At 58.9% G+C, this 41,919-nt stretch carries 46 protein-coding genes, 1 tRNA gene and 1 pseudogene; 28 read left to right on the top strand and 20 right to left on the bottom strand.

Features of this window, described 5'->3' with window-relative positions; genetic code table 11:
• Nucleotides 1–179: 179 nt before the first annotated feature.
• The 7 genes from DET50_RS17495 to DET50_RS17525 form a co-directional block, all read right to left on the bottom strand.
• Complete coding sequence (locus DET50_RS17495; protein ID WP_092005989.1) at nucleotides 180–641, bottom strand: FKBP-type peptidyl-prolyl cis-trans isomerase; 462 nt, start codon at nucleotides 639–641, stop codon at nucleotides 180–182.
• Nucleotides 642–842: 201 nt separating this feature from the next.
• Nucleotides 843–1,409: a DUF1285 domain-containing protein gene (locus tag DET50_RS17500; protein WP_113864034.1), complete on the bottom strand. Its 567-nt coding sequence runs from the start codon at nucleotides 1,407–1,409 to the stop codon at nucleotides 843–845.
• 13 nt (nucleotides 1,410–1,422) lie between these two features.
• Nucleotides 1,423–2,319 (bottom strand): radical SAM protein, encoded by an 897-nt coding sequence (locus DET50_RS17505; RefSeq protein ID WP_113864035.1) that lies wholly within the window; start codon nucleotides 2,317–2,319, stop codon nucleotides 1,423–1,425.
• Nucleotides 2,320–2,356: 37 nt separating this feature from the next.
• On the bottom strand, nucleotides 2,357–2,806 hold the full coding sequence (locus DET50_RS17510; RefSeq protein WP_092005980.1) for a SixA phosphatase family protein: 450 nt from the start codon (nucleotides 2,804–2,806) through the stop codon (nucleotides 2,357–2,359).
• A gap of 21 nt (nucleotides 2,807–2,827) precedes the next feature.
• A complete protein-coding gene (locus DET50_RS17515; protein WP_113864036.1) occupies nucleotides 2,828–3,895 on the bottom strand; it encodes an NAD(P)H-dependent glycerol-3-phosphate dehydrogenase in 1,068 nt (355 codons plus the stop codon).
• A 23-nt stretch (nucleotides 3,896–3,918) separates the two neighbouring features.
• Complete coding sequence (locus DET50_RS17520; protein WP_092005975.1) at nucleotides 3,919–4,410, bottom strand: STAS domain-containing protein; 492 nt, start codon at nucleotides 4,408–4,410, stop codon at nucleotides 3,919–3,921.
• Between the two features lie 14 nt (nucleotides 4,411–4,424).
• Nucleotides 4,425–5,633: a PP2C family protein-serine/threonine phosphatase gene (locus tag DET50_RS17525; protein ID WP_113864037.1), complete on the bottom strand. Its 1,209-nt coding sequence runs from the start codon at nucleotides 5,631–5,633 to the stop codon at nucleotides 4,425–4,427.
• A 114-nt stretch (nucleotides 5,634–5,747) separates the two neighbouring features.
• On the opposite strand from DET50_RS17525, the gene DET50_RS17530 reads away from it, so the two are divergent.
• Nucleotides 5,748–7,232 (top strand): HD domain-containing protein, encoded by a 1,485-nt coding sequence (locus DET50_RS17530; protein ID WP_113864038.1) that lies wholly within the window; start codon nucleotides 5,748–5,750, stop codon nucleotides 7,230–7,232.
• 5 nt (nucleotides 7,233–7,237) lie between these two features.
• Here DET50_RS17530 and DET50_RS17535 read toward each other — a convergent pair whose 3' ends face one another.
• Entirely contained in the window at nucleotides 7,238–8,251 is a 1,014-nt protein-coding gene (locus DET50_RS17535) for an NAD(P)/FAD-dependent oxidoreductase (protein ID WP_113864039.1), read from the bottom strand.
• A 106-nt stretch (nucleotides 8,252–8,357) separates the two neighbouring features.
• Here DET50_RS17535 and DET50_RS17540 point away from each other — a divergent pair, with 106 nt between their 5' ends.
• The 10 genes from DET50_RS17540 (at nucleotide 8,358) to DET50_RS17585 (ending at nucleotide 16,789) form a co-directional block, all read left to right on the top strand.
• Entirely contained in the window at nucleotides 8,358–9,314 is a 957-nt protein-coding gene (locus DET50_RS17540) for an acyl-CoA desaturase (RefSeq protein ID WP_113864040.1), read from the top strand.
• Nucleotides 9,311–9,778: a nuclear transport factor 2 family protein gene (locus tag DET50_RS17545; protein ID WP_113864041.1), complete on the top strand. Its 468-nt coding sequence runs from the start codon at nucleotides 9,311–9,313 to the stop codon at nucleotides 9,776–9,778. Before DET50_RS17540 ends, DET50_RS17545 begins: the two co-directional genes overlap by 4 nt.
• Nucleotides 9,775–10,575: an SDR family NAD(P)-dependent oxidoreductase gene (locus DET50_RS17550; RefSeq protein ID WP_113864042.1), complete on the top strand. Its 801-nt coding sequence runs from the start codon at nucleotides 9,775–9,777 to the stop codon at nucleotides 10,573–10,575. Before DET50_RS17545 ends, DET50_RS17550 begins: the two co-directional genes overlap by 4 nt.
• Complete coding sequence (locus DET50_RS17555) at nucleotides 10,572–11,837, top strand: NAD(P)/FAD-dependent oxidoreductase (RefSeq protein ID WP_113864043.1); 1,266 nt, start codon at nucleotides 10,572–10,574, stop codon at nucleotides 11,835–11,837. Before DET50_RS17550 ends, DET50_RS17555 begins: the two co-directional genes overlap by 4 nt.
• Before the next feature lie 2 nt (nucleotides 11,838–11,839).
• Nucleotides 11,840–12,724 carry a DUF1365 domain-containing protein gene (locus tag DET50_RS17560; RefSeq protein ID WP_113864044.1) on the top strand — a complete coding sequence of 295 codons (885 nt, stop codon included), beginning with the start codon at nucleotides 11,840–11,842 and terminating at the stop codon, nucleotides 12,722–12,724.
• Nucleotides 12,712–13,989: an SAM-dependent methyltransferase gene (locus tag DET50_RS17565; protein ID WP_113864045.1), complete on the top strand. Its 1,278-nt coding sequence runs from the start codon at nucleotides 12,712–12,714 to the stop codon at nucleotides 13,987–13,989. Before DET50_RS17560 ends, DET50_RS17565 begins: the two co-directional genes overlap by 13 nt.
• Entirely contained in the window at nucleotides 13,986–14,507 is a 522-nt protein-coding gene (locus tag DET50_RS17570; RefSeq protein ID WP_113864046.1) for a DUF2878 domain-containing protein, read from the top strand. The genes DET50_RS17565 and DET50_RS17570 overlap by 4 nt, the downstream gene beginning before the upstream one ends.
• Nucleotides 14,504–15,247 (top strand): hypothetical protein, encoded by a 744-nt coding sequence (locus DET50_RS17575; RefSeq protein WP_258546166.1) that lies wholly within the window; start codon nucleotides 14,504–14,506, stop codon nucleotides 15,245–15,247. The genes DET50_RS17570 and DET50_RS17575 overlap by 4 nt, the downstream gene beginning before the upstream one ends.
• An 81-nt stretch (nucleotides 15,248–15,328) precedes the next feature.
• Nucleotides 15,329–16,141 carry an exodeoxyribonuclease III gene (xthA, locus tag DET50_RS17580; RefSeq protein WP_113864047.1) on the top strand — a complete coding sequence of 271 codons (813 nt, stop codon included), beginning with the start codon at nucleotides 15,329–15,331 and terminating at the stop codon, nucleotides 16,139–16,141.
• An 18-nt stretch (nucleotides 16,142–16,159) separates the two neighbouring features.
• Nucleotides 16,160–16,789: a TetR/AcrR family transcriptional regulator gene (locus DET50_RS17585; RefSeq protein WP_113864048.1), complete on the top strand. Its 630-nt coding sequence runs from the start codon at nucleotides 16,160–16,162 to the stop codon at nucleotides 16,787–16,789.
• 1 nt (nucleotide 16,790) lies between these two features.
• On the opposite strand, the gene DET50_RS17590 is transcribed toward DET50_RS17585, so the two are convergent.
• Complete coding sequence (locus DET50_RS17590) at nucleotides 16,791–17,207, bottom strand: phasin family protein (RefSeq protein ID WP_113864049.1); 417 nt, start codon at nucleotides 17,205–17,207, stop codon at nucleotides 16,791–16,793.
• Nucleotides 17,208–17,554: 347 nt separating this feature from the next.
• Between DET50_RS17590 and DET50_RS17595 the strand changes: the two genes are divergently transcribed.
• From DET50_RS17595 to hemH, 4 genes are read left to right on the top strand one after another with little or no spacing between them, the layout of a single operon-like run.
• The gene (locus DET50_RS17595) at nucleotides 17,555–17,992 is read left to right on the top strand and encodes a YeeE/YedE family protein (protein ID WP_113864050.1); all 438 of its coding nucleotides are present in this window, start codon (nucleotides 17,555–17,557) and stop codon (nucleotides 17,990–17,992) included.
• Nucleotides 17,993–17,998: 6 nt separating this feature from the next.
• Entirely contained in the window at nucleotides 17,999–18,424 is a 426-nt protein-coding gene (locus DET50_RS17600; RefSeq protein WP_113864051.1) for a YeeE/YedE family protein, read from the top strand.
• Nucleotides 18,425–18,469: 45 nt separating this feature from the next.
• The gene (locus DET50_RS17605; RefSeq protein ID WP_113864052.1) at nucleotides 18,470–18,901 is read left to right on the top strand and encodes a protein tyrosine phosphatase family protein; all 432 of its coding nucleotides are present in this window, start codon (nucleotides 18,470–18,472) and stop codon (nucleotides 18,899–18,901) included.
• A gap of 36 nt (nucleotides 18,902–18,937) precedes the next feature.
• A complete protein-coding gene (gene hemH / locus DET50_RS17610; RefSeq protein WP_113864053.1) occupies nucleotides 18,938–20,047 on the top strand; it encodes a ferrochelatase in 1,110 nt (369 codons plus the stop codon).
• 20 nt (nucleotides 20,048–20,067) lie between these two features.
• Here hemH and DET50_RS17615 read toward each other — a convergent pair whose 3' ends face one another.
• Entirely contained in the window at nucleotides 20,068–20,298 is a 231-nt protein-coding gene (locus DET50_RS17615; RefSeq protein WP_113864054.1) for a hypothetical protein, read from the bottom strand.
• Between the two features lie 171 nt (nucleotides 20,299–20,469).
• On the opposite strand from DET50_RS17615, the gene DET50_RS17620 reads away from it, so the two are divergent.
• Nucleotides 20,470–21,243 carry an IclR family transcriptional regulator gene (locus DET50_RS17620; protein ID WP_113864055.1) on the top strand — a complete coding sequence of 258 codons (774 nt, stop codon included), beginning with the start codon at nucleotides 20,470–20,472 and terminating at the stop codon, nucleotides 21,241–21,243.
• Between the two features lie 72 nt (nucleotides 21,244–21,315).
• Here the strand turns inward: DET50_RS17620 and DET50_RS17625 are convergent.
• A tRNA-Ser gene (locus DET50_RS17625) sits at nucleotides 21,316–21,406 on the bottom strand.
• Between the two features lie 213 nt (nucleotides 21,407–21,619).
• Here DET50_RS17625 and DET50_RS17630 point away from each other — a divergent pair.
• From DET50_RS17630 to DET50_RS17650, 5 genes are all read left to right on the top strand, one after another.
• Entirely contained in the window at nucleotides 21,620–22,318 is a 699-nt protein-coding gene (locus DET50_RS17630; protein WP_092005915.1) for a Bax inhibitor-1/YccA family protein, read from the top strand.
• A 90-nt stretch (nucleotides 22,319–22,408) separates the two neighbouring features.
• Nucleotides 22,409–22,825 (top strand): sulfurtransferase complex subunit TusD, encoded by a 417-nt coding sequence (tusD, locus tag DET50_RS17635; RefSeq protein WP_113864056.1) that lies wholly within the window; start codon nucleotides 22,409–22,411, stop codon nucleotides 22,823–22,825.
• A gap of 2 nt (nucleotides 22,826–22,827) precedes the next feature.
• Nucleotides 22,828–23,178 (top strand): DsrE family protein, encoded by a 351-nt coding sequence (locus DET50_RS17640; RefSeq protein ID WP_113864057.1) that lies wholly within the window; start codon nucleotides 22,828–22,830, stop codon nucleotides 23,176–23,178.
• A gap of 4 nt (nucleotides 23,179–23,182) precedes the next feature.
• Nucleotides 23,183–23,464, top strand: a complete 282-nt coding sequence (gene tusB / locus DET50_RS17645) for a sulfurtransferase complex subunit TusB (RefSeq protein ID WP_113864058.1) — start codon at nucleotides 23,183–23,185, stop codon at nucleotides 23,462–23,464.
• A gap of 3 nt (nucleotides 23,465–23,467) precedes the next feature.
• Nucleotides 23,468–23,794, top strand: coding sequence for a TusE/DsrC/DsvC family sulfur relay protein (locus DET50_RS17650; RefSeq protein WP_113864059.1), 327 nt, complete (start codon nucleotides 23,468–23,470; stop codon nucleotides 23,792–23,794).
• Between the two features lie 9 nt (nucleotides 23,795–23,803).
• Here DET50_RS17650 and DET50_RS17655 read toward each other — a convergent pair whose 3' ends face one another.
• Together DET50_RS17655 and nfuA are read right to left on the bottom strand one after the other, a co-directional pair.
• Nucleotides 23,804–25,003 carry a DUF445 domain-containing protein gene (locus tag DET50_RS17655; protein WP_220150168.1) on the bottom strand — a complete coding sequence of 400 codons (1,200 nt, stop codon included), beginning with the start codon at nucleotides 25,001–25,003 and terminating at the stop codon, nucleotides 23,804–23,806.
• A 206-nt stretch (nucleotides 25,004–25,209) separates the two neighbouring features.
• Nucleotides 25,210–25,797: a Fe-S biogenesis protein NfuA gene (nfuA, locus tag DET50_RS17660; RefSeq protein ID WP_113864060.1), complete on the bottom strand. Its 588-nt coding sequence runs from the start codon at nucleotides 25,795–25,797 to the stop codon at nucleotides 25,210–25,212.
• Between the two features lie 244 nt (nucleotides 25,798–26,041).
• Between nfuA and metH the strand changes: the two genes are divergently transcribed.
• The 4 genes from metH (at nucleotide 26,042) to DET50_RS17680 (ending at nucleotide 32,450) form a co-directional block, all read left to right on the top strand.
• The gene (metH, locus tag DET50_RS17665; RefSeq protein ID WP_113864061.1) at nucleotides 26,042–29,740 is read left to right on the top strand and encodes a methionine synthase; all 3,699 of its coding nucleotides are present in this window, start codon (nucleotides 26,042–26,044) and stop codon (nucleotides 29,738–29,740) included.
• Between the two features lie 18 nt (nucleotides 29,741–29,758).
• Nucleotides 29,759–29,998, top strand: a complete 240-nt coding sequence (locus DET50_RS17670) for a DUF2970 domain-containing protein (RefSeq protein ID WP_113864062.1) — start codon at nucleotides 29,759–29,761, stop codon at nucleotides 29,996–29,998.
• 300 nt (nucleotides 29,999–30,298) lie between these two features.
• Nucleotides 30,299–31,951 (top strand): nitrite/sulfite reductase, encoded by a 1,653-nt coding sequence (locus tag DET50_RS17675; protein ID WP_113864063.1) that lies wholly within the window; start codon nucleotides 30,299–30,301, stop codon nucleotides 31,949–31,951.
• Nucleotides 31,944–32,450 carry a DUF934 domain-containing protein gene (locus tag DET50_RS17680; protein WP_113864064.1) on the top strand — a complete coding sequence of 169 codons (507 nt, stop codon included), beginning with the start codon at nucleotides 31,944–31,946 and terminating at the stop codon, nucleotides 32,448–32,450. The genes DET50_RS17675 and DET50_RS17680 overlap by 8 nt, the downstream gene beginning before the upstream one ends.
• A 168-nt stretch (nucleotides 32,451–32,618) precedes the next feature.
• On the opposite strand, the gene DET50_RS17685 is transcribed toward DET50_RS17680, so the two are convergent.
• Both DET50_RS17685 and sohB read right to left on the bottom strand, forming a co-directional pair.
• Nucleotides 32,619–33,617, bottom strand: coding sequence for a YhdH/YhfP family quinone oxidoreductase (locus tag DET50_RS17685; RefSeq protein ID WP_113864065.1), 999 nt, complete (start codon nucleotides 33,615–33,617; stop codon nucleotides 32,619–32,621).
• Between the two features lie 23 nt (nucleotides 33,618–33,640).
• Entirely contained in the window at nucleotides 33,641–34,705 is a 1,065-nt protein-coding gene (gene sohB, locus DET50_RS17690; protein ID WP_113864066.1) for a protease SohB, read from the bottom strand.
• A 183-nt stretch (nucleotides 34,706–34,888) separates the two neighbouring features.
• Here sohB and DET50_RS17695 point away from each other — a divergent pair, with 183 nt between their 5' ends.
• Complete coding sequence (locus tag DET50_RS17695) at nucleotides 34,889–35,203, top strand: SCP2 sterol-binding domain-containing protein (protein ID WP_092005880.1); 315 nt, start codon at nucleotides 34,889–34,891, stop codon at nucleotides 35,201–35,203.
• Nucleotides 35,204–35,267: 64 nt separating this feature from the next.
• Here DET50_RS17695 and DET50_RS17700 read toward each other — a convergent pair whose 3' ends face one another.
• The 5 genes from DET50_RS17700 to DET50_RS17720 form a co-directional block, all read right to left on the bottom strand.
• Nucleotides 35,268–35,915: a multidrug transporter gene (locus tag DET50_RS17700; protein ID WP_113864067.1), complete on the bottom strand. Its 648-nt coding sequence runs from the start codon at nucleotides 35,913–35,915 to the stop codon at nucleotides 35,268–35,270.
• Nucleotides 35,916–35,920: 5 nt separating this feature from the next.
• Nucleotides 35,921–37,627, bottom strand: a complete 1,707-nt coding sequence (locus DET50_RS17705; RefSeq protein WP_113864068.1) for a FimL-related protein — start codon at nucleotides 37,625–37,627, stop codon at nucleotides 35,921–35,923.
• Nucleotides 37,628–37,844: 217 nt separating this feature from the next.
• Nucleotides 37,845–38,555: a DNA polymerase III subunit epsilon gene (gene dnaQ, locus DET50_RS17710; protein WP_113864069.1), complete on the bottom strand. Its 711-nt coding sequence runs from the start codon at nucleotides 38,553–38,555 to the stop codon at nucleotides 37,845–37,847.
• Complete coding sequence (gene rnhA / locus DET50_RS17715) at nucleotides 38,552–38,995, bottom strand: ribonuclease HI (protein WP_113864070.1); 444 nt, start codon at nucleotides 38,993–38,995, stop codon at nucleotides 38,552–38,554. Before rnhA ends, dnaQ begins: the two co-directional genes overlap by 4 nt.
• Before the next feature lie 19 nt (nucleotides 38,996–39,014).
• Nucleotides 39,015–39,815, bottom strand: a complete 801-nt coding sequence (locus DET50_RS17720; protein WP_113864071.1) for a class I SAM-dependent methyltransferase — start codon at nucleotides 39,813–39,815, stop codon at nucleotides 39,015–39,017.
• 94 nt (nucleotides 39,816–39,909) lie between these two features.
• Here DET50_RS17720 and gloB point away from each other — a divergent pair, with 94 nt between their 5' ends.
• Nucleotides 39,910–40,704, top strand: coding sequence for a hydroxyacylglutathione hydrolase (gene gloB / locus DET50_RS17725; protein WP_113864072.1), 795 nt, complete (start codon nucleotides 39,910–39,912; stop codon nucleotides 40,702–40,704).
• A gap of 301 nt (nucleotides 40,705–41,005) precedes the next feature.
• Nucleotides 41,006–41,824: pseudogene (locus tag DET50_RS17730) on the top strand (transglycosylase SLT domain-containing protein); the annotation flags it as partial.
• Between the last annotated feature and the right edge of the window lie 95 nt (nucleotides 41,825–41,919).

Genomic DNA, 41,919 nt, shown 5'->3' on the forward strand with positions numbered 1-41,919 from the left:
ATAGAGCCGCGCCACCTGTATCTTGAAGGTTTTGCTGTAGATTCTTTTCATGTAACCCCTCGAAAGTCGGTGTCCAACTTTCGGGGGTCACTTCAATCTGGGGAAGGCTTTAACTTGGGGTCAGATGAAAGCCTTCATCTGACCCCGTCTTCACCCTCTCCCCGCCTTCAGGCGCGACTTCAGTGCACGTGGCCGTGCTCTTGCTCTTCTTCAGTCGCGTCGCGGGTCTCGACCACTTCCACGTCGAAGTGCAGGGTCTGGCCAGCCAGCGGGTGGTTGGCATCGATGGTGACGGTCTCGTCGCCAACTTCCACTACACGAACGATCTGGGGGCCGCCCGGAGTCTGTGCCTGGAACTGCATGCCCGGCTCGATGGTGTCTACGCCTTCAAAGGCAGAGCGGGGAACCGGCTGGATCAGTTCTTCGTTTACTTCGCCGTAGCCTTCTGCCGGCTCAACGGAAACCTTCACCTGATCGCCAGAGTCCTTCTCGGTTAGTGCACTTTCCAGACCACCGATGATGTTCTGTGCGCCTTCCAGGTAAGTCAGCGGCTCACGACCTTCTACACGGGAGGAATCGAGTTGCTCTCCCTGGTCGTTGGTGAGGGTGTAATGAATGGTAACAACACGAGGTTGGGCCATTTTATCTCCTTGCGTGTCGCAATGACTGCATTTATGAATTAAGGCAATCGAAAGTGATCATGGACAGCCGGACTGCACAGAGGGACTAACGACCACCGGGCCTCGTTAGAGAGCCAGGCTCGATAACAAGTAAGAAAACATAGTCTAACAAGTGACAGGTTGCGTTTTCTACCGTGATTGATGGGGGCAGGCCGGAGTTTTTCAACCGCCCTGCCCGACTTTCCAGAACTTTCCGTGACTCAGAACACCGTAAACGGTTTCACCGGCCTCTTCTTTCTCGACCACGAGGTCCGCCAGCTCATAAAAAGCCGCGGTGACAACCCGTGCCTCGACACCGTGACGAACCTTGATGACCGGCCGCGGCTCGCCCGAATCCGGATATTGCCCTACTTCCAGCGGATGCTCCTCACTGATTTCCAGCGTTTCGCCCACGTTGGTGGTGAGAGTCAGTACCTGATCATCCCCAGTGCCATGCACCTCCAGGGAATGCGCCAGCAGCGGTGTATCCTCGACCTGGATGCACCATTTCTCCACAGGGGTCACGAGGTAGAACTCACCGTCTTCCTCACGCCGCAGGATGGTCGAAAACAGCCGGACAATGGCCTCACGGCCCAGGGGCTCGCCCTTGAAGATCCACTGGCCGTCCCGGCGAATCACCATGTCCATGTCCCCGGACAGCTCCGGGTGCCACTGATCCAGTGGCGGCAGCCCCGGCTTCTTGACGGTTTCCTCGACTTCTTTGGCGAAGGTTTCGGGATTCTTGCTCATGGCTCAGTGCCTCCTAGAGTCCACGCATCCATTCTGCCCGCAGGGGCGCGGCGCCGGGGTTGCTGATGGCGAGGTTGACCTGGTCCAGCAGCTTCGCCTTATCCCGGCCGAGAATGCCCTTGAGCACCAGGTAGTTGGAGGCGTGGTCACTGCGGAACACGGTCTTCTCCAGTTCAAGGTGCTCAAGGAACAGGCGGATTTCCTCGAACAATCCCTGCTGTGACAGGGGGACAAAATCATCACCGAAACCGGCGCGGAAGCGCTCTTCGCCCTGGGGAAAGCTCACCACCAGAGTCGACAGGTAATCCGGCTGGGTTTCGTTGCACAACAGCGCGGTGTTGATGACGTGCTGCCGGGACAGGGTTTCGCCACCCAGACCGTTCAGGACCATCACAGAGCTGGTGAGCCCGGCTTCCCGGATCTTGACCAGGGCCGAGCGGGTGGACTCCCAGGTTTCGCCCTTGTTGACCCGGCGAAGCACCTCGTCATCACCGGATTCCATGCCAACGTACAGGATAGCCAGTCCGGCTTCCCGGAGTTCAGCCAGCTCCTCGACGCTTTTCTTCGCCAGATTCCGTGGCAGGCAGTAACTGGACACCCGCTGCAAATCCGGGAACGCGGCCTTGAGGTCGGCGAGAATCTCGAGCAGCCGCCGGGTTGGCAGAACCATGGCATCGCCGTCGGCCAGGAATACCCGCCGGACGCCGCCCAGGGTTTTCGCGGCGTTCTCGATATCCCTGCGAATGTCCTCCGGTTTGCGGGCCCGGAACTTCTTCTGGGGCTGGGTGTACATCTCGCAGAAGGTGCACTTGTTCCAGGAGCAGCCGTTGGTCACCGGCAGTATCAGGGATTTGGCTTCACTCGGTGGACGAAACACCGGCTCGACATAGTCGATGGGAAAGCTGTACATAGGTGCTTCCGAAATCAGAAAGTGTTTGTGGGTAAGATCAGGGCAAAAACTGGGCTTTCAAGTCTGCGCAACCCGGCCCCACCACGGGCATGTCCAGACACACCGCCTGGGCCGTCATGAAGGGAATGCCGCGGCGGTGGCCATCCACCAGCAGAGTGGACAGGCTGCCGACAAACGGCATATGGGAGACGATCAGCAACCGGGATTCCCGCACTTCCAGAAGGGCATCCAGGCAAGCACCGGGGTCATCATCCGGGGTGATGAAATCCTTCTCGTCAATCCGGCAGTTGAGAATCTCGGACATGATGCCCGCGGTCTGGCGGGCCCGGACATAGGGGCTGCTCCAGATCAGGGACGGCCGCCAGGGGGATTCCGCAATGCGGTGAGCAACGGCTCCGACCCCTTCCCGACCGGCTTCTGTCAGTTCCCGCTCCTGGTCCAGAGTGTGCCAACCGGCCTCGCCGTGGCGCATGATGATCAATTGCACGGGCACCTCCGATCCTTCCGGTTACTGGCTGATGGTGCGGGGCAGGATGAACTCCACGTCGGAATTCTGGACTGCCATCATCAGGCTGTTGATTACCGCCTTGATCGACGCCGTGCCGTAGAGGATTTCGTAAAGCCCGCGTACCAGGGGCATGTAGATGCCGATCGCCTCTGATTTTTCCTTCACCAGCTTCAGGGTATAGATACCCTCGGCAACCTGCCCCAGCTCCTTCACGGCATCATCCAGGTTCTGGCCCTTGCCGACTGCATAGCCGACCCGGAAGTTACGGCTCTTGGAGGAAGTACAGGTCACGATCAGGTCGCCCACGCCGGCCAGGCCCATGAAGGTCATCGGATTGGCGCCCAGGCTCACTGCGAAGCGGCTCATTTCCGCCAGCCCGCGCGTAATCAGCATGGCCTTGGCGTTTTCGCCCATATCCAGCGCCGAGGCCAGGCCTGCGACAATGGCATAGATGTTTTTCAGTGCCCCGGCCAGCTCCACGCCGTAAACATCGACGTTGGCGTAGACCCGGAAATACTCGCAGCCAAGCAGATCCTGAACGGTGCGGCGCACATCCGGATCCTTGGCGGCAATCACGGTGGCCGTCAGGTCCCGGGCCGCAATTTCCCCCGCCAGGTTCGGGCCGCTCAGTACACCGATCTGGCAGCGGGGAATCTCTTCCTGCAGGATCTCGCTCATCAGCTTGAAGCCGTGCTCTTCAATGCCCTTGGTAAGGCTCACCACGATCTGGCCATCGCGAAAATCGTTGCTGTGCTCACGGATAACCGCCCGGAAAGCCTTGCTGGGTATGGCGACAAAGACAACTTCCGCCTTGCTCACAGCGTGGACCAGATCGGTCGTGGGCTCGATATCGCCCTCGAGTTTCACGCCTGGCATGTAGCGGCTGTTGATGCCGGTTTTGCGGATTTCGTCGGCCTGGGCCTGGTCCCGCATCCAGAAATGTACCCGGTGACCATTTTCACCCAGTACCTTGGTCATGGCGGTTCCGAAACTGCCGCCGCCCAGTACTGCAACGTCATGTGGCGGGTTCTGGGCCCCTGAATCGCGGGACGCATTGGTATCAGACATAGTCATTCCGTGTTGTTATCGGCTCAGCCGTGCTCTTCGCATTCCAGAGCACGCACCAGATTCTTGAACTCTTCCCGGTTCTTCCGGTTCATGCCCATCAGCACTTTATGGGCATCGAGAACCTTGTCGCGAACCTGTTGTTCGCTGGCTTTGAGAACCGGAATTTCTTCCAGCTCCTCAATACGGGAGGCGGGTTCCCGGACAATGATGAAGATCTTGTCGAACCCCATGGAGGTGATGATGCGGGTAATATCGGGATTGGTGGAAATCAGCGTTGGCAGGAAATGGCTCTGTTTCTGCGCGGCCATGGCGATCTTGGCGAGCAGACCGAGGGTGGTGCTGTCGATGATCTCGGTCTCGGTCAGATCGATAACCACGGTCTTGAACTGAGGATCCTGGGTAATTGACTCAACCAGATTGTCCAGCGTCGAACACAGGTTCAGCCGGATTTCACCGATAAACTTGAGGACATAAATGCCCTGTTGTTCAGCTTGCAGGATCTTGTAACCAGCCATGTTTCACACTGCCACTATTTATGGGACGTGCTGTCTGACCTTTTAATGGTATCAGTTACCGATACGATAGCGATATCGTCCGGAAGTTCTGTTATACCGTCCAGACTCAGCGCCTCGTTGAGAGATGCGATAGTGTGACTACCTCCCGATACGAGTTCAAGTAGCGTCTTCTCCTTTTCATCAAGGGATTTGGCCCGGATTACCTCCAGAATGCCATCGGAAAACAGCAGTAGCCGGAACGGCTTGTCGAGCGTCACCTCATAAACGTCCCACTGGGGCGCCTCGAAGAGCCCCACCGGCAGGCCGCTGCCCTCCAGGAAAGCGGTGCTTCCGCCCTCGAAGGAAAGAATCGGCATCGGAAAATGGGCGCCCACCGCGTACCGGAGCTTGCGCTCGGATTCGGAGATGATCCCCACGAACACCGTCACATGCTTGCCCAGTCCGGTGTCCAGCAACTCCGAGTTGATTCGTTCCAGGAAACGCTCCGGATACAGGATGTCATCACTGGATTGGCGCCGGAGGTTTCGCTGCAACCGGTTGGTCAGGTTCTTCAGCAGCACGGTCACAAAGGCTGAACTGGCGCCGTGGCCGGACACATCCGCGATGTAGACCAGCAGCTTGTCTTCCGAAATCCGGAAATAGTCGAGAAAATCGCCGCTCAGATACAGGGAGGGCTTGATCAGGTGGTCGACATGGAGCCCGCCCATCATTTGTTCCCGGTCCGGCAGCATCCTAAGCTGGACCTTGCGCCCTGCCCTCTGGTCGGCCCTGAGCTCGGCAATGCCGTCCCGCAGGTCCCGGTTGGCCTCTTCCAGTTCCTGCCGATAGAGCTGGTTCAGACGGTTGACCCGGACCCGGTCCAGCAACTTGCCGATCACATCGTCCAGGGCACCCTTGTCATCACTGCACGGCTTGAGCACGAAATCGGCAGCACCCGCCCGGAGCGCGGTTACCACATCGGCACTGGATTCGGTGCTTGAGCAGGCCACAATCGGGGTGAATGTCTCCGACTCCTCGAGCCTGCCGGCCAGATCCCGGATAGCCTCGGGATCCAGGTCTGCAAAGATGACATCCGGAGTGTTATCGTCAAACAGGCTCTTGGCTGCAGCCACGTCGGGAAAGCCGGTCACGTAGAATCCGCGCGCCTCGAGATACCGGGAGAGGTCGGCACGGGCCTTTTCATCGGCGTCAATAATAAGAATGCGCTCGGTGCGCGATGCCATGGCTGTTGCCCTAAACTACCATCGATAAACGATAAATTGGCTTGATAAAGCCTATTCTGGCACGACCCTGTGATATAACAAGGCCAGTTTCGCGAATTGGGGAGAATCCTGACCATGAGACGTGCGGTAAACGATTTACTCGGGGCTTATGACAAGCTGATCATGGATCCGGTTCACGGTGGGATTCCCTTATACCGGCATGAGATACAGGTCATCGACCATCCCCTGTTCCAGCGCCTGCGTAATATCTGCCAGAACGATATCCTGAGCCTGGTGTTTCCCGGCGCCACCCATTCCCGCTTCCTGCACAGTGTCGGGGTGATGCATGTGGGCACGCGGATGTTCCGCTCGATGATCGATGCCTACCTGCGGGAGCGCCAGCTGAGTGAGCAGACCGATCTCACCCTTAGCCAGCTCGACGCCATCGATTACCTGGCCAAGACCATCCGCCTTGGCTGCCTGCTGCACGACAGCGGCCACTCCAGTTTCTCGCACCAGTTCACCCAGGCCCGGCGTATCCGCGAGCTGATGTCACGCCCGGACCGGTTCCGTAACCTCTGGACCGGCGTGGATTTCTCCCAATACCACAACGAGGAGCCGGAAGAGCTCGAACACGAGCATTACTCGGTACGGGTTGCTCACGAGGTGCTCTCCGCAGTGGATCTGGAATCTGCCGGGCTGGACCGCAGAGATGTGATCGGCATTATGGAAACCACCGACGTGCGGCCCAGCGAGACCTTCCGCCGCCACGCCGAAACCTTCTGGAATTTTATCGCCGGGGACGAGGCGAAATCCGGCTCCATGCCGGATGAGAACATTCCGGGTCTGGTCATGGATCTGCTTTCTTCCATCGTTTCCGGAGAAATCGACGCGGATCGCGCCGACTACATGCTCCGGGACGGCTTCCATTCCTCGGTGACAATCGGTGGCCTTAACCTGGATCACCTGCTGACCAACTTCCGGTTCGGCTGGGACGTCTCCGAGCCCTGGCTGGGCCTGGCCATCACCCACAAAGGCCTGGGCGCCCTGGAGGACTTTGTCTACAGCCGCCACCAGATGTACCGGAAGGTCTACGCCCACAAGACCGCGCTCGGCTTCGACTGGCTGCTCCGGGAAGCGATCAATGAGGTCCTGGAGGATCAGGAGAATTTCGAGTGGATCGACATCTGCCTGAGTGACATGCGCTTCTTCGCGGAGCTGACGGACAGCTTCTTCTGGGAAGCCTTCCGCAAGGTGGCGCGCCAGAACCCCCAGAGTTATTCCTTCTGCATCGTCAACCGGGTGAAGCTTGACCACCTGGACACGCGGGAAAATCTCAGTGACAAGGGGATTAACCGCCACAGCGAATGGCTGGCCCGGGAACTGGGGCTGAACCCGGCGCACGTGGTGACCTGCTCCATGCGCGCCCGGTTCTCGAACATCCAGGACAACTTCAACGGCATCAAGGTGCTGGTGCGCGACCCCATCAACCGGACGCGGTCACTCCGCAAGATCACGGAAGTGAGCGCGTTCTTCAGCAAGTTCAACGACGGTACCATCACTCATTTCTACACCCGACCGAACATCACTCTCGGCCCGGTTGAAGACATGACGGAATAGCCGGCTCAGGACTCCATGGCCTGGACCAGCCCGCTGGCACTGTTGAAGGCGCCCTCGACCCGACCACCATCGAGCCAGTCCCCGGCCAGGCCGATGCCCAGCTGATCGAACCACAGGTGACCCGGGAGATTCTCGCCGCCGGAGCGGGCGTAGAGCCAGCGGTGAGGTACAAGATCATCCGGCTGAGCATCAGTGCCAGTGAGTTGCTGGAATGCCTTTACCAGCTCGGCACCAACCTGCTCCGGCGCTGCATCCACATTCGCTTGCGTCCATTCCGCGTTAGCGTGCAGTACCCACCATTGTCCGGAATCCTCACGGCCCGGCTTGCTGGAATTGTTGGCGACCCAGTACAACACCGGATGCTGGCAACGGATGCCGTCGAACCCCGGGTCCAGAGGCTGGCTGAAATGCGCCGCCACCGCCCAGCACGGTGCCACCGCCGATACCGATTGCTCCAGCCGGTCTGCAGCCTCCTCCAGAGCACTCGCCTGCATCAGGTCCCTGGCCTGGGCCGGTGGTGCGGTTACGACCACTCGGTCAAAGCGGCCCACCATGTTGCCGCCGGTATCAACCAGTTCCCACTGACTGTCTTTACGGGCCATTCTTTCAATACGGGTCTCGGTGACCAGATCAACATGGGCTGACAGCGCCCGGCTGATGGCTGTCATGCGTGGGGTTCCCACATAACGCTCTTCCTCCGGGAAAGACTCCCGGCTTCCGTCCCGGTGCTGGAACACCAGGCGCCCTTGCCAGGTGGTGAAACTGCTGCCGCCGGCGTACCGGGTCAGGAAGTCCAGAAACGCCGGGTTTCTGGCGGTGAAATACTGGGCGCCGATGTCCGCAGAGCCTCCGGGAACCCGTTTCGCGGCCAGGCGTCCACCGGGGCCACGGCTCTTCTCGAACACGGTCACCGAGTGGCCCTGTTCCTTAAGCAAAATCGCCGAAGTCAGCCCTGCAATCCCTGAACCGATGACGGCAATACGGCGTATAAGGTGTCTGTCGGGTGCTTCATTAAACATCGTGTTTGGTGCATCCAATTTGAGTAACGATTACGTAAAACCCCTCGAGCGTTGAGCGATGCTTCGCCGACTTGGTTTCACACTGAAGTAGAAGGGCAATCAGGGTATGACCCGAGTGCAACACTGGTTTATAAACATTCTGAGGTGGTTCGACTCTGACGCGGGTTCGGATCACATCGACACGAGCTCCCGCTCCTTCAATTTCATCCGGGTAGTGCCATTCATTTTGCTGCATCTGGTATGCCTGCTGGCATTCTACACCGGGGCGAGTGCGTTCGCCGTCGGCTTTGCCGTGGCCTTTTTCCTGATCCGAATGTTCTCCATCACGGGGTTCTATCACCGGTATTTCGCTCACAAGACCTTCAAGACCAGCCGTCCGGCACAGTTCATTTTCGGTTTGCTGGGCGCCAGTGCCGCCCAGCGTGGCCCGCTCTGGTGGGCAGCCCACCACCGCCATCATCACCAGCACTCCGACCGTGAAGAGGATCTCCATTCCCCCCATCATGGCGGCTTCTGGTGGTCACACGTGGGCTGGTTCACCTGCGATGCCGGCTTTGCCATGGACGAACGGCGCGTGCGGGACTGGATGAAGTACCCGGAGTTGCGCTTCATCAACCGTTTCGACTCACTGGTACCAGCTGCTGCTGCGGTGGGTATCTATGGTCTCGGTGAGGCTCTTGCCGCCTTCGCGCCTTCCCTGGGCACCAATGGTCTGCAACTTCTGGTGTGGGGCTTCTTTATCTCCACGGTGATGTTGTTCCACGCCACCGTCTCGATCAACTCCCTGTCCCACGTCTGGGGCAAGCGCCGCTTCGATACCAATGACGACAGCCGCAACAATTTCTGGCTGGCCCTGATCACCCTGGGTGAAGGCTGGCACAACAATCACCACCGCTGGCCCCAGTCCGTCCGCCAGGGCTTCCGCTGGTACGAAATCGACATCACCTGGTACGGGCTTTGGTTGCTGTCCCGCCTGGGCATCATCTGGGATCTGAACCCCATACCGAAGCACATTCAGGAGGAAACCCGCAAGCTCGATGCGATGAGGAGGAAGCAGTCATGAGCACAGCCTCAGCAATTGAAGTAGGCACCAAGAATTCGGCCGTTCCGGCGACGATCGAACACTTCAAGGCACTGTTCAACGAGCTGGACAAGGGAAACCTGAACAAACTCCAGGCAGTCTACAGCGAGGACATCCGGTTCCAGGATCCTTTCGGTCAGGTTACCGGGCTGGATGAGCTGACCCACTATTTTGCGGGTGCCTACAAGAATGTCATTTCGTGCCGGTTCGAGTTTGAACCTGCCGTCGCCAACGGCGCCTCGGTCGCCCTGCCCTGGGTCATGAAACTGCGCCACAAGCGGATTCGTGGCGGTCGCGAAATTGCCGTGGATGGCATCAGCCACCTGGAGATCGAAGATGGCCGGGTCAGCTTTCACCGGGACTATTTTGATGCCGGCCAACTGCTTTACGAGAACCTCCCGGCTCTCGGGCGGTTGGTCCGCTGGATAAAAGGGCAAGCGGGATGAGTACACGATTGCAGGGACCGTCCAACATCTGGATCACGGGCGCAAGCTCGGGGATTGGCGAAGCGCTGACCCGATCGCTGGCCCGTGGCGGGCATCATCTGATGATCACCGGGCGCCGTGCCGAAGCGCTGGAAAAACTGCGTGAACTGGCACCCGAGCGGATTACGCCAGCCGTGGCCGACACCACCAGCAAGGAGGACCTGGCCAAAATCGCCCCTGACCTGGATTCAGACCAGCCTCTGGATATGGCGATCCTCAACGCCGGCACCTGCGAGTACCTGGAGGTCGACCAATACAGCAGCGACGTGATCGAAGCGAACATCGTGACCAATGTGCTTGGCACCGCCCGTTCGCTGGACATTGCCCTGCCCGCGCTGCGCCGCACCCGGGCGATGGGCCGGCCAGCCACTCTGGTCATCGTCAGTTCCTCCGCCTGGTGGTTTCCCTTTGGCCGGGCGGAAGGCTACGGTGCCTCCAAGGCCGCGCTGAGCTATTTTGCCCACTCGCTGCGGGCCGACCTGGCCGCCGAGGGCATTGACGTTGTGGTGGTATCGCCGGGCTTCGTGAAAACACCGCTCACCGACCGCAACGATTTCCCCATGCCCTTCCGGGTTTCCGCCGAGGACGCGGCCGAGCGTATCGTCAGTGGGCTGGCCAAGGGCAAGAACGAGATTGCCTTTCCCAAACGCTTTACCTGGACGCTCAAGATCCTGGGCTCACTGCCCGGGGCTCTGGTTGACCGTATGGCCGCCAACATGGCGCGCAAGAGTTCTGATCAACAGGAAAAAACCGAATGACCAACGAACGTCAGCGTATTGCTGTCATTGGGGCCGGCGTCTCCGGCCTCACCGCGGCCTGGAAGCTTGCGGAGAAACACGATGTTCAGCTGTTTGAAGCCGGCGATTATGCCGGTGGCCACACCAACACCGAGCAGGTGGAATCAGACGGCCGCACCTGGCCGGTCAATACCGGCTTCATCGTCTACAACGACTGGACCTACCCGAACTTCATCAAACTGATGGACCGCCTGGGTGTGGCCTCCGAAGTCAGCGACATGAGTTTCAGCGTGGATTGCCCGTCCTCCGGGCTGCAGTACAACGGCACCAGCCTCAACACCCTGTTTGCCCAGCGCAAAAACCTGCTGAACCTGCCGTTCCTGCGCATGATCCGGGAGATCCTGAGGTTCAACCGGGAGACTCGCCAGGATCTTTCTGAAGGCAACATCAGCGACGCTGAAACGCTTGGGGAATATCTGAACCGCAATGGCTACTCGCGCTATTTCCGCAACTACTACATCGTGCCCATGGGCGCGGCGATCTGGTCGGCGCCGGAAATTGTCCTGGAACAGTTCCCGATCCGGTTTTTCCTGCAGTTCTTCAACAACCACGGCATGCTGTCGGTGGACGACCGGCCCACCTGGCGGGTGATCAGCGGCGGCTCCGCCGAGTATGTGAAGAAAATGATGGAGCGGATCGCCGACCGCACCCACCTGAACTGCCCGGTCAGTGCCGTGCGCCGGCATGAGAACGGTGTGGCCGTCGAAGTGAACGGCGAGAGCCACGAATTCGATCAGGTCATCCTGGCGTGCCACAGTGACCAGGCGCTGGCCATGCTGGCCGATCCGACCGATCAGGAGCGGGATGTCCTGGGCGCCATCGCCTACCAGAACAACGACGTGGTGCTGCATACCGACAGCCGACTGCTGCCTTCCAACCGTCGGGCCTGGGCGGCGTGGAACTATTTCATCCCGCAGCACAGCACCCAGCCGGTGTCGGTCACCTACAACATGAACATCCTGCAGAACTTCCACGACGCCCGGGAGACTTTCTGCGTGACGCTCAACCGCAGCCAGGACATTGATCCCGACAAGGTCATCAAGCGCTTTGAATACGCCCACCCGGTTTTTACCCTGGAGGCAGTCGCCGCACAGCAGCGCTACCATGAGATCAGCAATCGCAACCGCACCCATTTCTGCGGGGCCTACTGGTTCAACGGCTTCCACGAGGACGGCGTGCGCAGTGCGGTTCGGGTACTGAGTGATTTCGGGATGGAGATCTGAGCATGGTCAGCCAGTGGCTTGAAGGGTCCGTCCGCCATCGCCGAATGCAGCCGATCGGCCATGGGTTCGAGTATGGCACCGGGATGCTGGCGCTTGATGTGGACGAATGGGACAGGATCACCGGCATCAGCCGGTTCTTCTCCCTGGAACGCTTCAACTGGATGTCCCTGCGCCGTGACGATTATTTCCGGCCGGAAGTCCGCAACCTGTCCGCCGCCCTTCGCGATTATGTGAAGGATGCGACCGACTGGTACCCCGACGGGACGGTGGAACTGATCACCCACCCCCGTTACTTCGGCTACGTGTTCAATCCGGTCAGCTTCTACTTTTGCTACGAGCATGGAGAAGATCCCGCCGAGGGCGCGGTGCCCCGCGTGATCGTGGCCCAGATCACCAACACGCCCTGGCACGAACGGCACGTTTACTGCCTGGAGACCACGGGGGCAAAAGCCAACAGCGCGGGCTGGCGAACCGAGCGCTTCGGCTTCTCCAAGCGTTTCCATGTGTCGCCGTTCAATGGGATGGAACAGGAATACCAGTGGACCTTCAGTTTCCGCGGCCCGGAGCTGCGGATACACATGAACGTGTTCCAGGAACAGCACAAGCATTTTGACGCCACTCTGGTGGTCCAGCGTACCCCCCTCACTCGTAAAGAATTGCACAGAAGCCTGCGCCGTTTTCCGGTCGAGGCGATCAAGGTGGTCGCAGGCATCTACTGGAACGCCCTGCGCCTGAAGCTGAAAGGCGCCCCGTTCTACAGCCATCCGGACAAACTGTCCGGGGACGATCCGGCCTATCGCCGGGGAACCGAAGATGCCGGACTGGATGTGACCACCGGCAATGACGTAAACACCACTGGTGGAAGGGTAAGCTCATGGAGAACCTGAATACATCCGTCGATACACGCGAACATGCCGACTCCGGCCGCCTGCCATTGATGAGTCGCGTCGCCCGGCAACTGGTGCTTCAACAGCTCAAGGTCCTCCAGCACGGCGTATTGACCATCAGGGAGGCGGGTGCCGAAACCCTCGTCTTTGGCGACGGCGATACCCTTTACGCTCCGGCCGAACTGGTCATTCACGACCACAGCACCTGGCGGGATCTGCTGACCGGCGGTGGTGTGGGTGCCGCTGAGGCTTACGTGGCCGGCGACTGGTCCACCCCGGATCTGGTGTCGCTGCTGCGCTTCTTCACCCGCAATGTCGACCGGATGAACGAATTCGAGGACCGGTTCAGCTGGGTCACCAAGCCGGCCCTTAAAGGCCTGCACTGGCTCAACCGCAACACCAAAGAAGGCTCCCGGAAGAACATCAGTGCCCACTACGACCTGGGCAACGACCTGTTCGAAACCTTCCTGGACCCCACCATGATGTACTCCTCGGCCATCTATCCCCGCGAGGATGCCACCCTGGAAGAAGCGGCGGTCCACAAGCTCGACACCATCTGCCGGAAACTGGATCTCGGCCCGGATGACCGCGTGATCGAGATCGGCACCGGTTGGGGCGGCTTTGCCATCCATGCCGCCAAGCATTTCGGCTGCCACGTCACCACCACGACCATCTCCCGGGAACAGCTGGAGCTGGCCAAGGCCCGGGTCAAGGCCGAGGGACTGGAAGACCGCATTACCCTGCTGTTTGACGATTACCGGGATCTCGAGGGCCAGTTCGACAAGCTGGTCTCCATTGAAATGATCGAGGCAGTCGGCCCGCAATTCCTGGACAGCTATTTCCAGCAGATCAATGCCCTGCTCAAACCCGATGGCCTGGCCCTGGTGCAGGCCATCAACATGCCCGAGCAACGGTACGCGCGCGCCCTGAAGAACGTGGATTTCATCCAGCGCTTTATCTTCCCGGGCAGCTTCATTCCCTCGTTCGGTGCCATCCTGGAATCGGTTCGCAACGGCTCGAACCTGGTCCTGACCCATTCGGAAGACATCGGCTTCCATTACGCCCGCACCCTGCGTGACTGGTGCGAGCGTTTCATGACCAGGAAAGAAACTCTCGATCAGATGGGCTACGACCAGGCGTTCCGCCGCTTGTGGCATTTCTACTTCGCCTACTGCGAGGCCGGATTCAGCGAGCGGGCCATCGGCGTGTCCCAGCTGGTGTTTGCCAAGCCCGGCAACAAGCGTGCGAACATCCTGAGCGTATGATTGCCTCGGAGACTTCCCGGAATATTCTGAACTTTGTCCTGTTCCAGGCGGGCTGGCTTCTTTGTGTGCTGTACCCGAACCGGCTGACGGTTCTGGTCATAGGCGTGTTCCTGATCTTGCACTTCGTGCTGGTCAGCCAGAGGCGGTTCAGTGAACTGCAGTTCATCGGCTTCGGTACCGTGGTGGGCGCAGCCCTGGATACGCTCTGGTTCCAGACCGGTGTACTCTATTCGGAGACCGCCGAGCTGCTGATCGTGCCCCCGTGGCTGGTGGCGATCTGGGCCATTTTCATGACCACCCTGTGTCATTCCCTGGACTGGATCGGCCGGAATCGCTGGTTGCCCTTTGTGCTGGCGCCCATCGCCGGCCCCTTTGCCTACTGGTCTGCCAGCAAGCTCGGTGCTGTGACCCTGCCCGACCAGACTCTGTCACTGCTGGCACTCGCGGTGGGCTGGCTGGTGGTGTTCCCGCTGCTGCTGTTCATTCGCAAATACCTTTATCCGGAGCTCGCACAATGAAGCGGATGCGTAGACCTGCCCTGGCCCTGTTGCTGTTGGCTGCCACCGGAGCCTGTTACGGAAAGATCTTTCAGTTCTCCGGTGAGGCCCGGGCGGAAAATGGGAAAGTGCTCTATACCGAGCATCATCAGGTTGAAGGCGAATGTACCGAGGGCCAGTTCCGCCCCCTGAATCACCAGGTGGAATATCGCGAGCAGGACCAGAGTGAGGGCTTTGCGGACAAGGTCCTCCGGTATCAGCGTTCTCCCCTCCAGCCGGAAGTGGTTTTCAACCAGCCCCGCTTTGATGAATCGCTCCGGATCAGCTACCCGGGTGAAGGCATCATAGAGGTTGACTGGGTAACACCCTCAGGCGAAACCCAGGCCTTCAATGTGCCGATTGAGGGGCGTGCTGTGGTTGATGCCGGGTTTGACAACCTGGTTCGCCAGAATTGGTCCGCCCTACAGGACGGCCGTTCGGTGGAGTTCCGATTCCTGGGCCCGACCCGGGGCGAACTCTACGGCTTTGTCCTTGAGCCGAGCGACCATCGGGAAGTGGAAGCACACCTCGAGGTCGCCATTCGCCCCACCAGTATGCTCCTGCGTTTTCTGGTGGACCCGATACAGCTCGGCTATAACGATCGGGGCGCGCTCACCCATTACCTGGGCCTGACCAATATCCGCAAGAACTCCGATACCAATTACCAGGCCCACATCCGCTACGACATCGCCAGTTACCCGGAATGTGAACTGACTCCCTGATCCTGTCTGTGCTGCCAAGGCAGCAACCCCGCACCAGTATGTTAAACTCCGCCGGAACCTACGCCGGAGAACTATGCAGCCATGATGTTTGTATCCTTCAACGTCAACAGTATTCGCACCCGTCTGCACCAGCTAGAAGCCGTCATCAAAGACCTGAACCCGGACGTGATCGGGCTTCAGGAAACCAAGGTGCAGGATGAGAATTTTCCGGTGGAGGAGATTCATAAGCTGGGTTACCGGGTCCATTTCCACGGCCAGAAGACCCACTACGGCGTTGCCCTGCTCTCAAAAGAAGAGCCCGAGAAGGTGCTCAAGGGTTATCCCTGGGACGGCGAGGACTCCCAGCGCCGGCTGATCACCGGCCAGTTCACCGTCAACGGCGAAAAGCTGACGGTCATCAACGGTTATTTCCCCCAGGGCGAGAACCGCGACCATCCGGTGAAATTTCCGGCCAAGGAAAAGTTCTACGCCGACCTGATGCGGTACCTGGATGAGCTGAAAAACGAGGGCGGCCATGTCGTGGTGATGGGCGACATGAACATCTCACCCACCGACAGGGATATCGGGATCGGAGCCGACAACGCCAAGCGCTGGTTGCGCACCGGCAAGACCAGCTTCCTGCCCGAGGAGCGGGAATGGCTCAGCCAGGTCGAACAGCGCGGCTTTACCGACGTATTCCGACACCTGCACCCGGAAGAGGACAACACCTTCAGCTGGTTTGATTACCGCAGCCGGGGATTCGAACGGGACCCCAGGCGGGGTCTGCGCATTGACTTGATCATGGCCAGCGACAGCCTGCTGCCCAAGGCCCGAGCGGCCGGGGTTTCCTATGACATTCGCGCCATGGAACGGCCCTCGGACCACTGTCCGGTCTGGGCCAGTTTCGATCTCTGAGGCGCGGCCGGGCGCGACATGAAAAAAATCAAAACCCGCGACCGCATCCTCGATACCAGCCTGGCCCTGTTCAACTGCGTCGGGGAGCCGAATGTGACCACGCTGCTGATCTCCGACGAACTGGAGATCAGCCCGGGCAACCTTTATTACCACTTCAAGAGCAAGGGCGACATCGTCGAGGAACTGTTCGGACGGTTCGAGGCTGAAATGCTCGACCTGCTGGCGGTTCCGGAAGATGCGGACATCAGCCTCGACCAGAACGGCTTCTTCCTGCACCTGATGTTCGAGACGGTGGCGAGGTACCGCTTTCTGTACCAGGACCTGGTCAATGTGCTGTCGCGATACGATCGGCTGCAGGCGAGATTCAAGCGACTGCTGAAAAAGAAAACCGCCGCCTTCAGGGTTATCTGCGAAAGCTTCCGGCGCCAGGGGATGCTGGAAATTGATGAGGAAGAACTTGAGTCTTTGTGTGAACAGTTAACACTAACTGCTTGTTACTGGAGCAGTTTTGATACGCTGTCACACCTTGAAGATCGGGAGTCCGTGGACCCGGGTCGCGGGGTTTACCAGATGATGCACCTGGTTCTTCCCTACCTCGCCCCCGGGGAACAGGACGAAGTCCGGCTGATGAGCCGGGACTATCTCTGACCTACTCTTCCTCGTCGCTCCCGGATCGGTTGCGAATCCGGTTCAGCTCGGTTTCCAGGATCTCGATCCGGCGTTCCAGGGCCTCGATTTCTTCGCGACGGTGAATACCCAGCCGACGCAAGGCACCGGACACCCGCTCGTCAAACATGTTCTCGAGCTTGTCCCAGGTACCGGTGGCCCGTTCACGGACGCCCTCAACCCGGTCCTCAACCGACTTGATCTGCTTGCCGACCACGCCCCGGGTCTTGCTCTCCAGCTGTTCGCCTTCCTGCACCAGACGCTCGAAAAACCGGCCGGTGTCCTCTTCGGCCTTGGTGTAGGCACCCAGGCCCGCCAGCCAGATCTGGCGGGCAGAACCCTTGATCCTGGCAGCCAGCTGCGCGTCGGTCTCCGGCTTTGGGGATTTTTCGTCTGACATTTATCAACCTCGGGGTGGAAATTTCGCTTCAGGCCCCTATTGTATTACACCCCCGGCGGGATTGCAGTGGCGCTGAAACCCGCTCAGGGAAAGGCCGCAGTATAAACACGCATTCGATATGAAAAAATGTTTTCAAACGAAACGGGCTCTCGCTTGAAGTGTTCAAAATATGGTCAATACTTCACCATACCGGTGTCCCTGCTGATGCCGGTTTGTCTGGAAGTCTTTCATGGATACTACTCGCACGCCTCTGCCCGGCATCCCTTGCCGGGCTTTTTTCGTGGTATTATTGCCCGCCCTTATAAGCTTATTCCTGTAATCAAAACCCTGTCCTCACGGAGTAGTAAATGATCGAGATTGCCTGGAGTAATTTCACTCCCTGGTCGGCTCTGGCCGGCGGTATTCTGGTTGGCCTGGCAGCGGCCAGCTTTCTGTTGCTCAACGGCCGCATCGCGGGCATCAGCGGTATCCTCGGCGGCCTGCTGACACCCCTGAAGGGCGACATCGCCTGGCGGGTGGCCTTCATGCTGGGCTTGCTTGCAGCTCCGGCAGTTTGGCTTCTGGCCGCTGATATGCCCGCCATCGAGATTAACGCCGGCTACCCGGCCCTGATCATTGCCGGCCTGCTGGTAGGCGTCGGTACCCGCTACGGCTCCGGTTGCACCAGTGGTCATGGCGTCTGCGGCCTGTCCCGTCTGTCCCCGCGGTCGTTGGTTGCCACCCTGAGTTTCATGGCCACGGGCTTTATTACCGTATTCGTTATCCGTCACGTGCTTGGAGTCTGATTGAGTATGAAGTATTCCCTTGCATCCCTGTTTGCTGGTCTGATTTTCGGCTTCGGTCTGATTTTGTCTGGCATGGCCAACCCGGAAAAGGTACTGGGCTTCCTTGATATCGCCGGCCTTTGGGATCCGTCCCTCGCCTTCGTCATGGGTGGCGCCATCATCGTCGGCGTTGTGGCGTTTGCGGTTGCCCGTCGCCGGACCCTGTCATTCCTCGGCTTCAACATGAAGATTCCGTCCCATACCCATATCGACAAGCGTCTGGTCATCGGCAGTCTGATGTTCGGCATCGGCTGGGGCATTGCCGGCATCTGCCCGGGCCCTGGCATCGTTGCCCTGGGGGCTGGCGAAACCAAGGCAGCGGTATTCGTTGTCTCAATGGTGGCCGGCATGGCGATTTTCGAATTAATTGAGCGGAACCGGGCAAAAGCCTGAACGATTTCTGGTAACTTAGCCCCACCAAGATTGCGGAGGTTTTCCATGGATATCCGAAAGATTGACGACACCATTTCCGTAGCGCCACAGATCAGCGTGGAAGACGTGGCCGAAGCGGCGCGCCTGGGCTTCAAGACCCTCGTTGCGAACCGCCCGGATCACGAAGAGCCTGGCCAGCCGTCCATGGCGGATATAGAGGCCGCCGCAAAGGAACAGGGACTTGAGTGGGTCTACATGCCGGTTGAATCCGGCAACATCACGGATGAGGACGTGGATCGGTTTGCACCGATGATCCGGGACGCGGCAAAGCCCGTATTGGCTTTCTGCCGTTCCGGCACCCGCTGCACCGTCCTCTGGGCACTGAGCGCCGCCCGCGCCAACCCGGCCCAGGAGATTTTCACCAAGGCCCGTAACGCTGGCTACGACATCAGTGGCCTGGCACCGAGGATGGCGCAACAGGCACAGAACAAGGGGTAGCCGCCCGCCCATAAACCAGAACAGGGACCGACTTGAATGAAATACAAAGGCTCAGAGAATTTCAGCCATAACCAGCCCGAAAGGCTGGGCGTACTGGTGACCAACCTTGGCACCCCGGACGCCCCCACCACTTCAGCCCTTCGACGCTATCTGGCCGAGTTCCTCTGGGATCCCAGGGTGGTGGAGGTTCCCCGCCCCCTCTGGTGGATGATCCTGAACGGCATCATCCTGCGCATCCGCCCGAAGCGCAGCGCCGAGGCCTACGCCAGTGTGTGGGAAGCGGAGGGCTCTCCCCTGCTGCTGCACACCGCCAAACAGGCGGAAGGCATCCGCGAGGCGCTGAAGAAGAAGTACGGGCCGAACGTTGTGGTCGGGTTCGCCATGCGTTATGGCAACCCGTCCATCAGCAAGGTGCTGGATGAAATGCAGGAACAGGGCGTGCGCAAGCTGCTGGTGTTGCCGCTCTACCCCCAGTACTCGGCCTCCACATCGGCCTCCACGTTCGATGCGGTGGCCAGGGACTTCACCAAGCGCCGCTGGCTGCCGGACCTGCGCTTTGTTTCGCACTATCCGGATTACCCGCCCTACATCGAGGCCATGGCCCGCCACATTGAGGCGCACTGGGCCAACCATGGCCGCAAGGACAAGCTGATCCTGTCCTACCACGGGGTGCCCCTGAAGTATCTGTTGAAAGGCGACCCGTACCACTGCGAGTGCCACAAGACCTCACGTCTGTTGGCCGAGCGACTGGGGCTCTCGTCCGAGGACTACATGACCACCTTCCAGTCCCGCTTCGGGCGCGAGGAATGGCTGAAGCCTTACACGGACGAGACGTTGAAATCGCTTCCGGGCAAGGGCGTCAAATCGATAGATGTGTTCTGCCCGGGCTTCTCCTCCGACTGTCTGGAGACAATCGAGGAAATCAACGAGGAAAACCGCGAGTATTTCATGGAAGCCGGCGGTGAGGGATTCAGTTATATCCCGGCTCTGAATGCGACACCGGGCCACATCGAGGCCCTGGTAAAGCTGATCGAGGACAACATTGCGGGCTGGCAGATTCCGACCAATGCCCCGGAGAACCTGGCCCAGCGCCAGAAACGGGCGGACCAGCAGAAAGAAATGACTTACCCCGGCAGATCCCTCTAAGGGATCCTCCGTACCCCCGATCAGTCAGATGACTGCTGACGGCCGGAGTCCGGTTGGGTTCCGGCCGTCTTTTCCTTCTCGCCGTCCTGCAGATCCGGAACGGACTGGCAGAAAGTGCATTCCTCGGTATCCACCAGTGCGCCTCCGGTTTCCACATAACGGATCCGGTGGCTGGCCTGGCCACGGTTGGCCGAGACGGCGAATTTCCGGTCTTTGCGACGGTCTTCGGTGTTTTTGGCGGTATCAGGCATAAGCACTCCCAATCAAACAATACCTCCATTATGGGGCTGAAAGGGCGGAAACCCAGTAAGCACTAACACGGGGTTCGATGTTGCTCCGTGAGCCGGCTGGCGCTAGATTTTGCACCATACGCAAAACTCCCATATTGTGGCACCACCCTCGAACACAAGCCAGGAACCGCCATGAGCGAAATCAAAACCGAATCGCGTATTCAGGTCATTGACCGGGCTGTCCTGCTGATGGACGCCATTGCCAGATATTCCAGGCCGGTAAAACTCAAGACCCTGAGCGCGGATACCGGTCTTGCCCCCTCCACCGCATACCGGATCCTGCTGTCCCTGATCAGCAACCGGTTCGTGGAGCGGGACTACAACGGCAATTACCGCCTCGGTCAACGACTCATGCAGCTGACCAACCGACTGCACACCGACATCGACCTGAGAGCGGTCTCCCTGCCTTACATGGAGACCCTGTGCGAACAGATGGGCGAGACCATCAACCTCACCATCCGCGAGGGGGACGTGGTGATCTACTTCGAGAAAGTCACCCCTAACCGAATGATGCTGGTGAACCAGATAGTCGGCAGCCGTGCGCCATTACACGTCACCGCCGTCGGTAAACTGATGCTGGGGCTGGCGGGCAAAGAGGAGATCAAGGCCTACGCAGAGCGGACCAACCTGCCTGCGTACACTCGCAACACCCTGTCCTCACTGCCGGACCTGGAAAAAGCCTGCCTGGCAAGCGCCCGTCAGGGCTACGCTCTGGACAACGAGGAAGCTGAAATCGGCGTGGGCTGTATCGGGGTGCTGATTCACGATAAATCCGGGAATGTCAGTGCCGGGCTCTCGGTTTCGGCGCCGATCGAGCGGCGTAAGGATGAATGGATTGCCGCGTTGAAGCGTGCCGGAGAGGATATTTCACGGCAGCTGGGCTACCGACCAGACGAGCAGCAATAGAGAAATCGCAGCAGAAATGCTGATTAGCGCAAGAGGAAACGGGGGAAATATCAGGGGGAATCTGGAGAAAAATGGCGGTGGGCCAGGGATTCGAACCCCGGGACGGCTACTAACCGTCGGCGGTTTTCAAGACCGCTGCATTCAGCCACTCTGCCAGCCCACCTTTCAAAACCATTGCTGCCGTTGCGACAGCGAGGTGCATGATACCGGAATTGCCTGTGCTGTCAACGCCCTGCATAAATCCCGCCGCACTTTTCAACATTAACGGGGTTTAATGGAATCCGCGGAGCACTTTATTGTCGTAAATGATTGAAAGTTGCGTATTCGACATTATGATTGGGGACAGTATCCAGTCGTTACACAAACGGAGATGACAATGGAAAACAGAAGATTCGGCGCTCAGAACCAGCAGGGTGCCTATTCCGCGCCTCAGGCTGAGCGAGCGACTACTGGCATCAGCGCTGATGCAATGAATGTGCTGCGCAACACCTACATGCTCCTGGGCATGACTCTGGCCTTCTCGGCCCTGACCGCATTCCTCAACATGAACGGAACCCATCCGGGCTTCCTGATCACCATTGTGGGCTACATCGGACTTCTGTTTGCCACCTATAAACTGAAGAACAGCCCCTGGGGCATTGTGACTACCTTTGCCCTGACCGGTTTCATGGGTTACACCCTGGGCCCGATCATTGGTGCGTTCGTGGCCGCTGGCGCATCCCAGATCGTCGCCCAGGCGCTGACACTGACCGCTGTCGCCTTCGTTGGTCTGTCCGCAACCGCGATCATCACCAAGAAGGACTTCAGCTTCATGTCCAGCTTCCTGACCGCTGGCGCCTTCGTGCTGATCGGCGCCATGGTCCTGGCGTTCATCATGGAAAGCTCTGCCCTGCACCTGGCGGTGTCCGCAGGCTTCACCATCTTCGCCTCCATCATGATCCTGTTCGAGACCAGCCAGATCATCAAGGGCGGCGAGCGCAACTACATCATCGCTACCGTGGGGCTGTACGTCTCCATCTACAACCTGTTTGTCAGCCTGCTGCACCTGCTGGCTGCCTTCAGCGGCGAAGACTGATCGCAGCTGAAACCAGGTTTGTCGAAGCCCCGGCCTTGCCGGGGCTTTTACTTTGAGTAAACTGAAACCGCTATCAACACGGTACCGGCCATGCAGGATTCCACCCCGTTCTCCTTCACTCTCGTTATCACCGGAGCGCCCTACAGCTCCCAGGCACCCCAGAGCGCACTGAGCTTTGCTGCGGCCGCCATAAAGGCCGGCCATCGGGTAGACCGGGTATTCCTGTACGGGGATGGCGTACAGCTTGCCTCCGCCCTCGCCTCGCCACCTTCCGATGAACCTCAATGGCCCCGGGAGTGGAGTACTTTTCTTGAGGAACACGGCATTCCCGGCGTTGCCTGCATTGCCTCGGCGTTGAGGCGCGGCCTGGTGGATGAAGGCGAGCAGAAACGGTATGAGCTGCCCGCCAGCAACCTCCGGGCGCCATTCACTATCGCGGGCCTGGGCGAGTGGGTTGAGGGCCGGATGTCGTCATCACGAACCGTCTATTTTCACGGGAGCGACTGACCATGAGCACTTTGATTGTCATCGACCAGCCTCCCTATGGCAGCTGGGCCGGCCGGGAAGCCCTGGATATGGCGTTTTCGCTGGCTGCGTTTGACCAGCCGGTATCACTGCTGTTCTGTGGTGCCGGAGTAAACTGGCTTCGCAAGGGACAGGAGCCCGGAACGATCCGTCAGAAGTCGGTGGAGAAAAATCTGGCCGCCGCACCCATCTTTGGCGTGGAAGCCCTGCTTGCCGATGGTGACGACTGCAAACGCTACGGACTTGAGGCCGAACAATTGCTGGATGGCGTGACCCTCGTACAGGCCGACTCGCAACTGTTCACAAACTACAGCCACACCGCCTTTGCCGGATAATGCCATGACCGAGATCCAGACCCTGCACATTCTGAACAAGTCCCCGGAACACCCGAGGTTTGCCCGCTGCCTGTCCATTGCCGGCCCGGCGGATACAATCTTGCTGATCGAGAACGGTGTCCTGGGGCTCAGTACCGCGTCAGCCAGTGCTTCCGGGAAAGTCCTCGCCCTCGAACCGGACATGGCTGCGCGGGGAATTGTAAGTCAATCCGGAACAGTGGAAACCGTCGACTATGACGCCATGGTCGCGCTGACCGCCCGCGCGCAACAGGTAATCAGTTGGTGAGCCATGAGTGAGCAGCAGATGCCCGAACGGAACAACGAAGGTTTTCTGGAGGATGCCTGGGCGTGGACCCCGGAGGTGGCAGAAGTCATTGCTGCCGAAGACGCCATCGAGCTATCTGAAAATCATTGGGAAATCATAGAGTTTTTGCGGGAATTTTATAAACAGCATGAAGTCTCGCCCCCCTCGAATCGGCTCTTCGTCAAGGCGGTAAAGGAAGCCTTCGGGGAGGAGAAAGGCAACAGCATTTACCTGATGCAGTTGTTTCCGGGCACGCCTGCCAAGACCGCCTGCCGGATCGCCGGGCTGCCCCGCCCCACCAACTGCCTTTGACAAAGGGGCTCAGAACACGAGATAGGTCAGGCTCAGGAACTGGATGAGTCCGGCTAGGGCACCGAACACGCCACCCACGATCATCAGCTGCAACTCTTCCTCGTGAAAGGCCGGGCGCAGGATGCCCTGGAACTCTCTGGGACCGAGGGATTTCATCTGGCCGGCCAGGACCTGTGCCACCACCGGCGCGCGCTCCCGGTTGAACGCCGGGTCCGAAAAGACATCACCGGTGGCCACCACGGCTTTCTGGTACAGCGATTTCTTCAATTCGGTATAGCCGGTGACCCCGACCGATACCTGCGCTGTCAGCTTCAGGACCGGCGAACTGTCCAGTAGTGGCCGCAGGTGTTTCTGGATGATCGCCCGGGTGCGGTCGCCATGGGCACCGTTGATCATGGCATCAGCTACTCGTTCGACGGTAATGAGCTCTTCCGCCACCAGTCGCGCCCAGACCTCACTGATTTCAGGCTGCCGGCGCAGGAAAAGGCCCTGGATCTTCCACAACAGGAAACGGCGGGGTTCAGCAGGAGTAAAAATCAGATTGATGGCCAGCCAGTTGGTCAGGAAGCCGACGGCAAAGCCGCCTAACGGGAGCAGCCACGGCTCCGGATACCGAACCCAGAGTGGCACCAGCATGGCGCCAAGCAGGCCACCGATGATCGCGCCCAGATTGATTACCGATTGCAGCTCTACTGACCCCGCCTGCTTGAAGATCCGGTTCATCAGATCCGGATGGCGCTTGAGCTCCCGGCTTAACAGCGCCTTGAGGTCCACCAGCTCGTCCAGATCGTCACCGAAGTCCTCCACCAGTTCCTCGACCCGCTCCGGCAACGCTTCCCTCGCCCATTTATAGATCCGGTTACGGACGAACAAGGGCACGTTGTCCCACAGGACCGGGTGATTCTCGTACATGATTTCATCGATGTACTCATCCACCCTCGGGGTCACCTGTGAGATCACCTGCTCAACGATGCGATGGGGCTCAAGCTTTTCGTAGACGGAATTCAGATCGCCGAATTTCTGCAGGGTATGGTCAATGCAGATGTGAGCCATTTTCTCTGCTTTACGGGGAATAACCCCCTGCCAGCCAATCACACCGAAGCCGACGAACCGGACCGGATAGAAGGACATCTGGATTGCCAGCCAATTCGTCACCCAGCCGGTGACAGCAGCCATGACAGGCACAGACAGGAGTGCTAGGTCGATCAAGTGTTACCCCGGTTGAGTTTGCGGCCAAAGGCCGACGAGCATTCGGTTCTTGAGTGCCTGCCAACAGTGTAGTGGCCCGGCATGTCAGTCTATGTGACCGATGATGAAGTAATTGAAATGTCACAACATTGGCCGTGAAGCCATGGGGTGCGAGGAATTGCGGCAGCAAAAACCCCGGCCTGGCGGCCGGGGCTCACAGAGACGGCTTACTGGTAGTAAGCGTTTTCGGTGTAGGAGTGATCTGTTACGTCGCGGACGGCCGTAATTTCCGGCACGCGCTCTTTCAGGGTGGATTCAACGCCCTGCTTGAGAGTCAGGCTGACGGCGGAACAGCCCTGACAACCACCACCGAAGCGCAGCACGGCAACGGACTCATCCACGATCTCGACAAGAGACACATCTCCGCCGTGGGCCGCCAGGTTCGGATTGATCTCGGAGGCCAGCACGTAGTTCACGCGATCAGGCAGCGGTGCATCATCGTCAATCTTGGGCACCTTGGCGTTCGGGGCCTTGATGGTCAGCTGACCGCCCATCTGGTCCTTGGAGTAATCGACGTAGGCCTCTTCCAGGAACGGCACCGAATTATGGTCCAGGTACAGGGTAAACTTGCCCAGATCCAGCTGCTCGTCCGTTGGAACGACTTCATTGGGCGGGCAGTAGGCCAGGCACGTCTCGGCATTCTTGGTGCCAGGCTGGGTAACGAAAATCCGTACGCCCATGCCTTCTACGTCCTGCTTTTCAATGAGTTGCGCGAGGTAATCCCGCGCGGAATCTGTCACGGTAACCAATGCCATGTTTCCTACCCGTTTGGAAGTTTGATTCCTATTTTAAGAGAGTTCGCGGGAACATGAAAGACCAAGTAAAATAGTCGGGATTTAATCAGGTAATGAATTTCCCGTATGAATGCCTGCTTTAAGCACCAGTAATGCGGCTCTTGATATTGATCATTCGAACTAAGACGGAATCCGGCATTTTTGCTATGATCCCGCGCCATTGACTGAAATACGACGTTAGCCACGACACCCGGAAGATTTCCCTATGACCGATCGCACTACCCGTCTGGAACAGCTTCATCAAGCCCTCAAGGAACGCATTGTGATTCTTGATGGCGGCATGGGCACCATGATCCAGAACCAGAAGTTGGATGAAGCCGCATTCCGGGGCGATCGGTTCAAGGACTTCGAGCGGGAGGTGCAGGGTAACAACGACCTGCTCAACCTGACGCAGCCTGCCCTGCTTCGCAACATCCATGCGGACTACCTGGACGCAGGCGCCGACATCATCGAGACCAACACCTTCAACTCCACCCGCCTGTCCCAGGCCGATTACGGCATGGAAGATCTGGCCCGGGAGCTGAACGTGGCCTCCGCCAGGCTGGCGCGGGAGATTGCCGACGAATTCACCGCCAGGGACCCGAGCAAGCCCCGTTTTGTTGCCGGTGCGGTCGGCCCTACCTCCCGCACTGCATCCATCTCCCCGGATGTGAACAATCCCGGCTACCGTAACGTCGATTTCCAGACTCTGGTGGATAATTATTACGAGGCGGTTTCAGGCCTGATGGAAGGCGGTGCCGATCTGATCCTGATCGAAACGATCTTCGATACGCTCAACGCCAAGGCGGCCATCTACGCCACCCAGCAGGTGTTCGAGGACACCGGCACCGAGTTGCCGATCATGATTTCCGGCACCATCACCGATGCCTCCGGCCGCACCCTGTCTGGCCAGACCACCGAGGCCTTCTACAACTCCATCGCCCATGCCAGGCCCATTTCCGTCGGCCTGAACTGCGCCCTGGGAGCCGATGCGCTGCGCCCCTATGTTGAGGAGTTGTCCACCAAGGCCGAGACCTATGTCTCCGCCCATCCCAATGCCGGCCTGCCCAATGAATTCGGTGAGTACGACCAGACCGCGGAGGAAATGGCGGAGATCATCGAAGGTTTCGCCAAAGACGGCTTCCTGAACATCATTGGTGGCTGCTGCGGTTCCCGCCCGGATCATATCGAGGCCATTGCCAAAGCCGTCGCCAAGTACCCGCCCCGGCAGATTCCCGAGCGCCCGAAGGCCCTGCGCCTGTCCGGCCTCGAGCCCTTTACCGGTGATGAGACCACCCTGTTCATCAACGTGGGCGAACGCACCAACGTCACCGGCTCCAAGCGGTTTCTGCGCCTGATCAAGGAAGAGCAGTACGAGGAAGCGCTCAGTGTCGCCCGGGACCAGGTGGAGAACGGCGCCCAGATCATCGATATCAACATGGATGAGGGCATGCTGGATTCAAAGGAGGTCATGGTCACCTTCCTGAACCTGGTCGCCTCCGAACCGGACATTTCCCGGGTGCCCATCATGATCGATTCCTCCAAGTGGGAAGTGATCGAGGCCGGCCTGCGCTGTATCCAGGGCAAGGCGGTGGTGAACTCCATCAGCCTGAAAGAAGGCGAAGAGGAATTCATCAAGCGGGCGAAAGACTGCATGCGTTACGGTGCTGCCGTGGTGGTCATGGCCTTTGACGAAGACGGTCAGGCCGACACCTACGAGCGCAAGACCGAGATCTGCAAGCGCTCCTACGATGTCTTGACCGGCATCGGGTTCAATCCGGCCGACATCATCTTCGACCCGAACATCTTCGCCATCGCCACCGGCATTGAGGAACACAACAACTACGCGGTGGACTTCATCAACGCCACCCGCTGGATCAAGGAAAACCTGCCCTACGCCTCCATCTCGGGCGGCGTAAGCAACGTCTCGTTCTCGTTTCGGGGCAACGATGCGGTGCGCGAGGCCATCCACTCGGTGTTCCTGTACCACGCCATCAAGGCCGGCATGAACATGGGCATCGTCAATCCCGGGCAATTGGTGATTTACGATGAGATCGAGCCGGATCTGAAGGAACTGGTGGAGGACGTGGTACTCAACCGCCGGGATGACGCCACCGATCGCCTGCTGGAAGCGGCCGAGAAGTTCAAGGGCAAAGGCGGCAAGACCCAGGAAGAGGACCTGGCCTGGCGCGAATGGCCAGTTGAGAAGCGCCTTGAACATGCCCTTGTCAAAGGCATCACCAACTATATTACCGAAGACACCGAGGCCTGCCGCCAGAATGCCACCCACCCCATCGAGGTCATCGAAGGCCCGCTGATGGACGGCATGAACGTGGTCGGTGACCTGTTCGGCGACGGCAAGATGTTCCTGCCCCAGGTGGTCAAGAGTGCCCGGGTGATGAAGCAGGCCGTAGCCTACCTGATCCCCTACATCGAGGCGGAGAAGTCCGAGGGCCAGCAGGCCAAGGGCAAGATTCTCATGGCCACGGTGAAGGGCGATGTGCACGACATCGGCAAGAACATCGTGGGTGTTGTTCTGCAGTGCAACAACTACGAAGTAATCGACATGGGCGTGATGGTGCCCTGCGACAAGATCCTGGAAACCGCCAGGAAAGAGAACGTCGACATCATCGGTCTCAGCGGCCTGATCACTCCGTCCCTCGACGAGATGGTGCATGTGGCCAGGGAGATGCAGCGCCTGGACTTCAACATCCCGCTGATGATCGGTGGCGCCACCACCTCCAAGGCGCACACGGCGGTGAAGATCGAGCCGCAGTACAAGAACGACATGGCCCTGTATGTCTCCGACGCCTCCCGCTGCGTTAACGTGGCCTCCCAGCTGCTGAGCAAGACCGCCAAGCCGGCCTTTGTCGAGGCGGCCCGTACCGAATATGAGGAAATTCGGGAGCGCCGGAAGAACCGCGGAGAGCGGACCAAGCTGGTCTCCCTGAAGGAAGCCCGTGCCCGCGCACCGGAAATCAACTTCGAAGGTTATGAGCCGCCAAAGCCGTCCTTCACCGGTATCCGGGTGTTCGAGGACTATGACCTCGAAGAGCTTGTCGACTACATCGACTGGACGCCGTTCTTCATTTCCTGGGACATCTCAGGCAAGTATCCGGCGATCTTTGACGATCCCAAGCGCGGCGAAGCGGCCCGCAGCCTGTTCAATGACGCCCAGAAGATCCTGAAGCAGATGATCGCAGAGAAACGGGTGACTGCCCGGGGTGTGATCGGCTTCTGGCCGGCCAACCGTCGCGGCGATGACATCGTGGTCTACACCGACGAATCCCGCACCGAAGAGCTGACTACCCTGCACCACCTGCGCCAGCAGGATGAAAAGGCACCCGGCAAGCCGATGATGGCGCTGTCCGATTTCGTGGCACCGGAAGATTCCCGGAAAGTGGATTATGTGGGCGGCTTTGCGGTGACCACCGGTATTGGTGCCGAGGAATTCTCACAGGCATTCAAGGACAAGCACGACGACTACAATGCCATCATGGTCAAGGCCCTGGCCGATCGCCTCGCCGAGGCCTTCGCCGAGCGGATGCATGAACGGGTGCGCAAGGAATTCTGGGGCTACGCTGCCGACGAGCATCTGCCAAACGAGGATCTGATCAAGGAACGCTACCGCGGTATCCGCCCGGCCCCGGGTTACCCGGCCTGCCCTGATCACACCGAGAAGGCAACCCTGTTCCGTCTGCTGGAGGCCACCGGAAAAATTGGTCTGGAGCTGACCGAGCATTTCGCCATGTTCCCCACCGCGGCGGTATCCGGCTGGTACTTCGCCCATCCCGAGTCCAAGTACTTTGCCGTCGGCAAGATTGGCGTGGATCAGGTTGAGGACTATGCTGAACGTAAAGGTATATCCAAGGCGGAGGCGGAGCGCTGGCTGATGCCAAGCCTGGCCTACGATCCGGCAGAATAGACGGGGACATAGCACGCAATGACCGACACAACCGACAATCAAAGCAACAAGAAAGATCGGAAATCGGGCTCACCGGGCGTTTTGAAAATAATGCAAAGCATTCTGGCCGGCGCTTTCGGGGTTCAGTCCGACAAGCGCCGGCAAGAGGATTTCTCCAGCCACAGTCCCTGGCCCTATATCATTGCCGGACTATTGTTCACCGCGGCCTTTGTGGGCGGACTGATTCTGGTGGTACAGGCTGTGCTCGCCAGCCAGTAGACTATTGGCCCGAGACCCAGACAACGGCGAAGGCGACCACCAGTACCACTACCAGAACTGCAGCGATGGCGTCTGCCTGACTGTCTGAACGCATGCTCTTTTTCATGGAAGTACCCCTTCTCACTTTTTTTCAGGTCATTGTTGTTATCTTTTCAGTTAAGCAGGAAATTGATATTCGTCCAGCCTGTGCCCCGCCCGCTTATCGCCTGAATCGATAAACATATTTTGAAATAATCATTTTGGAAATAAAAACCTGGTGATATCCTGCGATCCAGATATAAGAGGCAGGACATTACCCCTATGTACGTATACGACGAACACGACCGGCAAATGGCAGCGGAACGGGTAGCCCAGTTCAGGGACCAGACCCGACGCGCCCTGGCGGGCGAACTCAGCGAGGAAGAATTCCTTCCGCTGCGCTTGCAGAACGGACTCTACGTCCAGCGCCATGCTCCGATGCTGAGGATCTGCGTGCCTTACGGCATGCTGCGCTCCGACCAGTTGCGTCGTCTCGCCCGTATCACCCGGGATTACGACAAGGGCTACGCCCATTTCACCACCCGGCAGAACGTGCAGCTCAACTGGCCGGCCCTGGAGGATGTTCCGGACATTCTGGCCGACCTGGCGGAGGTGGAAATGCACGCCAACCAGACCAGTGGCAACTGCATCCGGAACACCACCACAGACCAGTTTTCCGGTGTTCAGGCCGATGAGATTACCGATCCCCGGCCCTACTGCGAAATTATCCGCCAGTGGTCCACGTTCCATCCGGAATTCGCGTTCCTGCCCCGCAAGTTCAAGGTGGCAGTAAACGCCTCTGAAAAAACGGACCGCGCGGCAATCCGCATCCACGACATCGGGCTTCAGATCGTGCGCAACGACGCCGGCGAACTGGGCTTCCGTGTTCATGTGGGTGGCGGCCTCGGCCGGACACCGATGGTCGGCCCGGTGATCCGCGAATTCCTGCCGGAACTGGATTTGCTGACCTATCTCGAGGCGGTCCTGCGGGTCTACAACCGCTATGGCCGCCGGGACAACAAGTTCAAGGCGCGGATCAAGATTCTGGTCAAGGCTCTGACGCCCGAAGGTTTTGCCGAGAAAGTGGAAGCGGAGTGGGCGCACATCAAGGATTCGCCGACCCGCCTGACTCCGGAAGCCATTGAGCGGATGAAGGGGTTCTTTACCGAACCGCCTTACGAAGCCCTCGACAACGCAACCGACCTGCTTGCCCGGCAACGGTTCGAGAACCGCGATTTTGACCAGTGGCTGAGCCACAACGTGGACGTTCACAAGAAGCCCGGCTACGCCATTGTAACCCTGACCCTGAAGAAGACCGGCACACCGCCGGGCGATGTCACTGATCACCAGCTCGAACAGATTGCCGATCTGGCCGATGAGTACAGTTTCGGAGAGGTCCGGGTCACCCACCACCAGAACGTGGTGCTGGCCGATGTGCGCCAGGACCGGCTGCTGGAACTGTGGGAAGCCATCACGCCCATGGGCTTCGGGACCGCCAACCTGAACACCCTGACCGACATCATCTGCTGCCCGGGCGGCGATTACTGCGCCCTGGCCAACGCCAAATCCATCCCGGTGGCCGAGGCCATCCAGCGTCGGTTCGAGGACCTGGACTACCTGTATGACCTGGGCAACATCGATCTGAACATCTCCGGGTGCATGAACGCCTGTGGTCATCACCACGTCGGCAACATTGGCGTATTGGGTGTCGACAAGAAGGGCGAGGAGTTCTACCAGGTCAGCCTGGGCGGCTCTTCCCACCATGACGCGGATATCGGCAAGATTCTCGGGCCCTCCTTTGCCCGGGAGGACATGCCGGAAGTTATCGCAAAGATTATCGATGTGTACGTCGATCAGCGTACCGAAGAGGAAGAGTTCCTCGACACCTATCGTCGGATTGGTATCAAACCATTCAAGGAGCGGGTTTATGCCTGATGTAATCAACGCAGACGGCACTATCCGTCAGGACAACTGGGCGGTGGTTCCGCGCCCGGAAGATGGTGAGTCTCTTGCCATTCCGTCAGACCAGCCGGCGCTGATTCCGGCCGATTTGTGGCTGGCCGGCTACGAGCATTTCACCGGCAATGACCGGATCGGTGTCTGGTTTGACAGCCACGATGAGCCGGAAATCATTGCGGATAAGGTCAACGAACTGCCGCTGATCGGGGTGAATTTCCCGCGCTTCGTGGATGGCCGTGGCTATAGCATTGCCAGGTTGTTGCGGGAGCGGTTTGGGTACCGGAACGAGCTGCGGGCCATCGGGGATGTGCTGCTCGACCAGCTGCAGTTCATGAAGCGGTGTGGGTTTGATTCCTATGCCTTGCGTGCCGACAAGGACATCAACCATGCGGCCACTTGCCTGAATTTCTTCAGCCAGGGGTATCAGGCGGCGACGGATACGGATTTGCCGCTGTTTCGGCGGCGGGCCGGGTGATTTGGAGTTTGGTTGAAGATGGGGTCAGATGAACAAGTTCATCAGACCCCTGAGTAAGCACCTGAGTTGGCGGCCAGATCGGGGTCTGATGAACTTGTTCATCTGACCCCATTTTCTGCCCCCGGGGTCTGAAGAAAGCTTTCTTCTGACCCCTACTTGGACGTCACCTCACCGGCTATGGTCCAGCACAATCTTGCCGGCGGACGCCCCCTTCAAAAACGCCTTCAACGCCTCATCCAGCTCCGCACGCCCGATATCCCGGGCCGAAGCTTCGGTCTTCGGACACTTCCACTCGCCGGCAAACTTCTCCCACACGGCTTGCTTGTCCGGCAAAGGAATCTCAACCGAATCCACACCCAGCAAATTTACACCACGCAGGATGAACGGCAGCACGGTAGTGGACAGTTGGGGACCGGCCACCAGGCCGCAGCACGACACTGACCCACCCGGCTGGACCTGCTTAAGCAATTCCGCCAACGGTGTTCCACCCACGGTATCCACCGCATTGGCAAAGACCGGCTTGAGCAGCGGCTTCTTTTCTTCCGCCAGGGCGTCACGGCCCACCACTTCACTGGCGCCCAGATCCTTCAGGCTGTCGGCATGATCAGCCTTGCCACTGATCGCCACAACGTCAAAGCCCAGGTTCGCCAGCAACTCGATGGCGACGCTGCCGACGGCACCGGAGGCGCCACTGACAGCCACCTTGCCCTGTTCCGGACTGGCGCCCATCTTCAGGAGTTTGCCTACACACAGGCCCGCAGTCAGGCCAGCGGTGCCGTAAATCATCGCGGTGCGAGCATCCCAGCCGGAGGGCATCGGCACACACCATGCAGCCGGCACACGGATGTACTCACCAAAACCGCCATCGGTGTTCATACCGAGGTCATACCCGGTCACAATTACCCGGCTGCCCACCGCCGGCTCACCGGTTGCCGATTCCACCACTTCACCGGCGGCATCAATGCCCGGGGTGTGGGGAAACGAGCGGGTAACGCCCTTGTTGCCAGACGCAGACAGCGCGTCCTTGTAGTTCAGTGAGGAGTGGGTGACCCGGATCAGAACCTCGCCTTCCGGCAGATCGGCCGTGCTGAGGGTCTGTTCACTACCCTGGTATTCGCCATCTTTCTCTTCCACTCGCCAGGCTTTGAATTCGCTGTTCGTTGTCATCGTGTTACCCCGTTTGTTGTCAGCTACTGAATCTTCTGGTTCCGGAAAGCGCTGAGCACGCGCCATACGGTGTGCTCCAGGGCTGCGCTGGTGGCCAGGCCCAGTTTTTCCGGGAGTGTCCGCTTGCGTTGGTATGTTACTGACACTACGTCGGCACGATCACAGGCCTCAATGAGATATTCGTCGGAGGTCTTGATCTCGTCGATCAGATTGACGTCCAGGGCCCGCTTGCCAAACCAGATGTCGCCATTTGCCACTTTGGCGATATCGACACTGGGCCGGCGCTCGGTCACGTACTCCTTGAACAGCCCATGGGTATCTTCCAGGTCCTCGAGAAACTTCTGCCGGCCTTTCTCGGTATTTTCCCCGAAGATGGTCATGGTTCGCTTGTGCTCGCCGGCGGTCAGCACCTCGAAATCCACATCGTTCTTCTTGAGGAAGCGGTGGAAGTTCGGCAACTGGGCAACCACCCCGATGGATCCGAGAATGGCAAAGGGAGAGGCGACGATCCGGTCCGCCACACAGGCCATCATGTAACCGCCACTGGCAGCCACCTTGTCGACGCAGGCCGTCAGCGGGATGCCCTTGCTGCGAATCCGGTCCAGCTGGGCGGCAGCCAGGCCATAGGAATGCACCAGTCCGCCCCCGCTTTCCAGGCGAATTACCACCTCGTCCTGCTCCGGTTTGGCAACACTCAGGACCGCTGAAATGGACCGGCGCAGCTGATCGGTATCGCTGGCTTTGATATCTCCATCGAAATCGAGCACATAGACTCTCGTGCGAACTTCCTGCTCGTCACTATCACTTTTGGCCTTGGCTTTTGCGGCCTTTTTCTCGGCTTTGGCTTCCTTTTTACGTGCTTTCTGGAAGGCTTTGCGTTCGCCTTCGTCCATCAGGCGCGCCTGAATGGTTTCCCGCAACTTCTGGTATTTGTCGTTGAGCTTCCGGATTCTCAACTCGCCCTCACCTTCGTGATCCCCACGCTCCTTTTGGGCAGCAGAGAGGATGACGGAAATGATCACGAGGGCGGCAACCACGAAGGTCACGACCTTGGCCAGGAACAGGCCGTATTCTGTCAGGAACTCCAAAATGGCTTCTCCAAATGGTTATGCAAAGACGAGAGTGTAACTTACCGAATTGACACTGATAAGCGGAGCAAAAAAATTAAAACAAGCGTTCGATCGAGCTTGACACGACCCTCTGCTGACCATAAAGTCGAATTGCGAGATCGGCTTCTCCAAGACAAGACAACCATTCAGAAGGGCAAGATAATGTCTGTAGCTCAGGTATTTGAAAAACTCGAACAGAATTTCAACGCAGACGCAGCTCAAGGCCTCGATCTGGTGTTCCAGTTCGACATTGAGGACGACAAGAACTACCACCTGGCCATCAACGACGGCTCCTGCAAGCTGCACGAAGGCTCTCATGAAGACCCTTCCGTTACCCTGATCATGAACTCCGATACTCTGCAGGGCATCGTTTCCGGCGAAACCGATGGTATGCAGGCGTTCATGGCTGGTCAGCTGCGCGCTGAAGGCGACATGATGCTGGCAACCAAGCTGGGCGAGCTGTTCAACATGGGCTGAAGCCCCGCCCCGCTCATAAAAAAACCTGCGCGCGTCGCAGGTTTTTTATGCCTGAATAACCGATTTACTCATCCCAGAGCTGCACCGCCTGCCGTGCCGCTTCATTCTGGGGAGCCGCCACCAACCCTGAGGCTGACAACCTGACTTCGAACAGGGCGCCGTCGCGCATCGGCATGAAAGTGGCATTACCATAGACCCCCTCCACAAACGGCAAGTTGAATTGCCGGTCCAGCTCCCAGAGATCGGGCCACTTCTGCTCACTCAGCCCGATCACCGTCCTGGGCATACTCTGTTCGTTCTCAAGCGAGGTATAGCGACCACTCAGGCGCTCCAGTCGATATCCCGGTGCGACTCCCAACCAGCGAATGGGGCCCGCGAACCGGATGATGCGCGCATCCAGTTGCCACTGATCCCCCCTGACCGACTGGATGACCGGTGCCCCTTCTCCGGTCTGCAGGGTCACAACCCAGAGCTGCTCTCCCTGCCGCTGGGTGGAGACCGTCGCTACGGTCTTCATCCCTTCCAGTGACTGGTAGCCCAGCAGGTTCACGGCAATCACCAGGGTATAAATTCCGATTACCAGCACGGAGAATACCGCCATGCCTTTCAGCCAGCCCAGCAACCAACGAGGGCGGAGGAAAAAAAGGAGGCTCGCAATCACCAGCACCGCGCCGACGACCGCCAGTACGATGGTTGCGAGCTCATGGGACATGGGGATTACAGGCCAACGTCGTCGAGGGAGGATTCAGCCAGCTTGAGCAGATCGGGGTTGCGGTCTTCCCGCTTCCCGATGCTTTCGATGTAATACTCAAGTGACGTCAACGCATCTGCCAGCGCTTCGAGCACCTGATGCGGGGGCGCCTGACGGGCATCGAGGAGGCGATCCTGGATCGAGGCGGCCACACGTTTAAGCACGTTGGCAGCGCCGGGATCATTGACCATCTGCAGGCCGCCCCAGATGCTGTGCAGGGTTGCCGGCAGATTGGCCAGGTGCAGCTTGTCGTAATCCGATTCGATGAATGCAGTAATTGCGCGTTTGGCGAGGGTCAGTGCACTTCTGGCCTCATCCGCCACCACGAACATCGCTTCCTGGAGGTAGACCGATTCATCCCGGTTGCGCCGGCTGCCGGCCAGGGCGTCCGTTTCGGAGGTGATACCGCGAGTGACGATCTGCATCACGGCGTCCTCGACCCCCAGAACGGAGTCGGCCAGGCGGTAAAGCTCATCATCGCCAGGCAACCGGTTGTCTTCTTCCCACTTGCGCAACTTGGCCGCTTCATCCCGGGAAATGCCGGCCAGCTTGTTGAGGTCCAGCATCACCAGGGTGTTGGCGAGTCGCTCGAGGGCATCGGCGATGGACGACAACTCTGCCAGATCCGGCTCGATACCCCTCTCAATGATGTCGAGTTTATCCTTGAGCTGGTTGAGCTCATCCTGCAAGGCGTCCGACAGGGACTTGAGTACATCGCTACCCGGGCCATACAGGCGACGGGCATGGGCTTCCAGCATTGCATCCGGAAATTCCGCGGGCGCCAGGCGATAAGCCGAGAGAATGCGCGTCACTTCCGGGTTGGCAGATCCGCTACGGTAAAGCATGTAGATCAGGTCCCGGATCAGTGAGTCCGGGGCATCCTTGGTCGTGGCCACCCTCCCGACATAAACCACTTCCCGGGCGTACCGCTCTATCCGCATGAACATGCGTTTGCGAGCCTTGGTGAAGATCATTGCCCGATCAAGCATCGTGTCCGCAACAATTCCCAGCAGGCACCACATCTGCCCCATGGGCGCGCCCTGACACAGCCGTGCAAATCCACGGGCGGCACGGCCGAACAATTTCTTACTGACCACATCATTGCGATCCCGCAAAACGCCCAGCAACGCCACCTGGAAGGTCAGACGCATCCGCCGGGCCATCACCTCGTAGTCCGCTTCATTACCTTCAAATGCAGCAAGATTGAGATCGGCGCAGAAGTCCGGACGTTCTTTGACGTCCACGTCAAAGAAACAGGATTCCGGGTAAGGTTTTTCGCGGCGGGCTTCGCGCAGATCGTTGATGACCGGCAGCAACAGTTCCGGATGGTCCTCGCGCTGCTGGTGGTAGTACTCCACGTAGCGACGAAGAATAAACAGCGCGCTGTTCAGGGTGGTAAGCAGAATATTCTTGTCGTCATTGGCACCGACTGGAACGTCATTGGCCATGGCAACCGCTTCCTGGCATAGCAAGGTGCCGCCACGAAGCTCAACGAGGATGAAAATACCACGCAACTGGTTCAGGTAATCGACACAGTTCTGGAGGTCTTCCCCGCTCTCGCGATTTTCCTGGAAACGCTCAAGGCTGGATTCTGCCTGCTTGATGGTCTGTTCTATCTCGCTTTTGACCAGATCAAACGACTGCGATTTCGTCGCCAGAGACGATTGAACCATAAACGCTTCCTGTCTGATTTGCGGAGACTACCGCGTCCCGTGCCTGACATTCAGCCCGGCCACGAAACGCCGGGCTTTGTTGTTATAGATCGGTTACACCCTGCCCGATCAATTCTCTGTTCGCAAAAAACTGGCGAACTTATCATTACTTATAACACAAAACTCATGTTGCTCAACAAAGGCGGAGTGTAACAATTGGTACACGCTGACCCAGTTCTCATTCCGCCTGTTCGAGCTTGCTCCAGAGGCTTTCGCCGGACTGTTTATCCAGCATCGCGATGAACTCGTCATGGGCACTCGCCTCTTCACCGGAGGCCCTTACTACTGAAAGCCGGGGGCGGTCGGCCTTGAGGCGCCGGATGCCACCGGCCGCGCCGCCGTCTTCCGAGCCGGCATCCAGGGACAGCGCGGTCTGGCCGCCAGTCATCAGCAGATAAACATCGGCGAGGATCTCGGCATCCAGCAGTGCGCCGTGGAGTTCCCGGTTGCTGTTGTCCACGCCGTAACGTTTGCACAGGGCGTCCAGGCTGTTTTTCTGGCCCGGGTGTTTGGCGCGGGCGATGGCCAGGGAATCGACGATGCCGCAATGGTCGGCGGTTTTGCGTATCGGCTTAAGGCGAGCGAACTCCGCATCCATGAAGCCGACGTCGAACGCGGCGTTATGGATAACCAGTTCGGCACCCTTGATGAATTCGAAGAATTCCTCAGCGACCTCGGCGAACTTTGGTTTGTCCACCAGGAATTCATTGGTAATGCCGTGAACGGTGATGGCTTCGGCCTCCACCTCACGCTCGGGGTTGATATAGACGTGGTAGTTCCGGCCGGTCAGCTCACGTTCGACCACTTCCACACAACCGATTTCAATGATCCGGTGCCCTTCATTGGGATCGATGCCGGTTGTTTCGGTATCCAGTACAATTTGTCTCATGCTTCACTCAACTCCGCTACGCCACGGTTTGCCAGTTCGTCAGCCAGTTCGTTGTCGGGTACGCCCGCATGGCCCTTCACCCAGTGCCAGTTGACGCGGTGCCGGGCGGTTTCGGCATCCAGTTCCCGCCACAGGTCGTCATTCTTCACCGGTTTTTTCGCGGCAGTCTTCCAGCCGTTGCGTTTCCACCCGGCCATCCACTCGGTAATGCCCTTGCGGACGTACTGGGAGTCCGTGTAGAGCTCCACATCGCACGGACGTTTCAGTGCCTCCAGACCTCGGATTGCGGCCATCAGCTCCATGCGATTGTTGGTGGTGTGCAGTTCACCGCCGTGCATGGTCTTCTTGGCGTCGCCATAACGAAGCACCACGCCCCAGCCGCCACGACCGGGATTACCCTTGCAGGCACCGTCCGTGTATAGAATTACCTTATCCGCCATTCAAACTCCTGAATCCTCGTTAATCCTGACCCTCGGGGCTCACGCCGCCCGGGCCACGATAGCAGCCCCGCGAGGCGCCAACCGCTCCCGTTCCGGGCATGGCAATGACCTTGCTCTTGCGCCAGGCCGGCTGCCTGGGAATACGGCCATAGACCCGTTTTTTGGCAAGGATACAGTAATAGGCGCCGAGAGGCAGGAGACGATTGCCCGCCAACCGGCTATCGATCCAACGATAGCTGTGCCTGCCGGACCGCTGCATGGGAAACCTGAAAAACCGGGTTACGGACGTATCCACACTGAACCCGAGCAACCGGAGCCAGTCCTCCATCCGCCCCCGGAGCATGAAACGGCCGCCCCAGGGGCCTTCCTGCTGCCGTGACATAAGCTTGCGCAGGCCCCACAGACTCATCGGATTGAAGCCAAGCAACACGATGGTGCCTTCACCGCGCAATACCCTTGCGGATTCCCTAAGCACCTGGTGCGGGTAAGGTGAAAAGTCGGGGGTGTGGTGCAGGATGACCAGATCCATGGAGTCCGACGGGAAAGGCAGCTCATCGGCATCACAGACCGCCACGCCGTCGGGCATGTGGGGGAACCACCGCGGCGTGGTCATGATCTTTTGCGCGAAATCGGTGCCGGTGGCCAGCGGAAGACGGTGACTGACACCGATCTGAAGCTGCCGCGCCCCGATCAGGCTGCCCAGCTCATAGTCGCAGAACCGGCGTTGGTCCGCCAGCAGCGCCCGACCGAGGGGGGACTGGAACCAACGCTCGAAATTCTCGTGCCTTGCCGGATAGTCAATGTTGCCGGATCTGACCACTACCCTGCCTCCCGCCTTGTCAGCCTCCAGGTTGGGGCCACAGATTTAATGCTCTATCATACCAGTCACATTCTACGAACACATGTGGGGCCGTATGCTGACCATTTCCGCAATTCCTGCTTTCAGTGACAACTACATCTGGTGCCTGGCCGATTCCGACACCAAAAAAGCGCTGATTGTTGATCCCGGGCAAGCTGCGCCCGTGGAGGAACACCTGGCCGCCAATGGCCTGACCCTGGATACGATCCTGGTCACCCACCACCATCCGGACCATGTTGGTGGCATCAAGGATCTGGTCAAAGCCCACCCGGACTGCCGGGTAACCGGCCCTGCCGAGTCGCCGTTCAAGGGCTCCACCAACCTCGTCCACCCCGGTGACGAGGTTGTCTGGGAATCGATCACTTTCCAGGTTCTGGGCGTTCCGGGCCACACCCTCGATCACATCGCCTACTTCACCGACGTCGAGGTCAACGGGCGCCCTGTACTGTTCTGTGGCGACACCCTCTTCGTCTGCGGCTGTGGGCGGTTGTTCGAGGGCACTCCCGAACAGATGCGGCAATCCCTGCAGACCCTGCGCAACCTCCCGGAAAAAACTGCGGTTTACTGCGCACACGAGTACACCCTGGCCAATCTCAAGTTCGCCCGCAGCTGGCTGCCCCGGGACGAAGGCCTGAAGGCGTTTGAGGAACAGTGCCAGAAAGCCCGCGAAGCCGGCGATCCCACGGTGCCGTCGGTGCTGGGTGAAGAAAAGCGCCTGAATCCGTTTCTCCGCTGGGATGATCCGGTGGTTGTGGATGCTGCCCGGAATTACTGTGCGCAGAATGGGCTCCCGGCGGATTCGGAGAATGCCATTTTTGCGGCCATTCGCCATGGCAAGGACAACTTCTAAAGACAGGACGGGGTCTGAAGAACACTTTCTTCTGACCCCATTTTCAAGTCCAACTCCGAAGACGGGGTCAGATGAACGAGTTCATCAGACCCCATGCTAATCCCCCGGGGTCTGAAGAAAGCCTTCTTCTGACCCCATTTTCACTCCGGGTTCACACTCCCTATCGTCATCGTAACGAGACGTTTCTTGACCCCCGGAAAACCGCTCTCATAGAATCGGTTGCACTTTTGTGACCCAACCCATTCATCAGGTCAGATTTTCCAAGGTATCATCTGACCAAAGCCCTGATCCGGAATTGCCTATGTCGGTCAACCGATTTTCCTTTTTACTGCTGGCTGGTGCCCTGACCACCGGTTGCTCCACTTTTTTCTCTCCGACCAGCGACCCTCTGGAATCCGATCAGGTCACCGTCGCCACCGGCGATGAAGACCTGAAAGATGCTGTGGAATCCGGCCAGGCGGCCGATGCTTCCGCCGATGAGCCCCTGGATGACGCCATCGGAGCGGATCTTCAGGCCACCGCGCGGGACGCCCGGGAGAAACTGGATAACCCCGAGCAACAAGCCGATGACGGCGAGAAGGAGCGGGATCTCTGGAACCGCATGCGCCAGGGTTTCGCCCTGGATCACGACGTGGACAATGAGCGGGTCCGGGATCAGCTCAACTGGTATGCGAGCCACCCGAAATACATTGACCGGGTCGTTGACCGGGGCAGCCGGTACCTGCACTACATTCTCAACGAGACCGAAAAGCGCGGGCTGCCGGCCGAATTTGCGCTGCTGCCGGTAGTCGAAAGTGCCTTCGATCCATTCGCCTACTCCCACGGCCGGGCTGCGGGAATCTGGCAGTTCATTCCTTCTACAGGCAAGTACTTCGGTCTGACCCAGAGCTGGTGGCATGACGACCGTCGTGACATCGTCGCCGCCACCGACGCAGCCCTGCGCTACCTGGAGCGTCTGACCGAGCGGTTCGACGGCGATTACACCCTGGCACTGGCGGCCTACAACAGTGGCGGAGGCACCGTCTCAAGTGCCATGCGGCGCAACCGGAAAGCCAACCGGCCAACCGATTTCTGGTCCCTGAACCTGCCCCGTGAAACCCGGCACTACGTTCCCAAATTAAGGGTATCCGGAATTTCTGGTTGATAAAATGCCAAAGATGTAAAGAAGAAAATCTTTCTCAGCGGATTATCTGATTGATCCTCTTCAGCCTACTC

Origin of the sequence: Marinobacter pelagius, assembly GCF_003315345.1 — a bacterium.
Taxonomy (GTDB): domain Bacteria; phylum Pseudomonadota; class Gammaproteobacteria; order Pseudomonadales; family Oleiphilaceae; genus Marinobacter; species Marinobacter pelagius_A.

What these genes read in the sequence shown, in the direction of transcription:
- DET50_RS17540 (WP_113864040.1), top strand. Translation starts at nt 8,358, where the DNA reads ATGACCCGAGTGCAACACTGGTTTATAAACATTCTGAGGTGGTTCGAC.
- tusB (WP_113864058.1), top strand. Translation starts at nt 23,183, where the DNA reads ATGACCGAGATCCAGACCCTGCACATTCTGAACAAGTCCCCGGAACAC.
- dnaQ (WP_113864069.1), bottom strand. Translation starts at nt 38,555, where the DNA reads ATGAGACAAATTGTACTGGATACCGAAACAACCGGCATCGATCCCAAT.
- DET50_RS17680 (WP_113864064.1), top strand. Translation starts at nt 31,944, where the DNA reads ATGCCTGATGTAATCAACGCAGACGGCACTATCCGTCAGGACAACTGG.
- DET50_RS17520 (WP_092005975.1), bottom strand. Translation starts at nt 4,410, where the DNA reads ATGGCTGGTTACAAGATCCTGCAAGCTGAACAACAGGGCATTTATGTC.
- DET50_RS17525 (WP_113864037.1), bottom strand. Translation starts at nt 5,633, where the DNA reads ATGGCATCGCGCACCGAGCGCATTCTTATTATTGACGCCGATGAAAAG.
- DET50_RS17545 (WP_113864041.1), top strand. Translation starts at nt 9,311, where the DNA reads ATGAGCACAGCCTCAGCAATTGAAGTAGGCACCAAGAATTCGGCCGTT.
- DET50_RS17685 (WP_113864065.1), bottom strand. Translation starts at nt 33,617, where the DNA reads ATGACAACGAACAGCGAATTCAAAGCCTGGCGAGTGGAAGAGAAAGAT.
- DET50_RS17575 (WP_258546166.1), top strand. Translation starts at nt 14,504, where the DNA reads ATGAAGCGGATGCGTAGACCTGCCCTGGCCCTGTTGCTGTTGGCTGCC.
- DET50_RS17530 (WP_113864038.1), top strand. Translation starts at nt 5,748, where the DNA reads ATGAGACGTGCGGTAAACGATTTACTCGGGGCTTATGACAAGCTGATC.
- DET50_RS17500 (WP_113864034.1), bottom strand. Translation starts at nt 1,409, where the DNA reads ATGAGCAAGAATCCCGAAACCTTCGCCAAAGAAGTCGAGGAAACCGTC.
- metH (WP_113864061.1), top strand. Translation starts at nt 26,042, where the DNA reads ATGACCGATCGCACTACCCGTCTGGAACAGCTTCATCAAGCCCTCAAG.
- DET50_RS17700 (WP_113864067.1), bottom strand. Translation starts at nt 35,915, where the DNA reads ATGTCCCATGAGCTCGCAACCATCGTACTGGCGGTCGTCGGCGCGGTG.
- DET50_RS17600 (WP_113864051.1), top strand. Translation starts at nt 17,999, where the DNA reads ATGAAGTATTCCCTTGCATCCCTGTTTGCTGGTCTGATTTTCGGCTTC.
- DET50_RS17515 (WP_113864036.1), bottom strand. Translation starts at nt 3,895, where the DNA reads ATGTCTGATACCAATGCGTCCCGCGATTCAGGGGCCCAGAACCCGCCA.
- DET50_RS17695 (WP_092005880.1), top strand. Translation starts at nt 34,889, where the DNA reads ATGTCTGTAGCTCAGGTATTTGAAAAACTCGAACAGAATTTCAACGCA.
- DET50_RS17535 (WP_113864039.1), bottom strand. Translation starts at nt 8,251, where the DNA reads ATGTTTAATGAAGCACCCGACAGACACCTTATACGCCGTATTGCCGTC.
- DET50_RS17630 (WP_092005915.1), top strand. Translation starts at nt 21,620, where the DNA reads ATGGAAAACAGAAGATTCGGCGCTCAGAACCAGCAGGGTGCCTATTCC.
- xthA (WP_113864047.1), top strand. Translation starts at nt 15,329, where the DNA reads ATGATGTTTGTATCCTTCAACGTCAACAGTATTCGCACCCGTCTGCAC.
- DET50_RS17675 (WP_113864063.1), top strand. Translation starts at nt 30,299, where the DNA reads ATGTACGTATACGACGAACACGACCGGCAAATGGCAGCGGAACGGGTA.
- DET50_RS17615 (WP_113864054.1), bottom strand. Translation starts at nt 20,298, where the DNA reads ATGCCTGATACCGCCAAAAACACCGAAGACCGTCGCAAAGACCGGAAA.
- DET50_RS17555 (WP_113864043.1), top strand. Translation starts at nt 10,572, where the DNA reads ATGACCAACGAACGTCAGCGTATTGCTGTCATTGGGGCCGGCGTCTCC.
- DET50_RS17620 (WP_113864055.1), top strand. Translation starts at nt 20,470, where the DNA reads ATGAGCGAAATCAAAACCGAATCGCGTATTCAGGTCATTGACCGGGCT.
- DET50_RS17705 (WP_113864068.1), bottom strand. Translation starts at nt 37,627, where the DNA reads ATGGTTCAATCGTCTCTGGCGACGAAATCGCAGTCGTTTGATCTGGTC.
- DET50_RS17595 (WP_113864050.1), top strand. Translation starts at nt 17,555, where the DNA reads ATGATCGAGATTGCCTGGAGTAATTTCACTCCCTGGTCGGCTCTGGCC.
- DET50_RS17605 (WP_113864052.1), top strand. Translation starts at nt 18,470, where the DNA reads ATGGATATCCGAAAGATTGACGACACCATTTCCGTAGCGCCACAGATC.
- tusD (WP_113864056.1), top strand. Translation starts at nt 22,409, where the DNA reads ATGCAGGATTCCACCCCGTTCTCCTTCACTCTCGTTATCACCGGAGCG.
- DET50_RS17640 (WP_113864057.1), top strand. Translation starts at nt 22,828, where the DNA reads ATGAGCACTTTGATTGTCATCGACCAGCCTCCCTATGGCAGCTGGGCC.
- DET50_RS17565 (WP_113864045.1), top strand. Translation starts at nt 12,712, where the DNA reads ATGGAGAACCTGAATACATCCGTCGATACACGCGAACATGCCGACTCC.
- DET50_RS17550 (WP_113864042.1), top strand. Translation starts at nt 9,775, where the DNA reads ATGAGTACACGATTGCAGGGACCGTCCAACATCTGGATCACGGGCGCA.
- DET50_RS17650 (WP_113864059.1), top strand. Translation starts at nt 23,468, where the DNA reads ATGAGTGAGCAGCAGATGCCCGAACGGAACAACGAAGGTTTTCTGGAG.
- rnhA (WP_113864070.1), bottom strand. Translation starts at nt 38,995, where the DNA reads ATGGCGGATAAGGTAATTCTATACACGGACGGTGCCTGCAAGGGTAAT.
- DET50_RS17670 (WP_113864062.1), top strand. Translation starts at nt 29,759, where the DNA reads ATGACCGACACAACCGACAATCAAAGCAACAAGAAAGATCGGAAATCG.
- DET50_RS17560 (WP_113864044.1), top strand. Translation starts at nt 11,840, where the DNA reads ATGGTCAGCCAGTGGCTTGAAGGGTCCGTCCGCCATCGCCGAATGCAG.
- nfuA (WP_113864060.1), bottom strand. Translation starts at nt 25,797, where the DNA reads ATGGCATTGGTTACCGTGACAGATTCCGCGCGGGATTACCTCGCGCAA.
- DET50_RS17495 (WP_092005989.1), bottom strand. Translation starts at nt 641, where the DNA reads ATGGCCCAACCTCGTGTTGTTACCATTCATTACACCCTCACCAACGAC.
- DET50_RS17590 (WP_113864049.1), bottom strand. Translation starts at nt 17,207, where the DNA reads ATGTCAGACGAAAAATCCCCAAAGCCGGAGACCGACGCGCAGCTGGCT.
- DET50_RS17570 (WP_113864046.1), top strand. Translation starts at nt 13,986, where the DNA reads ATGATTGCCTCGGAGACTTCCCGGAATATTCTGAACTTTGTCCTGTTC.
- gloB (WP_113864072.1), top strand. Translation starts at nt 39,910, where the DNA reads ATGCTGACCATTTCCGCAATTCCTGCTTTCAGTGACAACTACATCTGG.
- DET50_RS17505 (WP_113864035.1), bottom strand. Translation starts at nt 2,319, where the DNA reads ATGTACAGCTTTCCCATCGACTATGTCGAGCCGGTGTTTCGTCCACCG.
- hemH (WP_113864053.1), top strand. Translation starts at nt 18,938, where the DNA reads ATGAAATACAAAGGCTCAGAGAATTTCAGCCATAACCAGCCCGAAAGG.
- DET50_RS17585 (WP_113864048.1), top strand. Translation starts at nt 16,160, where the DNA reads ATGAAAAAAATCAAAACCCGCGACCGCATCCTCGATACCAGCCTGGCC.